Source organism: Phocaeicola sp. RTP21198st1_B8_RTP21198_201120 (assembly GCF_040929485.1).
Taxonomy (GTDB): Bacteria; Bacteroidota; Bacteroidia; order Bacteroidales; family Bacteroidaceae; genus Phocaeicola; species Phocaeicola dorei.
In genome coordinates, this window is record NZ_JBCOCI010000041.1 from 1 (window position 1) to 42,974 (window position 42,974).

Genomic DNA, 42,974 nt, shown 5'->3' on the forward strand with positions numbered 1-42,974 from the left:
AATCCTGAGCAACTTTTTGTTGCTCAGGTACTTAAAAAGTTTAATTTATAATAGTGTTGCGGAATTAAGGTTATAGATGAATTAACACAAAAAATAGAAAAAGCAATTCTTAATCTTCCAGAATCCTATCGGATAGCTTTTGAAATGCACCGTTTCCAAAATAAGACCTATCAGGAAATTGCAGAAGAATTAAACATATCTTCCAAAACAGTAGATTACAGAATTCAACAGGCACTAAAACAATTACGGAAAGAATTAAAAGACTACTTACCCTTACTTCTATTCTTTTTTGCCCCTAAATAGGAACCCGTACATCCTATTATATCCTTGTACTCTATCACTTCATAACTGATATGATGATAAGAAGTGTTTCTGCCGGGAATATATGCCTCTCCAAAAGTTGTGTCAATGTTCCCAACGCTTCACCCCGAAACAGGATAGTAAGTTCTTATCTTTCTGATTATGTTCTTCATACAAAATGCTCCTTTTTACAAAAACAAAAAATAGGTGCGATAAAATATCACCCTATCCATCTAAAGACATCTATAACCTAAGAATACGGCAATTTTTCTAACTATATAGATTTCAAAGAAACATATTTCTTATTCCTTCAGCAAGTTTACAAAAAAAGTTGGAAGACAATATGCTCTCATGCCCTCATTAACGATGATAATCATCTCATTAACAATGCACTATATATGAGTGCATCATCTTTATGCTCTCATAAATGCCCTCATGCCCTCACTGTGTTTACTTTCTCACACAGACGTATATTACTTATTATCAGATGATTTATACCGATAGCAAAAACATATCTTCCGATTATACGATACAAATATAGAGATGTAGTTACGTAAAAATAGGAACAGGATTACATCAAAGTTCCTTCATGATTGCTCAACTAAACTAGCAAAATTACTTAACCACTATTGTGATTAACTTTAATCACCTATATGATTAGACTTAGTCACTATCGTGATTAGACTTAACCACCTATGTGATTAAGTAAATACAAACGGTTGAATATTGATAAACGTCTGTATGTAAACGATATATTGCAAGGATAATGCAGAAAGAAGATATGTGGAAAGCAGCAAATGAAAAGAGTCTTTATTATGCACCATTAGCCCCCAAAAAGGACCAAAAGCGTATTGCAGAAATAAGTTACCGATACAACTATAAATAATTTATCTTTCTGACAAACAATAAGATATAACTAAGAACACATGAATATGATGTGAGAGCATGAGGGCATATTATGAGAGCATAAAGATGATGCACTCATATATAGCGTATTGTTAATGAGATAATTACCATCACATGAGGGCATGATAGCATAATGTGTTCCAACTTTCCATTGTTTTTTTGCCATGTTCCAATAAATTTCTTCAAGTGAACCCATTTTTATCTGTTATTGATTTTTTACACGAATTCCACAAAAAGAATAAAACACCTTGTGGAATCCATGTAATCCATACCTACCAAACGATAATCCTCACATCATTTATTCACCATCCACCGGAATAACTTCCTGCATATAAATGGCATCCAGACTCCAAAGGGCGGCATCATTGGTACTGATACTTGTACATTCATCCAAAGGAGCGGGAACTTCCGGCGGAAGAATAGTTTCTATACGGAAAGGTGGAGCCGGAGTATGTTCCAAGCGGGAAAACAAATCTGTCCAAGCCTCTTCCGCCATTTTTGCATTACGGGTATGATAGGCTGCATATCCCAACAAACGGGATATACGGAAACGATTCTTCCTTAACTCCCATGCTTTCTGCTTATAACGGGCGGCAAGATCAAGCCATGCCTCATTCCATTCGGGATAATCAACCATACGGATCATTTCATTCATGACTTCAAAACCTCCCATGATAGTCATCAAATGATTTGTACTTTCTAACTTGGGATCACATTCGCTGGTAATAATCCCTGTAGCCGGATCATAACCTAAAGCCAACGGACCTGTAAAGATACGGTTGGGCAGTGCCACAATACTTTTCATCCCGGCTATAATTTTGTCACGATAAGCCGTATTGCCGGTACGCTCCCATTCAGTCATCCAGTTTCCGGCGTATGCCAACCAGTCGGGACCGATACGGAGACGTGCAGGTGCCGTACAAGGATACTGACTGCGAGGTTGCGCCAGACGCATGGGGTCCAGCGTGTACAATTTCTGATCGGCATCTTTTACCTCGGTCATTAAATCACCGCATCGGTCGTCCGTAGTAAGATAATAGTAGAAACGATTCCAGGCAGCCTGACTGATCCGTGCTTCTTTAGCTCCACATCCCCAATGACTGACGTTGTGCCGGCTACCCAATCCTGCATTCGGACCGATATGATATACATCCACTTCCGCCGTATGACGGGTCATGGCTTCCGCCATGCGCCAGATATCAGCACGTCCGGTACGCAGGAAATTATACCATAGCCACATATTAGAAGCCAGTTCCGTGTTATCCCATGCAAAACCTCCGATGTCATAACGCCAGGTATGGCGGACAGGATCGTATGCATGCATCACATCCCCATAATTCCAAAAGCCATACCATTTGTTTTGTTCTATCGCTTTTTGATAGAAGCTGATATAAGCATCCAGCCTGTCTTCCACCCGGGCACGGAAAGGAGTACTACGATCGGGAAGGCTCCAAACACCAAATGCCTGCTTGGCATGCAAATAGTCAGGTACAGGCATCAGCACTCCCGGTCCGGCAAGTTGTTTAGCTTGTTCTGCAAAAGCTTTCTTCCCGCTATAACCACCCTGAGGTATCAAGGTAAAAGTCGTTGTACGGGCAATCCCGTAAGGGGTGCTCATTCCTTCTTGCACATCTTCGTAACTGGCATTCAAGTCATGAGCAACATTATCATAATGGCGCAAGTCCATCGGCTCAGCATCCGGACTCCATATCCATGCGGTAAGAGCAGCCACCGGAGTTTTTGCATCCGAGATTTCAATAGAAGACGGATAAGACTGCCAGAAATCATGCAACTCAAGCCCCATGCCTCCGGTTATATCTCCGGCAAAAGCATAACCCTCACTACGTGTACCGGAAAAAGTACCTATCCAAGGATTATTGTCATTGGCACGTTTACGGATTGAAAATGCATCTGCTGTCAGTTGGGACAGACGATAGCTGTCCCAAGAAGCCCAATGATCAAGCAAAGCACGGTTCTTTTCGTCAAAAGCTTCATAAGAAGGAATGCGTTTTCCTTCCATCTGCTGTTGCTGTAACGAAGATTCTCCATTTCCGGTTTTATCCAATGTAAGTATGCGTCGTCCCACCAAAGGCTGAACGGGCTCGCTCCAGACTCCACCATCGGCACAAGAGAAAGCTACATGGCGATTGTATAAAGCCTCACGCATAGGAACATCAAAACGAACTCCCAAGGCGCGAATAAAATCTTTGTTCTGATCTCCGTCATATACAAAGCTATGCACCATTTTCACTTGCTCACTGCCACCATAAAAATAAAGCCGTACCACAAAGGGCAACCACTCACGACCATTCGGACTTTTGTGTACCCCTTCCAATTTAACAAGCGCACGCACAGAACCGGCACGCTCTACAGTCACAGATTTCAGTTCTCCTATATAATTAGTGAAAGAAACTTGAGAAGTACTTTCAAGTACCGGTTCGCTTTGCGTATGGCATATAAGCCTAGCCTTTTCTCCTACTTTCACACCTTTATATAACAGACTATCTATCAAAAATTCGCCTTGACGAGGTATATATGCTGAAATGACTCCGGTAGAGATATGAATACCCTGTGATGTTTCTGCCACAGAAACGGACTTTTTTTTATCTGTATCCGGCAGTTTGGATTTCGCCTTAGATTTCTTTACCGCCTTTTCCAGAGTCAGTTTTTCTGTTCCGGCAGGAATAACTCCTGCTATTCCTCCCCACTTTACAGAACCATCCGGCCAATAAGCCAAAGTCCAAGTATCAATAGGAATATCCTCACCACTTTCTGCAGATAGCCGTAACTTGTTTTCCGGAAAAACTTCTCCTTTATCAAAAGGCACTCCGAAACTTACGGCCTTATCCTGCCGGGGAGTTTCACCAATCCATTGCAAAGGAACAGTAGCCACTTCTTGCGATGAGCATTCATAACTGAAATTTGTAATACGAGTACGCGACAAAGTGGTACGAAAACCAAACCAGCCTTCCCGTAACGGTTCAGCATCCCTGAAGTCCACCAAACGCTCACCGTCTATGTAATAACTAACCCTATTATTCTCGTTGGTAATCTTGATATGATACCAATGATTCGGCTTCAGCAAATGTCCGGCATCCGTATATTCCTTTAGAATAGCAGGACGGGCTTTAGGATTTGTAATACCCGACTCATCCCCATCATAACGACGGAAACGTGTAGTAGAGTTATGATTACCACCATATCCCAAATAGTAAAGCTGTAAAGAATAACAATTCAGGAATATACCGCTACGCCATTTTTCTCGCTTCCATAAATTATCGGGATATTGAGGGTCTGATGCCATCCAGAAGCAGTTCAAATCACTCAGACGATCTCCATCCGACTCCACCACCACACATGCATCATATTCAATGGTCACTTTTCCACTCATTTTCTCTTTTCTCCAAAGAGTCAACCCTTTGGGAGATACTATCTCAGCGGTATCTCCCTGAAACGTCACTTTATAATCAGGCGATTCCGATTCAACCTTCCAGTATTTAGAAAACTGGCGGGAATTCAAACCGGATACTCTATTATCCTGTGCCTTTGACGTAAAGACAACTAATAGAAATAAAAACAGAAACAAATTTTTCATACGATGTTGCTTTGTTTTCATTTACTTTAAAAAGTCTTTTAACGGACAGTCCGTAGCTTTCAGCCCGTCAGCAATACTCCGGGCATTCATACGGGCACCTTTCAAAGAGGTATGGGTATGGTCATGATTGAAATACGTTCCTACTACACGCAAACCTTGATTGTATCCCATATCTTGGAGCTTGTCTCCTGATATTTTATTCAAATCTATAAAATAAGCCCCGGCCGCTTCTGCCGCTTCACGCGTCCATTTACCAAAAGAATTTGTATTGCGCTCTATCTCACCATTATCAAACTTATTGCGAGGTGTATGACTCAGGACAATAGGAACAGCTCCCTTTTCTTTTACATCCATAATAAACTTACGCAAATACCAGCCGAAAGAATAAACCACTTGATAGCTGCCGGTTTTCTCCATTTTGAAGACCTTGCTTTCATTTCCTGAACCGGGTAATTCCGCACGCGCTTTCCCTGTGTTTATGTCACCTGCATCATTATGTCCGAATTGTATCAAAACAAAATCTCCCGGCTGAAGTGCATGATAGATTTTATCCCAACGCCCTTCATCTAAATAAGTACGCGCACTGCGGCCCGCTTTCGCATGATTCTCTACAGAAATTCTTTCTGTGTCAAACAGTTCGTGAATAACACTTCCCCATCCCCACATGCCATTTTCATCTTTATCAGTATTCTTCACTGTACTGTCTCCCACCGTAAACAATACAGGATTCCCCTTTTTACGGGTAGCCCCCGTAACCGTATCTTTTTCTACCGGTTTCAAATAACGCGCCAGTTCCAACCCCTTATAATTACGGATTCCTTCGGCTGCAGATTCTGCATTGACACGCGCGCCAAAAGCACTTGTGTGAATACGGTCCAGATAGAACATATACTTTACTTTTTCTTTGCCGAATTTCTCAAATTTGCGTGCCGAGATATCATTCAGATCAATAAAAGGAATTCTCGCTTTTTTAGCTACCTGCTTCGCCCATAATCCAAATGTCTGATTCACCCGGGTAATAATAGTGCTGTCTGCATCTTCCCAAGCGTTACGAGGAGTCAGAGACATCAAAACAGGATAAGCACCTTTTTTCTTCACATCATGAATAAAACGACGCATATATTCTCCATACGTATATACGGTTTCTTTTGCTCCTGTCTCTTTAATAGTCACATTCAGACTGTCTTTGCCAATTCCCGGAATAGAGGCACGGGCACGGCCACTATCGTACGGACCATTGTCATTATGCCCCAATTCTATGATAACCCAGTCACCTTTACGAACTCCTTTCAAGACATCAGGCCATAACCGGTTATAAAAAGTACGGCTACTGGTTCCTCCCAATGCGTGATTTTCAACGGTTATCTTATTTTCATCAAAATACTCATGTTCAAAATATCCCCATCCCCATTGACCGTTATTTCCATTGCCCAAAGTACCGGTACGCATCGTTGAATTTCCAACAAGGAACAACACCGGATTATCCCCTTTCCGGCTGGAACCTGAAACAGGACGGGCAGAACGCGCCACATTTAAACTATCAAGCGTATTATCAACGACTTGGTTCACATCCTTCATCGGAGCAGCTATTTTATTTTGAGCATGTGCTCCCAATCCTACTCCGGCAGCTAACAAAAAGCATAAACAAAGTTTATTTCCTTTCATGACATTTATAGTGTTTTTCTTTTATTGCATTTCAAATCTTTCACAAAAATAAGATGAACGAACAAACCGGAGAATAGAAATTCATTCATTTTCCTGTTTATTCGTTCAACCAATAGTACATATATCCTAATCGGAGTAGCGACAAGGCTAGAAACTAGAGTGCGGCGGTTGGTTATACGCTACATTCTGCCAAGCTATCGCCAATCTGTACTGACGGTCATTCATCCATGTGGCACGTCTGTCCACAGCCGGTATGGTAGTAGAATAAATACGTAATTCTGTCTGGTCTTCGGAGGCCCAAATAACCTCTTCCCGCCAATCTCCTAAAATATCACCCGACAAACACGGATTACCTTTTGTTCCATTATTGGAAACAACTCCCTCGGCTTTCAATAATAAATCTGTACTTTCCGCATTCCAATTCCATTTACTGATGGAAACATGATCCAGTAGTTCCGCTAAGGGATCGGCGTCCCAATAAATGGTAAAATTGCAGGAGTCAGGCTTTCTATTACTGATTATTTCTCCGGTATCCCCTCTTCTCAAACCTCCTATATTGCACCAACACTCTGCTCCATCATAACGCGGATCAATATCGGCAGCTACTCCACGACCGGCATCTTGTCCCAAACCATCCTGCCAGATAATTTCTCCGGTCGCTCCATCAAACATAGCTACGGCAGGAGTACGCTTTACAATTTCATTATCGCCTTCATTTTCATGCACGCCAAAAACCTGCATACCTTGACGGGAAGGAATAAAACGTCCGGCATGTAAAGCATCCCCGTGACGCAAGCCCGTAGTAAACAGTCCTTTACCATCATGGTCTACAGTCATAGCCCCCACGCAGATTTCATCACAACCATCACCATCAAAATCCGCTACGGTCACACTATGATTTCCCATGCCCGAATAGGCCTCCCAACCCGGTGCCGCACTATCAAAAGTCCATGTATGTTTCAATGCCCCGTTTGTAAAAGTCCATGCAGCCACCACCGTCCGTCCGTACCATCCTCTTACCATGACAGGTGAAGGCGTTTTTCCATCCAGAAAAGCTACTCCAGCTGTAAAACGGTCTGAACGACCACCAGTATTGTCATTACCACAATTACCACCGACACCTCCCCAACCATCCAAGGGATAACGGGTTGGAATATATTCTTTCGAATCCAGTTCTTTTCCAGTACGTCCCTCAAAAACCGTGAGGTATTCCGGGCCATTTACTATCTTACCATACGTAGGACTTTTTTTATCCCATGTCCTCCAGTCGGCTTGGGCATCTCCTATCCGATGTCCCAGTCCGTCGACAGTACCATCTCCTGTCTTACAACAGATTTCCGCACATCCATCTCCATCAAAATCAAAGACCAGGAAATTAGTAGTGGCTGCTCCGGAACGTACATTCGGTCCCAAATCAATACGCCACAATCTTGTTCCATCCATTTTATATGCATCCAAATAGGTATTACCGGTAAAGCCACGTTGTGGCGGTCGCTTTGAATTAGAAGGAGACCATTTTAAAATAATCTCATACTCTCCATCACCATCCAGATCACCTACACTACAATCATTAGCTGTATAAGTGAATGATTCACCTGCTATTTCTCCGTCTTCCGGTTTACAAACAGGAACACTTAAATAAGGATTCCGTTCCTCTCCTTTCAGACGGGTCCAGGTAGCGACTTCCCCGGTAGTTGCTTTTAAAGTCCAACGATTATCCACCGTATAATCAACCGTACGGTCTAAAAAATCGGAAGTCCGATCTATCGGTTCTTTATTTAATTTCACCTCCGCACCTCCACCGGAACTACGGTATAAATCAAATTGTAATCCGGCTGCATCCTCCAAGGTCATGCGCCAGCTTAAATACATTCCATCCTCTGTAGGAATTCCAATCAATCCTCTTGAAAGCTTTTCTCCACTGTAAGGTTGGGAAAAAGCGAATATGCTTCCGACAAGCAGAAGCATATTCATCATAATCCAATGTTTCATCTAACAATTTATAAAACCTTAATACAAGCGGGGAGTTTCCCCGCCTATCTACTAAAAAAAGAAACTCCTGTCTATCAATCTTTACCTCTAAAAAATATCCACATCTCTATTGCCACAAATTCTCTTTAAACTCGATTTCAACAATGCGTAACTCGTGATTAGTTTTATCGCCATTTTTTGCCTTAAACAAGTCTAATTCACCTGCGGCAGGAGCAGCAACTTCTACAATTTGTCCGAAACCGTCACCTTCCTTGCTGGCACCTTTCAAACGAATGGTTATCTCATTTGTCAATACAGGTTTTACATTCAGGTGGATATACCCCAAACTTTTTTCAGTCTCACCACTCCAAATCAGTTCATCACCTGCATATATTTCCAAAGGATAGCTGCGCAAACGCCAACCGGTAAGTTTCATACAAATTTCATCCACACGGGCCGCACGTTCCAAACTATAAGTTATCCATGCACTGTTCAGTCTGCCATCATTCTTCCATTCACTCAATTCATTATCATCGAAACTTTTTATCACTTCATCCTGATTGGCTCCGGCAACCGCCGATAAGATATTCACATCGACTTTCGTATCCTTGTAAGAAGGAGTCAACGGAGTTTCTCCACGGGTCAGCCTGCCCTCCAGTTCATCTCCCGGAATATAGTTACTCAAGCCATTCTTCACTTCAACAGGTGCAGAAGAAAGACTGATTTCGGCAGATTGCAATCCATCAGCCTTGGCTGTTATACGAACTGTCCCCGGAGTCGTAAGAGAGCGTATCAAAGCCCGGTTGATTCCACATTCTACAGGCAAATCTTTTGAAAGAATATAATTATCTTTGCCCTGTGCTATTCCACCACGCCATTCAGCCGGTCCTTCTACATCAAAATGTATCAAATCATTAGCCAGCGGACAACGTCTGCCATCTTTATCCATCACTTCCACTTGAAGCAATACCATATCAGCTCCATCCGCTTTCCAGCCTTTAGGACTTTGAATCACACTGAGTTTAATCTGTTCCGGCTTGCCGGCAGTCTGCAATTCAGCGCGACAACATTCTTTTCCATTCTTATCATACCCTACAGCTTCCAACTTGCCCGGAACAAATGCCACATCTTTGAAAGTATACAAGAAATGATAATCTCTTTGACCGTTTCCTAAAGATTTACCATTCAGGAACAATTCCACTTTTTCAGCACTGGATACCACATAAACAGGTTTCACCACATCTTCTTTATAGTTCCAATGACCAACGATATGAATACGGGGATTCTCTATATCCACCCATCCGTCCCACATCACCTGATGTGCATAGAAAGGATCTTTAGGGATACGCATGGCATCTGTCACACCACTACGACGATAATTCTCCACACCACGATAATGTGTATTCGTATCCGAGAAGATGATTTTCACACCTCCCGAGCTGACACGGTCACCTGTACCCGGGCGTTCACGCCAATAATCAAACCAACGAATTACATTTTCAATAGTAAAGGAATCCTGATTGTGATTATAAGCACGGGCATCCACCTTTTTCTGGACCTTATTAGTCATTGCAGAACGAAATGAATTATTTCCTTCCCCATTTTTATGATATGGATAAGAATATTCATCCCAATATTTGCGCAGACCTTCATCACGGCAGTATTCCATGGCCCACATCGGATGATGTTTGCTTTTATTGATATAAAGCATCTCGCCACCATATTCGGCTTCACGAATATCAAGCATTTCACGAGAACCGATGGCACGGCCTCCATGAGGGTCATACTTATCACGAATCGCTTTCATTTCTATCATGTGTTCACGACTGATTGATTCGTTTCCACATTCATAAAATAAAATACTCGGATTATTACGGTTGTAAATAATGGCATCACGCATCAATTCTGTACGTTGTTCCCATTGACGGCCTTCACGGTCCTTTTCTGCATCACCGGCCTGCATCGCCTGAATCAATCCGACACGGTCACACGATTCAATATCCTGCTTCCAAGGGGTGATATGCATCCAACGAACCAAGTTGGCATTATCTTCCACCATCAAACCGTTGCTATAATCACTCAGCCATGCAGGAACACTCATACCGACTCCCGGCCATTCATTACTGGTACGCTGTGCAAAACCTTTCATCTGAATCACCCGGTCATTCAACCAAATCATTCCTTTGCCGAAACGAGTTTTACGGAAACCGGTACGGGTAGCCACTTCATCTACTTTTCTGCCATCCACCCATAAACTGGTTTTTACTGTGTACAAATATCCGTATCCCCAACTCCAGAAATGAAGTCCGTCTATTTCTGCTGAAGCTTCCAAAGTCGCAGTTTCACCCGGTTTTACTACCGTCTGAGTACCCTCAAAACTTTTTATGCTTTTCCCGTCACGATCACACACTTCAACCTTATAAGCGACTTTCTTATCCCGATTATATTCATTTTTTATTTCGGATTCGGCGTGAACTACGGCTTTACGAGATTTTACACGAATATCCTCCGCATAGATATAGACACCGGTCGTTTTTAAATTACTATACAAGGGAAGTGTCTGATAAAGTTTATCAGTAACATGAAGCCACACATTCTTAGGAATCCCTCCATAATTGGCATTAAAATTACGGTCACTCCATTGATACTTAGTATCAGTGGCACGTTCCTTATAATTCCAGTTATTATCAATGCGGACTGCCATTACATTCTCTTGTCCATATTTAATATAAGGAGTCAAATCGAAACCTACAGCCATCGCACCATTTTCATGCAAGCCGATATATTCACCATTGATATAAAAATCAGCTCCTTGACGGACGCCTTCAAATTCAACAAAAACTTTTTTGTTTTTGCTATTGGCAGGCAGACGGAAATGCTTACGATACCACATGATTGTATCCGTCAGTTGTTCTATACTTAAACGAAAAGCTTCATCTTCATTAAAAGGACGGGGTAATGTTACTTTCTTCCAATCCGTATCCTGAAAACGTACTTCTTTGGCTTCCGGTATATCGCCAACATAAAGTAACCATTCAGAATTAAAATTGTATTTATCACGAACAGCTGATGCTGCCGCAATCTGACTTATTCCTATAAAAGCCAATAAAAATAAAAGAATTTTGTTTCTCATAGTTATCTCAAATTGTTTGTTACAAAACTAGCATAAAGTTCCCTCTCATACCATAGAATAAGATACATTTATATAGAAATTCGTTCAAAACGAAATTTCAGGGTATTCATGTTGCACATATTTACATATCACATTAATACTCAATATATTACACAAATACCCTGAAACATTTATTCTATAGGTTGCAACATCAGGACTATATAATTCATTGCTTCACCATAGCCGGAGTCAACGTTACAGGTCCCAATAGCCCTGAAGATTTTGGTTCCCAATCAGAAGCATCAAAGATACCATTTTTCACATTTTCCTTTTTTCTTGCAGACATATTTACATTATAGAAAATCTTCCAGTCCACTCCCTTCTTATCCATATAAGCAATTCGATTCGCCATAGAGTTGGCTACTCTGACAACTAACTCATCCTGTCCTTTGAATTTTTCAGCAGGGATATACAATTGATAAGGAGAGTCAATCACTGTACCTATATATTCTCCATTCAAATAGACAGATGCATTTTCTGCCACAGTTCCAAGGTTCAATTTGATCACATCTGCTACAGGCACCTTATTTATAGTAGTCGTATAAACGGCTGTTCCAGAAAAAGCTTTATATTCATCCCCTACAAAATCAGTCCATGAGCCCAAACTGTCAACCGTTATAGAAGCAGGAAGTTGAGGACCTCCTTGAACAAAAGAAACAGTCCAACTGCCGGAAACAGGATTTGGCTCACCTGCATTTTGATAATAAGCATAGGCATCCCCTGTAAAATGCTGACCGGAAGTTGATACAATAACAGTTTCACCCGGATTCAATTCCAGGTAAACATCTGTTTGCCCGTCATTGCGTTTCATAGCAGCCAAACCACTAGCACCAGTCATTGGATTGAAAATCGCCGCACTCCGAGCTTCTGTACGAAGTGGAATCCAATCCTCTATTTTACGGTCGCTACTATTTTCTATAAAGTAATATTTTCCCGTCGCACTATTTCTTCGGATACATTGCAGACCTGCCTGATACATTTTCTCAGCACCCACATTCGCCTCATCCATCAGAGCATTAATATCATCTGACAAACAAATCTTCCCCTTACCTACCCGTGCACATTTAACAGCACCTTCAGCATGAAAGTCCAAAGCATCCAGCATTTCTTTAAAATGAGCCTGTTTCTCTTCCGAAAGAATCATTCCGGCCATATCTTGAGGAATTCCCTTATAAAACACAACGGTAGCACCTTCATCAGCCAAAGCCATCAGTTTTTCCATTGTTTCATAAGGAATATATTGCGCCGCCGAAACAAGAACGGTTTTATATGCGGCACCAGGCGTTACAATCATTTCTTTCTCAATATTAGTTTTAAGAAGTTGCTTGTCAGAAATCATATCCCATGCATAACCATTCTCTGTTAAAGTTACCGCACTTTCTCTGACCGAAGATTCCAACATATTACGATCCAATCCGCTAAAGTGTTGAAGGCTTCTGTTCCCTTGCTCAGACATCACATCGGCTATGTTATAGTATAAAAGAACATCATTGTCAGGAGTGCCATCCTGTAAAAATGACTGCACGCGAGTAACATACTGATTCAAATATTTAAAATCCTCCCAAAACGGATTATTCGGATGAAAATGGACTGCCGCATAAAATAACCATCCCGGCCAAGGAGTATCCTGTGGACTAAAACAAGTACCATGATAAAAAATATGATTCACACCCCCCAAAAAGAAAAGATCAAGTGCTTTCTTTACATCTCCCAGATTCGATTGAAAATGTTCATTCAACCAAGTCGCACTTTCTGAAGATGAGAGTTTCTTTCCTTCTGTATGAGCTACAGACGGAGCTGCTTTTATACTGACTAAATCACGCCCCTCTATTTCGGGTACATCACTCACTGCATACAAATCCAGAATATTGGCAGGAGAGCCATGAGCCTGATTCCTTATACCCTTTCCTTGTTTCGCCGCCCAATGTTGCCAACGAATAGAATAATGATTTATCAATAAATCGTTTATGGTTTGTCTATAATCATATAACACTCTTGCATTTTTATCTGGTGTGTCAATACCTAACAATGCAGGTAAGTGCTGACGCAAGTCATATCCTCTATACTTTTGAAATTCTTCAAAAAAAGCAGGAGTCCAATTCGACTCGCCTCTTGCATCGTCCACTTCATAAGAGTCATTAAAATAATACCTCAGATAACTGATATCCTTTCCTTTAAAAGCCTCATCGAATTTACTGAGATAATGATCAATGGCCGAAGCTGAAAAATGATCTATCACATCACCTTCACCACCAGGCCCTGCACGTTCTACCATTTTTCCATGATGACCTTGGAACAGAGCACAAATAGTCCAGTCACCTTGAGGAGCCGTCCAATCCAATGTACCATCCGGCTTTATTTTTGAAGTCAAGTCGAGACATTCACCTTTATCACTATTAGCGGTCACTATAATCAAAGGCAGTTCCTTTTTATATCGTACCTGATCCAATGCCAATGTCTGTAAATCAGCATTCGCACTGACTGGTTCTTTCAAATCCGCCAGTTTTACCGGAGTATGCCCTGCCAATCTGACAAAGCCTTCTTCTTTATACCGGACAGGTTCACCCAATTGCTCACCTTCTTTCAATTGATAAGTTTTATAAGCCACCGTCTTGCACGCATCTTCGGGAGTGACCCAAGGTCCTCCAAACGGCCATCCCGAAGCATTAGCCAGATCAATACCTAACCCCAACTGCTTTGCTTCCTGCAAAGTATACAGAAACAAATCAACCCATTCCGGAGAAAGAAAATCTTTAAAGCGGTCCTCATAACCATGTATTCCATAAATAGGAGTGATCTCCAATCCCCCCAGATTTGCCTCCTGGTACTTACGCATAACCGTATCCAAATCAATAGTCCTGACCGCATTGCCTTCCCACCACCATCGCGTCCAAGGCTTGGTCTCGTTAGTCACTTGCGGCCATTCAATCTTCTGATTCTGTGTACAAGCCAAACAGCCACAAACTGCAAAAAGTACATAACAGAACTTACTGCATTTCTTTAAAAATAAGGATTGCTTCATAAATCTTACTTGTTTAAAAATGGAAACGGGCATTTTCAACACGTTGACCACCTATCATATTCTTTAATTTCCTTGCCACATCAGGATATTGCTTTATCACATTAGTAGTTTCTGCCGGATCTGTATAAATGTTATACAATTCTTCATAAGTTTTAGACGGGTCACTAACTTCCAGTCTCACCAACTTCCAACCATCAGGTGTCATAATAGATTGCTTTCCTCCAAATTCAAAGAACTCATAATAAATACAATCATGCTCCTTCTGAATACCTTTTCCCGTAAGAGTAGGCAAATAAGATATACCATCAATATTTTGAGGTATATCCGCCTGCACCAATTCACCTATAGTAGGCAAAAAATCCCAAAATGCAGAAATATGATTAGTAACTACCCCTTGTGGAATAACTCCCGGCCATTGAATGACGAACGGAGTACGGATACCTCCTTCATATAAATCTCTTTTCTGACCCCTGAACGGACCATTACTGTCAAAATAAGATGGATCGTGCCCTCCCTCCGAATGGACTCCATTATCGGAAGTAAAAACAATTATCGTATGATCATACAAACCTTTCTCTTTTAATTCTTTAATAATCAAACCCACACTTTTATCCAAATAAGTAACCATCGCCGCATATGCCGCACGCGGAGTTTGCTGCGATTTATAACCGTCTTTGCTTCCTCCAAAAGGAGTTTCACAAAATTCCCCCTCATATTCCGTCATTACCTCTCCCATTATATCAAGATCTGCATGAGGTATGGTTGGTGAAAAATAAAGAAAGAAAGGTTTCTGCGCATTTTCATCAATAAAATTCAAAGCCTTTTCCAACATCAAGTCATGCGAATAATATTTCCCATCCAGCATAATCTTCTGCTCATTCTCATGCAAGAACTCAGGGTAATAACTATGAGCAAAACGTTGCCCCAGATAACCGTAGAAATAATCAAAACCATGTTTGCCGGGCATACCTTCCGTACCCGGTCCTCCCATTCCCCATTTGCCTACACATCCGGTAACATAATTCTTTGTTTTAAAAATATCGGCTACAGTAACTTCACCGACAGGAAGCGGAGTTTCATATAACAATCCATCCGAACCTGCTACTTTTGCATTTCCTCTGATTGCAGCATGTCCCATGTGCTTTCCTGTAATCAGAGCACAACGAGACGGAGCACTGACTGTAGAACCGGAATAATGCTGCATAAACTTCATCCCATTCTGAGCTATCCCATCAATATTCGGTGTCTTAATCTGACGCTGACCATAGCATCCCAAATCACCTATTCCCAAATCATCCGCCATAATATAAATAACATTGGGCGATTTCTCTGCCGTTGTAGTCTGGGCCATCGTAAGCCCTGAAGACAACAAAGCTGCGGAAAATAATATCTTACGTGTTTTTTTCATATCCAACCTTGCTTTATTTAAAAGATGAAATATCCACCATCATTAAATTTAATCTTTTTCCATTTGTAAAATGTCCGGATTGGAAAAGAACTTTCGTACCATCCGGACTAAAGCTGGGATGTGCATGATCCGGTTTCATCTTGGTATCCGAAACCAACCAATGACGTTCTCCGGTTTGCACATTAATCAGCCATACATTACCTCCAAAAGTATCTCCGGCAGCCCATTTATTATCACGGCTGGCATTACAATGCCAGAAACCTCTTCCTACCAATTGGCCGTCAATCGCTTGGCGGTCTTTTTCTAATTCTACCTGCCCTATCAACTCTACATCATCTGTACGCAAATTGATACGCACAATACCACTTGCCTGTTTGCGAAGGCGCGGCTGAAATCCTAAGATATTGAAATATACAAAATCTTTGGTTGCAAAAGTTTCATGAGTCACCCAATCTAGCGGAGTTTCTTTATATAAAGGTTTAAAGACTGTTCCATCTGCCGTGCAAAACCACATACGCTGATGGGCATCGCCACCGGTTTCGTTACAAAAAACAATTTCACCCGGAGTAAAACGGCTGGCTTGTATGTGGCCTGTTTTAAATTCCGTATCAATAACCTTAGTTACTTCTCCTGTACTGAGATTCATTTTACGAATTCCGCAAAGAGTTGGCTTTATCTTTACCGGCTGGTTACTTTCAGGCAAGAAAGCGTTTTTCATCATACGTTCCTTTTCCTCTTCCGTACCCTCACGCTCAACAGTTATGTAGGCATAATCATCATTGCAATCCACAGCATATCCTCCCGGACGTCCCATCTCAGTGGGAAAAGTGCCTATGAAAGTTTCATAAGCGGATGGTTTACCTACTTTTCCTTGTTTTACATCGGCAAAGAATTTATCCAAGTCCATCACATACATGTTCCAGTTTTCTTTTTCTTTCCGGCTGACAAACATACGATTCGTTTTATTAGCCAAAAAAGCACTGCCCAAGTTCGGTCCTTCCGTAGCTTGAATAATCTTACCGGTGGCCATTTCAATAAAATAAATTTGTGTAGGAGTCCATTTACGTTTTTCTCCGTTAGGAAGCGTACTTTCTACCTCTTTGTCATTTCCACGGCTGGAAGACCTGAACAATAAATATTTGCCATCAGCTGTCCACATGGGATCAGTCTGATAAAGAAAACGGTCATTCTTCATCGTATCGGTCAACATAGTGATAGTATTGCCGGTCGCACTATCTACATAAGTCCGCATTTCCGATGCAGTGCAGTTTCCAAACTGAGCCAATGCGGCTTTACTAAAAGCTAAAAATAATGTAATAGCTAAAAATGTCTTTCTCATAGCATGTCATTTTTTATCTGATACGACAAATTTATGCACGAGAGAAGTTATATCAAATAGAATTTTATCCATTTATATGGTTAATTGTTCACTTTTTAGTTAACTCATAAAAAAAAGTAAGGTAACACCGACAATGCCACCTTACTTTTTTAACGAGTTAATCAAATTTCCTAATTAACCTCATTTCCAAGAACATATTGATATTATCAATTTAATTAATATCCATAATTCTGATAAGCTTTTTTTGCAGCTTCATCCAACAACACACCATTTTCATCTGTCAGCAACTCTATGAAAGTTCTAGAGAATGGTTTCAATGTCATATAATTCTGGAAATTGCCTTTAGCATTTCCTGTTTGACCATTACCACCATTCACATTATCAGAAACATCCCATGAACCTACCGGATAAGTGTTATTAGCCGAATTTGCTCCCATTTGGTTATGCCACTGAATACGCTGAGCTTGAACACCTGCATGGTGAATCACTCCATAGTAGATAAATTCTTCATTGAACTCTCTCGCATATTCATTATATATAAATTCCAGAAAACGTTTTTCCGGAGTATCAGCAACAGGAGTATAATTTTCTAATTTTGATTTTTCGGAAGTTCCATCCCAATATGAAGCATCGACCTTTATTGCATCATAACTATTATTATCTACTTCATACGGCCATTGTTGTGACTCGTTACTTAAATTTTCATGTCCAGGATATAAACGTGCAAGTACTTCATTACGAGTTTCACCAGGTTTAAAGGCTGCACGTCTGCGTAATACATTAATATCTTCAATTGCTTTACCGTATTCTCCCTTACGTCCATAAGCCTCAGCACGCACCAAGTACATTTCAGCAGAACGCATAACCGGAATATCCCGACCTCCACTTTCACTATCCAAAGCACCACGATTAGGATCATCATACTTCATATTTGTAACCTTACCTGTTTTAGAAGTATTCTCCAATCCATAGAAAATTTTACTATCGGCAAACGAATAATCATCATTACCAACAATTTGTGGGCGATAATAATACTTATTGCCATCTTTCACCCATCTGGCAAATACAGGATATGGCTGAGCATTGATAACCTCCACATCAATAGCGGTTTCTTTTGTATTCTCAATCATAGCACGTGAGATATCTCCTGTTCCCATTTTATGTTCTCCCGCCACAGCTTTACGACCTCCCCAAGAAGGACGATTATAAGTAGGCAAAATATGTTCATTGAAATAAGCAGCTTGTTCCTCATTCCAAACATACGTTTTATTTCTTTCATCATTGTAAGCATAATAATCTCCATTTGCACTGGGAGTAGAAGCTCCCGAAGTGTTTATGCCTGTCACATATTCCAAACGGAAAGTTTTTTGATAACGAGAGTCATTTAGTTTGTCTGTAAATACATCTATACCAAAATCATCATTACAAAAACCTTGATTTGACTTACCGCCATATTCCCACAAACGACTAGGAATACCATACTTGTCACCTGCATAATCACCGACAAAGAAAGTCAAAGCACGTACACCGTAACGATAGTTATCACCACTTTCTGAAAATACTGCGTTCAAAACATTCTCTGTTGTCTTTTCATTCGAGAAATCACCTAGGTCATGGCGGAACAATTCATGATAATCATCTACCAACGGATGAGCATTAATCACCATATTAGCATAATAAATACAAGAATCCAAATCCGCAGCCCCCTCACCTTTATAAAGCATACCCAAATATGACTTTTCATTGCTATTATCTATCGTTCCATCAGCTCTACGACCATATTCAGGAGTACCATACTCTTTACCTTGATAACGATTCAAATAAATCTTAGCCAATAAATGAGCCGCTGCATATTTTGTTGCACGTCCATATTCAGCCTCACTATATTGCTCTGGCAAATGCTCCACCGCATAACGCAAATCACCAATCAGTTCCTTGAACATGACAGATGCAGGAGTACGCGTATATTGATAATTTGAAGGCAAAGAAGTACTACTTTCCGTTGAAAAATAGACATCACCAAAAACTGTATTCAGCAAATAATACACGTAAGCACGATTAAATAACACCTCAGACAAACGTGCTGCTGCAAAAGAAGGGTCAGAAGCATATTTTCCTAAAGCATCCCCTGAACGAATAGCAGTAATAGCCTTATTACAATTATCGATAATCGGATAGCCATTGATCAAAAATCCAGCCTGCTGCTTTGACTGAAATCCCATAAACTGATTAGCCTGATTTCCTATGAGCCCCGAAGGAGACCACTCAGATATTGCAAACTTATTCAATGACGTCGCACCACTTTTCATAGCACAATCATGACCTGTTTCCAACATATGCAGACCTTCAGTGTACAACAAAGGAAAACGAACCGAATTATATGAACTCACAATCAATTGATCCAAACCTATTTCAGTATTCAAATAGTCCTGTGTTATGGAAGATACCATTTTTTCTTCCAAGAAACTATCAGAACAACTTGCCAATGCAAGTGCAAATGTACCAGCTAATATATATTTTTTCATTTTCTTCATATTATAAAATCAATACTATCAATTAGAAGCCCAATCTTACTCCCAAAACAAGACTGCGAGTAATACAAGTATTATTAGTTTGTCCACCAATATGATTACCTGCATCCCAACCAGTCAAATCATCCGGATTAATACCAGCTTTAACCAATTCTCCACCAAAAAGGAACGGATTCAATACCTGAGCATATACCTGTGCACTGCTTGCACCACACTTCTTCAACCAACTTTGAGGAACTGTATAAGACAAAGCTATATTCTTTATAAGAACCATATTTCCTTTTGTATAATTTCTTACATAGTCATATTTAGTTTCACGAGTTGCAGTAGTAGGCTGAGCAAACTTTGCATCTGTATTAGTTGGTGACCATGTATCTTTTTCAATTCGACGACCAATAGTCTGGGTCAGACCATAATAAGTATTACCAAATCGAAAATAAGTAAAGAAACTCAAATTCCAGTTCTTATAGGTAAATGAATTATTGATACCGCCTGTCCATTTAGGAGATTTATTATAAATTTTCTTATCATTATCATCAAATTTACCAAATCCATTATCCATATAGGAAACAACTTCACCTGTTTTATTACCTGCAGCATCTTTTATTTCTACAGTCTTTGATCCTTCTGTACCTTGTGGAACTTCAACTAATGGTTGATCCACAATCTTATATTGTCCAGGAAGGAAAGTCAATCCCAAAGAACGATAAACATCCATCAAATGATTATCCTCCTGAGTATTTTGCCAAATGCGGTCATACTGGAAATCATAAAAACTATTCAAAGGCTCACCCACCATCCAAGGACCTGTTGAATCATACGTAGCACCACCGGCCAATTCTTTAATTTTTTCATTATTCAAAGAGAAAGTCCAATCCGTTTGCCATGTGAAGTCTTTTGTTTTAACATTTACAGTTGACAACGAAACTTCAAAACCTCTATTTTCTGTCTTACCTACATTATTCAAGATTTGTGCATAACCGGTAATTACCGGAATAGACTGATTCATCAGCAAATCAGAAGTCTTAGCAATATAATATTCAACACTACCACTAATACGATTCTCCAAGACTCCAAAATCAACACCAACATTTAAAGATGAAGTTTTTTCCCAACCTAAAGAATAGTTAGGCATAATATTAGTCTTTGTACCAATAGTATTCGACGAAACATTGCCCACACCAAATGGGATGCTAGCATAGGTAGAAGTAACAGAACCTGCTGTTTGATAAGGATTAACAGCAGAGTTACCTGTAACACCATATCCTACACGAAGTTTTAATTGGTTAATCCAATTAATTTGCTGTATCCATTTCTCTTGTTCCATACGCCATGCCAATGCAGCAGAAGGAAAGAAATCCCATTTGTTTCCAGCAGCCAACATAGAAGCGCCATCAAATCGTCCGGTAACAGTCAACAAATATTTATCCATCAATCCATAATTCACACGTGCCATATAAGAAGCTCTTGACCAAGTAGAAAAATTGGAGCCTGGAGCATATTTTGCATTATTCGATGCACCAATATTATACCACAAAGAAGAAGGAAATGTGATTTCATATCCACGCATGTTCAACCCTTCAGTACGATAACGTTCAGCTGATTGCAACAAAGTAATATTTACCGAATGAATATCTTTTATTGTTTTATTGATATACAGCAAGTTTTCCAATGTCCATGACAACTTCTGACTGTGCTCATTATTGGCTACATTAGGAGCCATTGCAGGATTTTTAAAAGGATTAGTATATCCCTCACCATAATAACTACCCACACGGGAGTTACGATATTGAGCGCCTAAATTCGTACGCCATTTTACACCTTTCAAAGGTTCCCAAAATTGTCCAAAATCCAATTCTGCATAAGAAGAGAAGTTCACGCCATAATAACGTGTTTCATTCCAAGCATCATCTATATTTCTCAAAGGATTATGATAAGCCTGATCATCGGCACTTGCAACCTCCAGTATAGAACCATCTTCATTATAAGCCGGTACCCATGGCATCATATCCATAGCCAAACCATAAGAGTCTTTTGCTCCTGTATTACTTGTATTACTTACAATACCATAATTTTTAATAGAATGAGTAGCATTCAATCCCATTCCCACTTTCAACCATTTAGTCGGAATAATTTCACCGTTTATATTGGCTGTATAACGTTTGAAATCTTGGTCTTTCATAGGTACTTTCTGATCCAAATATCCCAATGATACATACAATTTGGAAGTTTCCGTTCCTGCTGAAAGAGAAATCTGATGATTATGAGTAAATGCTGTACGTGTCACCAATTCGCCCCAATCAGTTGTTTCTAATTGTGAAGGATCATAAGAATAAGTTCCATCAGCATTTTGCTGATATACTTTTTCCAATCGTTTATCCATATATGACATATTATTGGGATTCAACCATAAAGCTTTATCACGCTCAGGATCAGGGTTGTCACCATATCTACCATTATAAGTACCCCCCGTAATAGCTGACTGACGATTATAATCCAACAATTGACCAGAATTCATATAATCAGTTGTTGAATCCAAGAAACCAAAACTAAATGAGCCATCATAATTAATAGTAGTTCTACCCGTTTTACCTTTTTTGGTTGTCACCAAGATAACACCATTAGCACCACGAGAGCCATAAATAGCGGTAGCAGAAGCATCTTTCAAAATTTCCATAGATTCAATATCACTCGGATTAACATCAGCAATCGAACCTGCTGACATAGGTATTCCGTCAATAACATATAAAGGATTATTATCCGCAGTTAAAGAACGATTACCACGAATACGAATATCGCCCAACTCACCAGGACGATTATTAGACGTAATATCCACACCTGTCACACGTCCTTGCATAGCCTGCAAAGCATTTTGAACAGGACGATCCTCTATAACCTTACTCGTAACACGTGCCATAGCACCAGTCACATCACTTTTTTTCTGAACGCCATAGCCAACCACTACCACTTCATCCAGTGTTTCGGTATCCTCCTCCAAGATTATCTTAACGGTAGATTGTCCTTTCACTTGGATATCTACGGTCTTGTACCCCACGAAACTTACTTGGATCGTTCCATTATCAGGAACATTCTGAAGTGTGAACTTACCATCAAAGTCGGTAATTGTACCATTGGTAGTACCTTTCACCACCACACTGGCACCGATTACAGACTCACCTGTTTTGTCAAGGACAGTACCCGAAACGGTTTTGCTCTGTGCAAAGGCCCCTACAGCCAATACGGATAACAAAGCAACGAAGAACAGCCGCTGGAACTTCTCCAAACGACGTAACAGACTTGAATTCTTTCTGTCTTTCATACTTTAATTATTAAGTTAAACAAAAGTTAACTTGATATATAAAGTTGAAAGTATCAAAAAAAGCCCATTTCATCGAATTTTATAATATAGATGATACAATAATAGAGAATATAAAGTGCTCTTATTGCTGTTGGAAAAAAAACTCTTTTAGTTAGTATTTATGAAATATTTCACTTTGCTCTCAAATTTATATGGAGTAGTTTATATCCTGACTTAAACTTAAAAAATATCCCCAAAAAGCAAGTGTACTTTATTAGCTGTCTAAGTGCATTTGCTTGATTTATGAACCACACTTACTTTTTAAGGTAATACGATAATAACATTTACATGATATGAAAGACATTTATGCATATATAATAACATTGACTATTTAAGCAATTGATCGAAGATTTCTCTAAAAACTTTATCGGCGTGCTCTTGCATTATTCGTATATAATTAAATATAGGACGATTGTATTTCATGCTATGACCAATACAATATTCTATTTTTTCTATTTCGATACCTATATCATAACCATGTTGTGCAAATGTTTTTCTTGCAGAATAATATGAAACCTTTCTATTTATGCCTGCCAGATCAGTCACCTTCCCTATATGTCTAAAGACCAAACTATATACTTTTTCATAAGATTCATATTTGCCAAAAACTAATTTCCCATTTTCAGAAATATATCGTTCAATAATTGTCTGTGCTTCTGGCTGGATAGTGAAAGCTATTTCATTTTCATTTTTTTTGCTATTACGGGTTTTATGTCTTATATATCTCATACAGTTCCCTTTAGTGAAATCATACTCCATTAGGTCTCTTAGATTAATACCACCTAAATAATAAGTTAACATAAATATATCTCGAGCCATGATATGCACAGACTTGAATAATTTCACATCACGTATTTTTTTTAATTCATCAACGGACAGATCTAGTTCTCTGATATTACTAACTGGCATTTTAAATAAAACAAAAGGATGAACTAAATAAGTTACATAATTCATTTTCCTGGCATAGTTCAATATTACTTTTATTAAAGTGAGGTAAATTCTGATAGAAGTTTCTTTTAATCCTTCAGCCTTCATTACATCAGCGAAACTTTGTATATGTGTCGGACTGAGTTGTACCAAAGGAAAATCACCTTTCATATGTTTAAGGAACTTTGCACAAGCTATATTATATAATTTATGTGATTTTTTACGATCGTCTGCTTCCATCATTGAAAGATATTCTTTCACTACCGTATTAAAGGTTATTCCTTTTTTTTGTTGTTCCCGAGTTATAACATGTATCAATTCAGTGCATGAAATATTCGACTGATAATGAATAGACGAAAGAATCTCTTCGTATTCATTAATCAACTTGCGCAAACAAGCATTTATATTAGCTGCATTTTCATGTTTTACTACTCGTCCATTTTTCATTTGATTTGCAGAATCCAAAATGAATTGGGTTGAAATATATCTCGTTTGTGAACGATGAGCCACTGCGATCCTGACTCTATGTCTACCGTTAGATAATTTTTTAGCAGGTACAATTACTATTGAAAGATTAGCCATATTCAAATTTTAGTTTATACGTTTTACAATACAATATTAAAGTAACAATCAGAAATAAAAGCACTCTTGTATAACAAAAATGCTCTTGAAACTATCCATTTTGAGATTGTTCACAGAAGTTTGTACTATTTTTCAGTTGAAAAGACGGAAAATTCCATGCTTTTGTACAATCCTACATTGGCTTTTTTAATATTCGCGCATATATTTGCAACACTTTTTCACAGGTAGGAGACCTATTTCTCCTGAGAGAATAGAAAACTAACTTTTGTTTAACTTAATAATTAAAGTATGAAAGACAGAAAGAATTCAAGTCTGTTACGTCGTTTGGACAAGTTCCAGCGGCTGTTCTTCGTTGCTTTGTTATCCGTATTGGCTGTAGGGGCCTTTGCACAGAGCAAAACCGTTTCGGGTACTGTCCTTGACAAGACAGGTGAGTCTGTAATCGGTGCCAGTGTGGTGGTGAAAGGTACTACCAATGGTACAATTACTGACTTTGATGGTAAGTTCACACTTCAGAATGTTCCTGATAATGGAACTATCCAAGTAAGTTTCGTGGGATACAAGACCGTAGATATCCAGGTGAAAGGACAATCTACCGTTAAGGTAATCTTGGAGGAGGATACTGAAACACTGGATGAGGTTGTGGTAGTAGGTTATGGTGTTCAGAAAAAAAGTGATGTGACTGGTGCTATGGCACGTGTTGGTTCTGAAGAATTGAATACAAGACCTGTGAACAATGCTTTTGAAGCCTTACAAGGCAAAGCTGCCGGTGTAGATATCACCTCAAGTGAACGTCCGGGTACTGTAGGATCAATCCGTATTCGTGGTAACCGATCTATCAGCGCATCATCAGACCCTCTGTATGTAGTAGATGGAGTTCCTTTGAGTGCTGGAGGAATTGAAACGATCAATCCGCGTGACATAGAATCCATTGATATCTTAAAGGATGCCTCTTCTACAGCTATTTACGGTTCTCGTGGTGCCAATGGTGTCATATTGATAACTACCAAACGCGGTAAAGCGGGTAGACTCGCTTTAAACTACTCAGGTTCTGTCACATTAGAAAACCTAAAAGACAAATCACCTGCCATGAGTGCAAGCGATTATATTACCTGGCGCCGTTGGGCTTATTATAACTCAGATCCGGTAAACAATCCTCGCGGTGACCAACCTAACTACGATAAAGACCAAATTTATTTCGCAGCATCAGGTGATCCCGCAGCTTTGGCAAATGTAAATAAAGGTTGGAGTAACGGTACTTGGGATGGAAGTAAAGTAACAGATACCGACTGGGCAGACATAGTGACCCAAACAGGTATCACTCATGAACACACCATCAGTGGTAGTGGCGGTAACGAAACTGCGCAAGCTTTCTTCTCTGTTGGTTACCTGAATAATCAAGGAACTCAGAAAGGACAGGAATATGAACGTTATAATTTTTCAATGTCTGTCGATTTACAAGTAAAACCTTGGTTTAAAATGGGCGGATCTATCAACGGTTCATGGGCGGTTCAAGACTATGGTTATTCCCGTACCGGACAATCTTCAGGCTCGGGCCCTGTTGATATATATAGCGCGGCAAAAGCTATTCCACGCTTTGGTGTTCCTTATGATGAAGAAGGAAATATCATTACCAACCCCTGTGGCTCCACCACCAATGTTTATACTGTAATTGACGAATGGAATAAGTCAACCGATAACCGCCAAACTTTCCGTGTACTAGGCAGCTTTTACGGACAATTTGATTTTGGGAAAATATGGGCACCTCTAGAGGGACTAAGCTATAAAATCTCTTTCGGTCCTGATTTCCGCCACTATCGTCAAGGTATTTTTATCAGCAAAGACTCTGCCGTGAAAATGGGCTCAAAAAACTATGCTAAATATGCAACAGATCGTTACTTGTCATGGACACTGGATAATCAGATCAACTATAACAAGACATTCGGCAAACATAACTTAGGCGTAACCTTATTGCAATCAGCTTCCAAATATAATAAAGAAAGTGGTTCCGAAAGTGCTAACGCCATCCCTAATGAAAATTTTGAATGGTACAACATGGGCAGTGTAGATATTACTGATGCAGCAACTTATGGTGCTGGTATGAGTACTGGTATGTCTGAGAATCAGCTGGCATCGTACATGGCACGTGTAAACTACGCATACAACGACCGTTATTTATTGACTGTATCCGGACGTTATGACGGTTCTTCCGTATTAGCAGACGGGCACAAATGGAGTTTCTTCCCTTCTGCCGCCTTGGGCTGGCGCATTGACCAAGAAGACTTCATGAAAGATATTTCTTGGATAAACCAGTTAAAACTTCGTTTCGGTTTGGGAACAACTGGTAACTCAGCTGTAAGTGCATATTCTACATTAGGTAACATCCAGTCATTCTATGTACCTTTTGGCTCTACTCTGACCCCTGCTTATGCTACTAATGAACCTTATTACACTTCTTCTCAAGTAAAAATGGCAAATAAAAATTTAGGTTGGGAAAAGACAACACAATATAACTATGGTATAGATTTCAGTTTCTTGAATGGACGTATCAGCGGTTCAATGGATATTTATCACTCTAACACCAATGACTTATTATTAAGCATGACTATTCCAACCTTAACTGGCTTTAATTCTACTTATGCCAATGTAGGTAAAACAAAAAACTTCGGTGTTGACTTATCTTTGAACCTGGTTCCCATACAAACTAAAGACTTTGAATGGAGTTCCACTATCAATGCAGCCTATCAAAAAGATGAAATCTTAGAACTTGCTAACGGTAAGCAGGATGACATTTCCAATGCCTGGTTCATTGGTGAGTCAATCAATGTTTTCTATGGTACTGCCAGCGATGGTCTGTGGCAGGAAAGTGATGCGGCAGAAATGGCTAAATTCAATGCCAACGGACATAAATTTGAAGCAGGTATGGTTAAACCAGTTGATCAAGATGGTAACTATATTATAGACAGTAATGACCGTATTATTCTTGGCAACAAAAATCCTAAATGGGTACTGGGATGGAGCAATACATTCAACTATAAAGGTCTTGAACTAGGTATCGAGCTGAACGGACGATTTGGTTATATGGTTGATACGGGTGGTGAAGGCCAATACGGTATGTACAACCAACGTGAAATAAGCTATTGGACTCCGGACAACACTGGTGCTGATTATCAAAAACCGATTTACAGTACAGCAGGTGGTGATGCTTATTCAAGTCTGCTAGGCTTTAAAGATGCCTCATTCATCAAGATCCGTAACATTTCTTTAGGTTATAACTTCAATTCCAAAGCATTAAAGAACATCGGAATCAGTTCTCTTAAATTATATGCACAAGCTAAGAATATAGGCAACCTCTATTCTTCAGTAGATTTTATGGATCTGGACTTAGGCACTACTTATTACAATAGAGGCTTTACTTTCGGTTTACAAGTTGGTTTCTAATTTGATAATAACACATTAAACTGTTTTTAAAATGAAAAATTTAAAATATACATTATTCACGGCTGCCCTGTCTGTCGCAATGACTGCCAGTTTCAGTTCTTGTAGCGATAGTTTCCTAGATGAAAAAAACAAGTCATCCTATACCACTGATTATTTCAAAACGTCACAGGGCATTCAAGATCTGGCTACCGCACTGTACGGTAACATCCGTTGGCATTTCGGTTATGAATGGGCGTATGGTATTACCCTTTACGGCACTGATGAATTCACAAACGGCTCTGACCTGACAGCAGAACCATGGAACACTTATGACAGCCGTCTGAACCCATTGGACTGTACAAAAGCAAACGGAGCGGCCAACAATAACTGTCCGGGTATATCAGCTCTTTGGGATCAGATGTATTACGGCATCGCTTCTGCCAATCAAGTTATCGCATCAGCTGACTATGTTACTGATGCGGAAGTCCGTGAAAAATGCTTGGGTGAAGCTTATTTCCTACGTGGATATAACTACTATCGTCTTTTCGCACAATATGGTGGTGTGGTTCTGCAAACCCAAGTTACTGAAGGTGTGGTCAGAACCTTTACTCGCGCTTCTGCAGAAGAAACATTAAACCAAGTGATTGATGACTTGCAGAACGCTTACGACAAACTGCCTACAGACAGATGGCGTGGTACAGGTACATGGACTAAATACACAGCAGCACACTTCCTGGCAAAAGCTTTGCTGTACCGTCAGTCTGAACGTTGCAGCGACTGGAACTCAAGTTATCCTGCTGATGCTGATTTGAAAAAAGCGATTACGTTATGCGATGAAGTCATCTCAAAATGTCCGTTAGAAAGTGATTATAATAACCTTTACGCCAAATGGACCGGTATAGACTGCAAAGCCGAGGAGTCTAATGAAATATTAATGTCATGCCAACACACTTCTTCGGCAACCGGACGTTTCGGAAACCGTACTTATAGTTACTTCAACCCACAATTCTCCAACTTCTCCGGTGGTTGGACACAACGTGGTCAATATATTGGTGGTATGGACTTCCAACGTTGCCGCCCTACAGAATACGCTTATGCTATCTTCGACAATGTGAATGACTCACGTATGTGGAAAACATTCAAAACTGTCTACGGATTGAATAATATTGCATCGAAAGCAGATGATGTAGTGGCTACAAACGGTATTACAGCCGATCAGGTTCCAACACTAGGCGACCAAGGCATCATCTTTATTCTTAATAAAAAAAGTGACAACCGTTTTAAAGACGCCACAAACTCCGATTATGGAACAGTAGGTCGCGGTGGTATAGCCCACTCCTTTGTAAACCCCGAAACAAATAAATGGGTGCCGAATGTGTTCCCTGTATATGCCGGTGGTCAATATGTATTGAATACCTATGGTGTTAGCGGAAATCCAGCACAGTCCAATGTATTCTGTGGTATCAATAAAACTGATGACGGATCGCGTACAGCAGAGAAAGGTGACGCACATCGTGATGTCATTATGGCCCGTACAGGCGAAACTTATCTGATAAAAGCGGAAGCTCAAGTACGTTCCGGTAACTTCCAGGATGCTATCTCTACCATCAACCAGCTCCGTGCACGTGCCGAATGGAAAAATGGTGAAGACCGCGAATACTACACCGACGGTTCTATGGCTTTCTTGAAAAGCGCAGGTGGTGACGAAGATAATTCAACTGCACTAAGCACTTTAGGTAAATGCAAAGATGCTAATGGTACCAAAATCAATAACACAGAGGCATTCAAGGCTTCTTTCCTTCAAAAGAACACTTACTATCTTTCAACTGGTATAGAACGCACTACAGATGCTTCCAGTCTGCAAATTTCAAGTTATTCATCATTACCGGCCGAGGATGAAGCTATTCTATCAGCTATGGGCGTAAATGGGGACAAAGACCGTTTGATCAATTTCATTTTAAACGAACGTACCCGCGAATGCCTAGGTGAATGGAACCGCTGGGAAGAATTAAGCCGTACCAAGACTTTGGTTCAACGTGCTAAATTATTCAATCCGGAAGCAGCTGCCAATATAGCAGACAAACATTTGCTTCGTCCTATTCCACAAACATTCTTAGACCAACTTCAACATGAAGACGGTACAAATTTAAGTGATGAAGAAAAAGCCGCAATGCAGAATCCGGGCTATTAACAGACTAGATTTTTGCAGTCAATAATTAATAAGGGGAGTGCCGGATTCAGTACTCCCCTATTTTCCACACCATAAATACTTATTTTATAATGAAAAAATCGGTCTTTATATGCTTCACTACACTATTCTTGTTAATAGCGGGATGCAAACAACAAAAAACTATACGCTATGAACTTGTAGATGGCAATCCACAAATAGATTACATAGATTTCCTGAACGACACGCTATGCCGATTTGTCGCACCAGGACCATTGATTCTGACAAGCCACTACACAAAAGAAGGAGATATTTATATAATACAAATCAACGATATAGTGAGCGCACGGCTATATAAAACAGAAGAAGGAAAGCTACGAGGTGAGGCTCCTTTTTTTGAAGGAATATGGATTATAAAAGAAAGGTGATATCAACAAGTTCTGTACAGTTCATTCACTCATTTCTTTTCATATAAAGAAGCTATCTGTCAGCCCCCCCAAAAAAATCAATAACTAAAATCCAATACAAATCCAACAAGATGAATAAAGATTGTTATCCGTATATGGAAAAAGAACAGAAAGAAGATGAACAATATTCCATGTAAATGAATAAAATTCCATAGGTAAGATACCTTCTTCGTCTATATTTGCATAAATCAAAAATCAAAGATACTATGGAACTATTACCAGCAATCAGAAAAAGCATAATTGCATTCGTTCTGCTACCCGCACTTCTATATGCAGGTATCCCTCCCACCCTACAAAGCGATGCCTCACAAAGAATGACCAAAGATATCATGAACCGTGCTTACATCACCCCCAAACGTATTGTTACCAAATACGCAGGATGTAAGAATAATCTAATAAAAGACGAACACTATTTATTAGAGCGTGGAAACGGCCAATCGGAAATGAACAGAAAAAAATGTTGCATAATGACTTCTACTGAAACAGAGAAGGCATCCTTATTACTGGATTTCGGCAGTGAACTGCATGGAGGATTAAAGCTCGTCATGGGCAGTTCCAGCCGTAGGGAGCCTTCTTTGGTAAGGATACGTTTCGGAGAATCTGTTGGAGAAGCCAACAGTAGCACTTCAAATTCCGAATGGAAAGTGGGATTTTCAACAGACGATCATGCCAAACGTGATATCATCATGGAAATTCCCCGTGACGGCATGATTGAAATAGGTAATACCGGTTTCCGCTTTGTCCGCCTCGACTTGCTGCAAAACAACGCCACTATCTCTTTAAAAGAAATTTCAGCTATCCTGCGCTACCGTGATATTCCTTATCTGGGATCTTTTGAATGCAACGACCAACGTTTAAACAAAATATGGATTACCGGAGCCTATACTGTCCACTTGAATATGCAGGAGTTTTTATGGGATGGCATCAAACGTGACCGGGTAGTCTGGCTGGGCGATATGCATCCTGAATTAATGGCTGTCAGCCGTGTTTTCGGATACAATGAGGTAATTCCCAACAGTCTGGACCTGGCCTGCAAACAATTTCCGTTACCCAATTGGATGAATGGCATGAGTGCATACAGCCTATGGTATCTGATCAACCAATATGAATGGTATCACCAGACTGGTGATATTGATTTTTTAAAGAAACATTCCGACTATATCAGCGGATTAATCCATCTGATAAATGAGAAAGTGGATGATGCGGGAAATGAAACGTTAGCACCTGCCCGCTTTTTGGACTGGCCATCCAGCGGAAATAAAGCCGGAGTTGAGGCAGGCTATCGCGCACTGATCGTATGGGCTATGCAAGATGCACATCAATTGTCTTTAAAACTTGGTAACACTTCTGATGCTCAATTATGTCTGGACATTATCAACCGGATGAAAAAAAAGATATTACCTCACAACAATCTGAAACAGGCAGCTTCATTAATGGCCATCGCTGGATTGATGGATCCCCAACAGGCTTGCGATGAAGTTGTCTCTGTCGGTGGTGGAAAAGGTTTTTCCACTTTTTACGGGTATTATATGCTGGAAACATTAGCCAAAGCAGGTGAGTATGAGAAAGCAATAGATATCATTAACACTTTCTGGGGGGCCATGCTGGATTTGGGAGCAACCACGTTTTGGGAAGATTTCAATCTGGACTGGATTCCTAATGCCGCTCCTATAGACGAACCTGTTCCAGCCGGAAAAAAAGACATACATGGCGATTTCGGCGCCTATTGCTATCCCGGATTCCGTCACAGCCTTTGCCACGGGTGGTCCTCAGGACCTACCACATGGCTGTCAGATCATGTATTAGGTATAAAAATCGTGAACGTGGAACGCAAGCAGATCAGTATTGAGCCACACCTAGGTAAATTAGAATGGGCTAAAGGCACTTATCCCACCCCTTGGGGCGTGATAGAAGTCAGCCACGAGAAGAAAGCCGATGGTAAAATCGCAACCAAAGTGAAACTTCCGAAAGGTGTAAAACAAATTTAATTATAAGAAATCGTTATCAAACTTCTATAAAAACTGGATCTTATGAAAAACATAATGATATGGATTATGCTCCTCTTGAGTATAACTTATACTGACGCCCAAAATGGGAAGTCTCCTAGAAAAGACTATGCCAAATTAGCTAATTATGATGAAAGTAAGGTTCCGCAATATACCTTACCTTCCGTATTAATGTGTCACGACGGAGAAATGGTTCAGACCAAGGAACAATGGGAGCAAAAACGCCGCCCCGAAATTTTAAACCTGTTCACGACTTACATGTTTGGCAAAGCACCTGTATTAAAACACAAACTGCCTTGTACAGTCAGTCGGATCAATGAAAAAGCTCTGAACGGATGTGCCACCCGGAAAGAAATAACCATCCAATTAACAGACGATCCACAGGGTCCCCACATTGACTTGCAACTGTATCTTCCTAATCATGTATCAGGAAAAATTCCGGTTTTTCTAGGTATCAGCTTCATGCCCAATTACACGATATATGATGATCCCGATTTATCTGTCCCCGAAATAACAGATGAAAAAATGAAGAAAAGATCTTTCAGGGGATCAATGGACAAATCCTGGCAGCTTGATAAAATTTTGGAACACGGATATGGTCTGGCCACTTTCTGTTATAATGATGTGGATCCCGATTTTGACGATGACTTCCAAAATGGTGTGCATCCTTATTATTATGAGAAAGGGCAGAATTTCCCAGATCCGGATCAATGGGGTTCCATTGCAGCTTGGGCATGGGGCATGAGCCGTGCCATGGATTATCTGGAAACAGACAAAAAAGTGGATGCCAAAAAAATCGCCGTGATAGGTCATTCTCGTCTTGGCAAAACCGCTGTCTGGGCCGGAGCCTCCGATCCGCGTTTTGCTTTAGTCATATCCGGGAATTCAGGATGTTGTGGAGTTGCCATCTCACGTCGTTGTTTTGGTGAGACTGTAGAAGCCATGAATGTACGTTTTCCTCATTGGTTCTGCGGTAATTATAAACAATTTAACGACCGGGAAAAATACTTGCCTTTCGACCAGCACGAACTCGTTGCCCTGATTGCTCCAAGACCTATATATATCGCCAGTGCAGAAGAAGACAACTGGTCCGACCAAAAAGGTGAATTTCTAGGAGGTAAAGGAGCTGAACCTGTATATGCCCTCTATGGCTTAAACGGAATAGGTTGTGAAGAAATGCCTCCTGTGGATACACCTTACATGAATGGCTCTATCGCATACCACAATCGCAAAGGGCCTCACGCTATTCTTCCATACGATTGGGAACAATTTCTTCGTTTTGCTGACAAATATTTTAAAAACAAATAATTAATATATAAATCAATGATGAAAAACAAGAACCTACTTATAGGATTATGCTCGGTACTGCTGTTGCTTAGCATATCAATAAACATGACAGCTCAGGACTCGCGTGAACGTACATATTATTATGAAATACTAGAACCACGCCATGAGCCCAAACCGAAAATCAAAGGTTTTGCAACAGAAAGAGTAAAAGAGAACTTAGACAGAGGGTTAACGGCCACCCCATCTGTAGACGGGAAAGGTATCTACCTCAGTTGGAGGCTATTGGAACAAGATAAAACAGACACTCCCTTCCACCTCTACCGTTCTGCAAACGGCAAGACACAGCGCCTATCAAAAAATCCAATTAAAAACACCTGTGACTTTGTTGACCAAACTCCCGTTGCCGGAAAAGCAACCTATTGGATCTGTGCATTAGATAAAAAGAAAAAAGTGATTAACACATCTTCCAAATTGGATGTGGACTGTTCTTTATTGAAAAACTATCAATCCATTAAATTGAACCGTAATATAAAAGCAGGCAAAATAGCCGTTGCTGATTTGAACGGGGATGGTATTTACGATTATATCATTCGTACCCCAGAAAAAAATGTGGATCCCGGAATGCCCGGTACTCTGGATGGTTCAACTTACCAAATTGAGGCTTATTTAAGTGACGGCACTTTTTTATGGTCTAAAGATTTAGGACAAGGTATTGAGCCCGGTGTTTGGTACTCCCCTTTCATCGCATACGACTTCAATGGAGATGGCAAAGCAGAAATTGCCTTAAAAACAGCTCCGGAAACGACCAAACGAAATGAAAAAGGAAGGGTAGACTCCGGTGAAGAATATCTAAGTGTATGGGATGGAATGACCGGAAAAGAAATTGCCCGCGTGGACTGGCCTGAACGGAATGACAGGTATGGAAATCTGGTCCGGCAAAACCGTAACCAAATAGGAATGGCCTATCTGGACGGCAAGACTCCTTATATATTGGCATGTCGTGGCACTTACAAACTGATGACTGTAGATGCATGGCAACTGAAAGATAACAAACTGGAACGTGCATGGCGATGGGACGGTGATGAAGAAAATCCCGTAGTAAGAAGCATGGGTTCCCATAATATGGTATGTGGTGATGTGGATGGAGATGGAAAAGATGAAATTCTATTAGGCTCATGCATGCTTGATGATAACGGGACTTTACTATGGTCTACCGGATTAGGACACCCTGATAAAATCTATCTGACTGATATCGACCCGGATCGTCCGGGTATGGAAGTGTTCCTTTGTCTGGAACCTTGGCACGAGAACGGACGTGGCGTTTGTGTTGTGGATGCCAGAACAGGACAACCGGTATGGAATATCGGTCATAAGACATTCCATGTAGGCGATGGGATGGTTGCTGATTTTGATCCGGTCCATAAAGGTCTGGAATGTTTTGCCAGCGAAGACCGTAAAGGAGGCAGCACAGACAAATATCTACTTTCGGCTGACGGTAAACCCTTAGGTAAAAATGAGGAAGTGCCCTCCTGCCGTAATTGGGCCTGGTGGGACGGTGACTTATTGCGTGAAACATTTAAAGGAGATGATAACCGATGGGGGGCAAGTTCCTCTTCAAACGGTCGTTCACTAAGTATTGTAAAATGGAAAGGAGAAACACTAACACAAGATATTGAAGGTGATATCTTAATGATTGCAGATTTATATGGAGACTGGCGTGAAGAAATAATAACCGCATTACCCGGTGAAATACGTATCTACACAACCAATCTTCCGGCAAAAGACCGTCGTACCACATTGATGCAGGACGGAATATATAGAAGCTATGTAGCTCATCGTTCCATGGGATACCCACAAGCTCCTGTCCCCTCCTATTATTTAGGAGAATAATATTAAGATTAGCATGAAGGATTCCTCTAAAAACTGTAACGGATATCCTTTTGTTGTAGGGGCGCTTTGATGCGCCCTTATGCATATAAAACTCAACTCTAATCATAAACATCATGCAAAAGATACTATTATTTATTGCTTCCCTTTTTTATTTCAACTTCTTATTTTCAAAAAATGAAATAAAATCCTGGCAAGGCATTCATGAAACACCCCTTTCCCGTCTAGAACAACAATTTGCAGAACCTCCTGTGGAATTTGCCAACCATGTAATATGGGGTTGGGAAGGGAAAATGGATAAAAAGACTATTTGCAATGACTTGGATTCTATCAAAAAGAAAGGATTCCGTGCCGTAATATTTGAAGCAGGTTACAAACTACCTTTCAAATATCTTTCCGAAGAATGGTTTAAAGCAATTCGCACCGGAGTAGTTGAAGCCAAAAAACGAGACATGAAAGTCTGGATTATTGATGAAGGAAAATATCCCAGCGGATTTGCAGGAGGAAAATTCTCACAGGAACGTCCCGATTTGAGAATGCAAGCTCTTGTGATAGGTGATACCATACAGATAAAACGGGGAGAAGTAATGACAAACCATAAAATAGCACCGGAAATCATCAGTGCGGTAGCCGTCAGTACATCCGGCGCTCCTAACAGAACTGTAGAAATTAATAATGGAAAAATAAGTTTCAACGCCGGGCTGGATGACTGGAAGATCCTATTAGTCAAAAGCGACTTTCGGACGGCTGTAACCCGAGCCGTTAATAATCCTAATGGCGGTAAAGATGCCACTAATTCTCTGTGTGATTATCTGAACCCTGTTGCCGTACAGCAATTCATTGATTGGACACACAAACAGTATAAAAAATATCTTGGTAAAGAGCTGGGTACCACCGTACTTGGTTTCCGGGGAGATGAACCCGATTATGCACATTTACCTTGGACTCCTTCCATTGTCCAAACATTCAAAGATACAAAAGGGTACGATCCGACTCCCTATCTAGCCTCCTTTTTTACCGCTTCGCCTACCATACAGGAACAAAGAGTAAAAGCCGATTATTGGGATGTCTGGTCCAGCTTGTTTGCCACCCACTTTTTCAAATTACAAGCCGATTGGTGTGCAGCCAATGGAGTAGCCCATATTACCCATCTTAACAAAGAACATGAAATGCCCGCATGTGTAAAAGCTGAAGGAGACTATTTTCGAGCCTTAAGTAAAGTTCAAATACCCGGAGTAGATGCAATCTGGAACCAAATATGGCCCAGTACCCTTAATGATTTCCCCAAACTAGCCTCATCTGTAGCTCATGTTTATGGAAAACCTAGAGCATTCAGCGAAAGTTTTGCAGCTTACCACATCTCTCCTACCATTCCCCAAGCCAAATTTGTTGTAGATCATCAGATTGCCCGAGGGATTAACTTCTTTGAATTCATGTTCTGGCTGGCAGGATCCAAACATCGCAATTGGATGAGTGATCCTGGTATGAAAGGCCTGAATGAATATACAAATCGCACTACTTACCTGATGAGCCAAGGGAAGCCGGGAGCACGGATTGCCATGTATTACCCCACATCTACTATGTGGCTGGGTAACAATGAAGTTTATAAGGATATCGTCACTCTTACCCAACAGCTGTTAACTCATCAACGAGATTTTGACTACATAAACGATGATGCTTTTACGGAAGCACTGACCATAGGTCCCGGCTATCTGGAAAATAAAAGCAGCCAAAGATATGAAACATTGATTATCCCATCATCAGATGTTATTTCCGTATCTGCCTGGAAAGTAATAGAAACATTTTCCTCACGTGGAGGAAAAGTCCTGTTTTGGGGAAAGAAGCCCGCTTCTTTCATTGACAAAAATTTCACTGCTCCTGGTTCCCTATCAGATTTAACCAACAGCAGGATTGAGCCATCCACCAGATGGACAGCACATGTAAGCTCTTCCCTTCCGGAACCAGAAATGAAAATCATTTCACCTGACAATGATTCTATCCGCTACACACGCAGAGTAATGCCCGATGGCGACCTCTACTTCATATTCAATGAAGGGAATAAAGCTACAGAATTTACAGCAGACTTTGATAAAGTAGGAGTTGTAAAAGAATGGAATGCAACAGATGGCACACTCCAACCGATAAATGCAACAATTGTCAATAATCGCACCCGTCTGACCATTAAACTGGAAGCATGGGAAAGCAAGCTCATATCTATCGGAAAAAATAACAGAGAATATAACATTAAAGAATATGGCGTAAAAGGAAATGGCTATTCGGAAACAGCCACTTTACAACGTATCATTAATGAAGCAGCTCACAATGGAGGCGGAACGATAGTTATTCCTGCCGGGGAGTATCTAAGCGGCGCTCTATTCTTCCCACGTGGTGTAGATTTACGTATAGAAAAAAACGCCAAACTAATCAGCACTGTCGACCCCAATGAATTTCCTGTCATCCCTACCCGTTTTGAAGGCATAGAAAAAAGGTGGCGATGTGCTTTCTTGAATTTCGACCATTCAGACGGAGTTAAAGTTTATGGTGAAGGAGTTATTGATGGTAAAGGAGTAGAATGGAAAAAAATTCCATTCGGAAACTCCGGACGCCCCAGACTGGTATGTTTCACAGATTGCCCGGGAGGTAAGATTTCCGGTTTAAAAATGATAAATCAGGCCTCATGGTGTCTTCATGTACTTTACACAAACGGATTCACTATAGATGGAATCGATATCCGTGCATTGGAATATATACCCAGTTCCGATGGCATAGATATCGATTCGTCCAATGATATACTGATTACTTCCACCCGCATTGAGGCACATGATGATTGTATCTCCATCAAATCCGGACGAGACGAGGACGGACGCAGAGTAGGACGTCCCAGTGAAAACATTCTGATAGAGAACTGTCATTTCGCATACGGTCATGGTGGAGTGGCTATGGGCAGTGAAATATCAGGCGACATACGCAATGTGACCATACGTTCCTGCCTGATGGATAACGAAAACTGGAGTCCCTTACGTTTTAAAAGCCAGCCCAGCCGTGGCGGAACTGTGGAAAATATCACTTTTGAAGATATTATCATCAAAGGAGCACGCAGTATCTTTGATATCAATATGGAATGGCGTATGGTTCCTCCGCTTCTACCTGCACATTATCCACTGACCTGTTTGCGCAATATCCATTTCAAGAATATAAATGGAGAAGCACAATCAGCAGGAACCATGTATGGTTTTAAAGAGGCTCCATTCGGAAATGATACATTCTTTTTTGAGAATTGCCATATCAAAGCTCAAAAAGGATTAAGTATCTCAAATGTGGCCAATGTTAATTTTAAAGGTTTGGAACTAGAGATAAAAGAAGGGGAAAAGATTTATGAACGATCTGCAAATAAAGACAAATAGCCCAATAAGAACACTGATAAATAAAAAACACACTCGAAATGCGTACACATGCATAATATTCAAGGAAGATGTACACATTTCCATTGTAGAAAATCCCAGACCATCCTATTTTTGCGCTACCATTAAAACACTAAAACAACATGATGAAGAAAAAATTAATACTATCATTCTTTTTTGTCGCATTAGGTTTTGGAGTTGTAAAAGCACAAGACTTGCCGGACAAAAAAGAAACGTTGAAGACTGTTATAAAAGTCAATAATTACTTCATGAAGAAGTATGCCGATTATCGTACTCCTTCTTTTGTAAAAAATGTAACGCGTCCTAGTAATATCTGGACACGCGGAGTATATTATGAAGGATTAATGGCTCTTTACTCCGTTTATCCACGCGATGAATATTATAAATATGCTGTCGATTGGTCAAATTACCACGAATGGGGATTTCGCAACGGTACCACCACTCGCAATGCTGATGATTACTGTGCCAGCCAGACTTACATTGATTTATATAACATTTGTCCCGATCCGGAAAGAATCCGTAAGGTCAAAGCTAATATAGATATGCTGGTTAACACTCCTCAAGTAAATGATTGGTGGTGGATTGACGCCATCCAGATGGGAATGCCTGTATTTGCCAAACTTGGAAAATTGACCGGAGAACAAAAATATTTCGACAAGATGTGGGATATGTATGAATATACCCGTAACAAACATGGCGAGAATGGCATGTACAACCAAAAAGAAGGTCTGTGGTGGAGGGACCAAGACTTTGATCCCCCCTACAAAGAACCTAACGGTAAGAATTGCTATTGGAGTCGTGGCAATGGATGGGTATATGCAGCACTGGTACGTGTACTGGATGAAATTCCTACTAATGAAAAACATCGTGCCGACTATATCAATGATTTCCTGACCATGAGTAAAGCTATCAAAAATTGCCAACGCACAGATGGTTTTTGGAATGTAAGTATGCATGACGAATCAAACTTCGGAGGTAAAGAAACCAGTGGCACCGCTTTATTTGTATATGGCATGGCATGGGGGGTACGTAACGGACTGTTGGACAGAAAAGAATACCTGCCAGTCTTGTTGGAAGCATGGAATGCTATGGTGAAAGATGCCGTTCACCCTAACGGCTTCCTAGGACTTGTACAAGGAACCGGAAAAGAACCGAAAGACAGTCAACCTGTCACATACGACAAAGTACCCGATTTTGAAGATTTTGGAGTAGGATGTTTCCTGCTTGCCGGAAGTGAAGTTTACAAATTAAATTAATAATATGATTGGTTAGTGAATCGATTTTTCATAGACTATGATTTAAAGGTTAGATTTAGGTTAAGTAAAAAGGAGCGACTGTGAAGCCGCTCCTTTTTGTTCTATCAATCATACGTTTTCAATCAGTAATAGAAAATACCAATACTCCTGCTGTAGGAATTACCGGCTCTCCTATCAACACTTTGGCTCCCGAGGGAAGTACGAATTTATAAGGTTTATCTGTATAATTCAATACAATCCCCATACCATTGCGGTACTCTAAAGTAACACCATATGGTAAATCCATCACAGGAATATTCAATTGCGCATATAGTTTCTTCAAAATATCTTTCTCCAATAATCCGTCCGTACTATCCACTCCCACGTAAGTAACAGTACCTTTTCCCAACTTATGAGTAGTGACTGCCGGTTTTCCTTCATAAAATTCCTGTGTATAAGTAGCCCATACTTGTGAATCCTTACCCGGTTTCAATATCTCCCCCCAAGTATTCCATGTATATTCTTTTCCATCCATCCGTAATTTGCCAGGTTCTTCAGGAAGTAATAAATCATAAAACTCCATTTCATTACCGGTCAGTTCATTAATCATGGAACCAAAAGGAGCTTCGGGTAAACGTCCATGGCGATCTTTTTGGGCTGTACGGCAAGTTAAGACCAAATTACCACCCTTCTTTACATAATCAGTCCATCTATCTACCAATGCCTTGTCAGCCAATTGATAAGCCGGAGCTATGACCACAGGATAAGAGGAAAACTCCTTGCTTTCATTGATAAAATCTACAGGCGCACCAAAAGATTTCAACGTGCGATAATATTTCTCAATATGCCCCAATGTATTCCATGTACGATTTTGCTTCTGGCGCTCAATGCTCCATGAATTTTCATGATTAAAAAGAATGGCAGTACGACGCGCCAAATAATCGGCCGGTTTCACCTCACGAGCAGCAACCTGTCCCCGCAGCTGTCTGATTTCTTTCATGAACTGCTCATATTCACGTCCACCGGGAGTTACCGTTGTTCCGTCTGTACCTACAATGCCATAGTGATATTGTTCCGTGCCATACAGAGGCTGGCGATAACGATAAGTACAGATAAAGTCGCCTCCACCGGCAAATACGCTCCACATCCATAAACGGACAGCTCCGGGCAGCGGTTGAGGATTGATACTCCCCCAATTCACCTGTCCTGGCTGAAGTTCCATTACTCCATAAGTACCTTGTATGGGTCTGAAAAAGTCATTGGCAAAAGCAATACGCAACGGATTTCCTACTCGATATCCGCGGCGACCAATACCTTCATTGTCTCCATACACCATATAGCGAGTATAACTTTGAAAATCAAGTGCAGGGCTGCCACCTATATGTCCTTCCTCATAATTAGGAATATAGTTAGTAGTCACCCATTGGTTCTTTGCATATTTTTTTATCAACAAACATTGTTCATTCAAAAAGTCGTTTGTCTGACTGGCAGCGAAACGGCGGTAATCCAAAATCTGATGATGATTCATAAACATCTGGGCAGTTTTAGGAAGAGTTATTTCATCAAAAGAAGAATAAACCTCACTCCAAAAAGCCGTTCCCCAGGCATCATTCAATGCTTTAATGTCATGATGATATTTTTCACGCAAAAAATCCCGGAAAGCCAGTTCGGCTTTCGGATTATAATCAAATTGTACGGCCGGCTCATTATCGAGCTGCCAGCCGATTATTCTGGAATCATTTCCATAATGCTGAGCTAACTTCTCTATCATTTTATAAGCCAATTCTCTATAAACGGGAGAAGCAAAAGAAGCATGTTGACGTGCTCCGTGATCAAGCACGGTACCATTTTCATTTTTAATCAAAATTTCAGGGTATTTACGGCTCATCCATACCGGTGGAGTTGCCGTAGAAGTACACATAATGACTTTCAAATCATATTTGGCAGCCAAAGCCACCGCTTTATCCAACCAGGAAAAATCATATTTTCCCTCTTCCGGTTCCAATTGCGCCCAAGCAAATTCCGCGAAATGGGTGAATTCAAAACCCAAATCGTGCATCTGTTTAAAATCTCTCTCCCATTGACTCTCATCCCAATGCTCAGGATAATAATAAGCACCGGTCAAGGTCAAATCCTTGTCTTTAAACCAAGGCTGTTGTGCAAAAAGTCCTCCGGCCAAAGAACAAGCCAAAAGAACGGTCACAAATCGTTTTTTCATGATAAAATAGTAATTTAACCTTAATTCCGCAACACTATTATAAATTAAACTTTTTAAGTACCTGAGCAACAAAAAGTTGCTCAGGATTT

19 protein-coding genes and 1 pseudogene are annotated in these 42,974 nt (G+C 40.4%); 9 read left to right on the plus strand and 11 right to left on the minus strand.

Translation table 11 applies throughout. The features are described from left to right. Window positions 1-69: 69 nt before the first annotated feature. Window positions 70-303, plus strand: a pseudogene (locus tag AB5935_RS14610) (sigma-70 family RNA polymerase sigma factor); the annotation flags it as partial. Between the two features lie 1,201 nt (window positions 304-1,504). Here AB5935_RS14610 and AB5935_RS14615 read toward each other — a convergent pair. The 10 genes from AB5935_RS14615 to AB5935_RS14660 all read right to left on the minus strand — a co-directional run bounded on the left by AB5935_RS14615 (window position 1,505) and on the right by AB5935_RS14660 (window position 24,776). Beyond that, window positions 1,505-4,801 (minus strand): DUF6250 domain-containing protein, encoded by a 3,297-nt coding sequence (locus tag AB5935_RS14615; protein WP_038612525.1) that lies wholly within the window; start codon window positions 4,799-4,801, stop codon window positions 1,505-1,507. A 21-nt stretch (window positions 4,802-4,822) separates the two neighbouring features. Beyond that, window positions 4,823-6,466, minus strand: a complete 1,644-nt coding sequence (locus AB5935_RS14620) for a rhamnogalacturonan acetylesterase (protein WP_007831575.1) — start codon at window positions 6,464-6,466, stop codon at window positions 4,823-4,825. A 147-nt stretch (window positions 6,467-6,613) separates the two neighbouring features. Then, window positions 6,614-8,458, minus strand: a complete 1,845-nt coding sequence (locus tag AB5935_RS14625; protein ID WP_038610858.1) for a rhamnogalacturonan lyase — start codon at window positions 8,456-8,458, stop codon at window positions 6,614-6,616. 106 nt (window positions 8,459-8,564) lie between these two features. After that, window positions 8,565-11,570, minus strand: coding sequence for a glycoside hydrolase family 2 protein (locus tag AB5935_RS14630; protein WP_022185436.1), 3,006 nt, complete (start codon window positions 11,568-11,570; stop codon window positions 8,565-8,567). Window positions 11,571-11,775: 205 nt separating this feature from the next. Further along, window positions 11,776-14,631, minus strand: a complete 2,856-nt coding sequence (locus tag AB5935_RS14635; protein WP_038610860.1) for a glycosyl hydrolase — start codon at window positions 14,629-14,631, stop codon at window positions 11,776-11,778. 13 nt (window positions 14,632-14,644) lie between these two features. After that, window positions 14,645-16,039 (minus strand): arylsulfatase, encoded by a 1,395-nt coding sequence (locus tag AB5935_RS14640; RefSeq protein ID WP_007831571.1) that lies wholly within the window; start codon window positions 16,037-16,039, stop codon window positions 14,645-14,647. Between the two features lie 13 nt (window positions 16,040-16,052). Beyond that, window positions 16,053-17,378, minus strand: a complete 1,326-nt coding sequence (locus tag AB5935_RS14645) for an oligogalacturonate lyase family protein (RefSeq protein WP_038610863.1) — start codon at window positions 17,376-17,378, stop codon at window positions 16,053-16,055. A 215-nt stretch (window positions 17,379-17,593) separates the two neighbouring features. Continuing rightward, window positions 17,594-19,903: a RagB/SusD family nutrient uptake outer membrane protein gene (locus AB5935_RS14650; protein ID WP_005853533.1), complete on the minus strand. Its 2,310-nt coding sequence runs from the start codon at window positions 19,901-19,903 to the stop codon at window positions 17,594-17,596. A gap of 31 nt (window positions 19,904-19,934) precedes the next feature. Continuing rightward, window positions 19,935-23,228, minus strand: coding sequence for a SusC/RagA family TonB-linked outer membrane protein (locus AB5935_RS14655; RefSeq protein WP_005853535.1), 3,294 nt, complete (start codon window positions 23,226-23,228; stop codon window positions 19,935-19,937). A 366-nt stretch (window positions 23,229-23,594) separates the two neighbouring features. After that, a complete protein-coding gene (locus AB5935_RS14660) occupies window positions 23,595-24,776 on the minus strand; it encodes a tyrosine-type recombinase/integrase (RefSeq protein ID WP_038610868.1) in 1,182 nt (393 codons plus the stop codon). Window positions 24,777-25,064: 288 nt separating this feature from the next. On the opposite strand from AB5935_RS14660, the gene AB5935_RS14665 reads away from it, so the two are divergent. The 8 genes from AB5935_RS14665 (at window position 25,065) to AB5935_RS14700 (ending at window position 40,688) form a co-directional block, all read left to right on the plus strand. Continuing rightward, the gene (locus AB5935_RS14665; protein ID WP_368327460.1) at window positions 25,065-28,217 is read left to right on the plus strand and encodes a SusC/RagA family TonB-linked outer membrane protein; all 3,153 of its coding nucleotides are present in this window, start codon (window positions 25,065-25,067) and stop codon (window positions 28,215-28,217) included. Between the two features lie 31 nt (window positions 28,218-28,248). After that, window positions 28,249-30,387 (plus strand): RagB/SusD family nutrient uptake outer membrane protein, encoded by a 2,139-nt coding sequence (locus tag AB5935_RS14670; protein ID WP_038610875.1) that lies wholly within the window; start codon window positions 28,249-28,251, stop codon window positions 30,385-30,387. Between the two features lie 89 nt (window positions 30,388-30,476). Then, a complete protein-coding gene (locus AB5935_RS14675) occupies window positions 30,477-30,791 on the plus strand; it encodes a hypothetical protein (RefSeq protein WP_038610878.1) in 315 nt (104 codons plus the stop codon). Between the two features lie 245 nt (window positions 30,792-31,036). Then, window positions 31,037-32,818, plus strand: a complete 1,782-nt coding sequence (locus tag AB5935_RS14680; protein ID WP_038610881.1) for an alpha-L-rhamnosidase C-terminal domain-containing protein — start codon at window positions 31,037-31,039, stop codon at window positions 32,816-32,818. Between the two features lie 42 nt (window positions 32,819-32,860). Then, window positions 32,861-34,144 (plus strand): alpha/beta hydrolase family protein, encoded by a 1,284-nt coding sequence (locus AB5935_RS14685; RefSeq protein WP_007831539.1) that lies wholly within the window; start codon window positions 32,861-32,863, stop codon window positions 34,142-34,144. A 15-nt stretch (window positions 34,145-34,159) separates the two neighbouring features. Further along, complete coding sequence (locus AB5935_RS14690) at window positions 34,160-36,013, plus strand: silent information regulator protein Sir2 (protein ID WP_051926298.1); 1,854 nt, start codon at window positions 34,160-34,162, stop codon at window positions 36,011-36,013. Window positions 36,014-36,126: 113 nt separating this feature from the next. Next, window positions 36,127-39,414, plus strand: a complete 3,288-nt coding sequence (locus AB5935_RS14695; RefSeq protein ID WP_007831530.1) for a glycosyl hydrolase — start codon at window positions 36,127-36,129, stop codon at window positions 39,412-39,414. 143 nt (window positions 39,415-39,557) lie between these two features. Then, entirely contained in the window at window positions 39,558-40,688 is a 1,131-nt protein-coding gene (locus tag AB5935_RS14700) for a glycoside hydrolase family 88 protein (RefSeq protein ID WP_371741695.1), read from the plus strand. A gap of 118 nt (window positions 40,689-40,806) precedes the next feature. Here the strand turns inward: AB5935_RS14700 and AB5935_RS14705 are convergent, their stop codons facing one another. Continuing rightward, complete coding sequence (locus tag AB5935_RS14705; RefSeq protein ID WP_368327461.1) at window positions 40,807-42,885, minus strand: beta-galactosidase; 2,079 nt, start codon at window positions 42,883-42,885, stop codon at window positions 40,807-40,809. Window positions 42,886-42,974 lie beyond the last annotated feature (89 nt).

What these genes read in the sequence shown, in the direction of transcription:
- AB5935_RS14685 (WP_007831539.1), top strand. Translation starts at nt 32,861, where the DNA reads ATGAAAAACATAATGATATGGATTATGCTCCTCTTGAGTATAACTTAT.
- AB5935_RS14700 (WP_371741695.1), top strand. Translation starts at nt 39,558, where the DNA reads ATGAAGAAAAAATTAATACTATCATTCTTTTTTGTCGCATTAGGTTTT.
- AB5935_RS14620 (WP_007831575.1), bottom strand. Translation starts at nt 6,466, where the DNA reads ATGAAAGGAAATAAACTTTGTTTATGCTTTTTGTTAGCTGCCGGAGTA.
- AB5935_RS14650 (WP_005853533.1), bottom strand. Translation starts at nt 19,903, where the DNA reads ATGAAAAAATATATATTAGCTGGTACATTTGCACTTGCATTGGCAAGT.
- AB5935_RS14660 (WP_038610868.1), bottom strand. Translation starts at nt 24,776, where the DNA reads ATGGCTAATCTTTCAATAGTAATTGTACCTGCTAAAAAATTATCTAAC.
- AB5935_RS14690 (WP_051926298.1), top strand. Translation starts at nt 34,160, where the DNA reads ATGATGAAAAACAAGAACCTACTTATAGGATTATGCTCGGTACTGCTG.
- AB5935_RS14675 (WP_038610878.1), top strand. Translation starts at nt 30,477, where the DNA reads ATGAAAAAATCGGTCTTTATATGCTTCACTACACTATTCTTGTTAATA.
- AB5935_RS14680 (WP_038610881.1), top strand. Translation starts at nt 31,037, where the DNA reads ATGGAACTATTACCAGCAATCAGAAAAAGCATAATTGCATTCGTTCTG.
- AB5935_RS14635 (WP_038610860.1), bottom strand. Translation starts at nt 14,631, where the DNA reads ATGAAGCAATCCTTATTTTTAAAGAAATGCAGTAAGTTCTGTTATGTA.
- AB5935_RS14670 (WP_038610875.1), top strand. Translation starts at nt 28,249, where the DNA reads ATGAAAAATTTAAAATATACATTATTCACGGCTGCCCTGTCTGTCGCA.
- AB5935_RS14695 (WP_007831530.1), top strand. Translation starts at nt 36,127, where the DNA reads ATGCAAAAGATACTATTATTTATTGCTTCCCTTTTTTATTTCAACTTC.
- AB5935_RS14665 (WP_368327460.1), top strand. Translation starts at nt 25,065, where the DNA reads ATGAAAGACAGAAAGAATTCAAGTCTGTTACGTCGTTTGGACAAGTTC.
- AB5935_RS14655 (WP_005853535.1), bottom strand. Translation starts at nt 23,228, where the DNA reads ATGAAAGACAGAAAGAATTCAAGTCTGTTACGTCGTTTGGAGAAGTTC.
- AB5935_RS14625 (WP_038610858.1), bottom strand. Translation starts at nt 8,458, where the DNA reads ATGAAACATTGGATTATGATGAATATGCTTCTGCTTGTCGGAAGCATA.
- AB5935_RS14645 (WP_038610863.1), bottom strand. Translation starts at nt 17,378, where the DNA reads ATGAGAAAGACATTTTTAGCTATTACATTATTTTTAGCTTTTAGTAAA.
- AB5935_RS14615 (WP_038612525.1), bottom strand. Translation starts at nt 4,801, where the DNA reads ATGAAAAATTTGTTTCTGTTTTTATTTCTATTAGTTGTCTTTACGTCA.
- AB5935_RS14640 (WP_007831571.1), bottom strand. Translation starts at nt 16,039, where the DNA reads ATGAAAAAAACACGTAAGATATTATTTTCCGCAGCTTTGTTGTCTTCA.
- AB5935_RS14705 (WP_368327461.1), bottom strand. Translation starts at nt 42,885, where the DNA reads ATGAAAAAACGATTTGTGACCGTTCTTTTGGCTTGTTCTTTGGCCGGA.
- AB5935_RS14630 (WP_022185436.1), bottom strand. Translation starts at nt 11,570, where the DNA reads ATGAGAAACAAAATTCTTTTATTTTTATTGGCTTTTATAGGAATAAGT.